Annotated in this window: 54 protein-coding genes, 1 tRNA gene and 3 pseudogenes (1 of these 58 cut by a window edge); 23 read left to right on the top strand and 35 right to left on the bottom strand. The window is 33.9% G+C overall.

Annotated elements, in window-relative coordinates; translation table 11 throughout:
- The first annotated feature begins 80 nt into the window (after nt 1-80).
- The 3 genes from A9G17_RS03985 to A9G17_RS03970 all read left to right on the top strand — a co-directional run bounded on the left by A9G17_RS03985 (nt 81) and on the right by A9G17_RS03970 (nt 3,408).
- Complete coding sequence (locus tag A9G17_RS03985; protein ID WP_141677559.1) at nt 81-1,508, top strand: hypothetical protein; 1,428 nt, start codon at nt 81-83, stop codon at nt 1,506-1,508.
- Between the two features lie 27 nt (nt 1,509-1,535).
- The gene (locus A9G17_RS03980; protein WP_065737604.1) at nt 1,536-2,339 is read left to right on the top strand and encodes a PoNe immunity protein domain-containing protein; all 804 of its coding nucleotides are present in this window, start codon (nt 1,536-1,538) and stop codon (nt 2,337-2,339) included.
- Between the two features lie 823 nt (nt 2,340-3,162).
- Complete coding sequence (locus A9G17_RS03970; protein ID WP_065737602.1) at nt 3,163-3,408, top strand: hypothetical protein; 246 nt, start codon at nt 3,163-3,165, stop codon at nt 3,406-3,408.
- Between the two features lie 374 nt (nt 3,409-3,782).
- On the opposite strand, the gene A9G17_RS13060 is transcribed toward A9G17_RS03970, so the two are convergent.
- Complete coding sequence (locus tag A9G17_RS13060; protein WP_176714252.1) at nt 3,783-3,953, bottom strand: hypothetical protein; 171 nt, start codon at nt 3,951-3,953, stop codon at nt 3,783-3,785.
- Nucleotides 3,954-4,025: 72 nt separating this feature from the next.
- Nucleotides 4,026-4,196 carry an ROK family protein gene (locus tag A9G17_RS12930; protein WP_141677558.1) on the bottom strand — a complete coding sequence of 57 codons (171 nt, stop codon included), beginning with the start codon at nt 4,194-4,196 and terminating at the stop codon, nt 4,026-4,028.
- Nucleotides 4,197-4,629: 433 nt separating this feature from the next.
- Here A9G17_RS12930 and A9G17_RS03965 point away from each other — a divergent pair, with 433 nt between their 5' ends.
- Both A9G17_RS03965 and A9G17_RS03960 read left to right on the top strand, forming a co-directional pair.
- Nucleotides 4,630-5,529 (top strand): glycyl-radical enzyme activating protein, encoded by a 900-nt coding sequence (locus tag A9G17_RS03965; RefSeq protein ID WP_065737601.1) that lies wholly within the window; start codon nt 4,630-4,632, stop codon nt 5,527-5,529.
- Nucleotides 5,530-5,543: 14 nt separating this feature from the next.
- The gene (locus tag A9G17_RS03960; protein ID WP_065737600.1) at nt 5,544-7,976 is read left to right on the top strand and encodes a formate C-acetyltransferase/glycerol dehydratase family glycyl radical enzyme; all 2,433 of its coding nucleotides are present in this window, start codon (nt 5,544-5,546) and stop codon (nt 7,974-7,976) included.
- A gap of 90 nt (nt 7,977-8,066) precedes the next feature.
- Here A9G17_RS03960 and A9G17_RS03955 read toward each other — a convergent pair whose 3' ends face one another.
- Nucleotides 8,067-8,927, bottom strand: coding sequence for a pepsin/retropepsin-like aspartic protease family protein (locus tag A9G17_RS03955; protein ID WP_065737599.1), 861 nt, complete (start codon nt 8,925-8,927; stop codon nt 8,067-8,069).
- A gap of 477 nt (nt 8,928-9,404) precedes the next feature.
- Between A9G17_RS03955 and A9G17_RS03950 the strand changes: the two genes are divergently transcribed.
- From A9G17_RS03950 to A9G17_RS03945, 3 genes are all read left to right on the top strand, one after another.
- Nucleotides 9,405-10,148, top strand: coding sequence for a DeoR/GlpR family DNA-binding transcription regulator (locus A9G17_RS03950; protein ID WP_065739077.1), 744 nt, complete (start codon nt 9,405-9,407; stop codon nt 10,146-10,148).
- Nucleotides 10,149-10,463: 315 nt separating this feature from the next.
- Nucleotides 10,464-10,604 carry a hypothetical protein gene (locus A9G17_RS13055; RefSeq protein ID WP_172397845.1) on the top strand — a complete coding sequence of 47 codons (141 nt, stop codon included), beginning with the start codon at nt 10,464-10,466 and terminating at the stop codon, nt 10,602-10,604.
- A 123-nt stretch (nt 10,605-10,727) separates the two neighbouring features.
- The gene (locus A9G17_RS03945) at nt 10,728-11,009 is read left to right on the top strand and encodes a YciI family protein (RefSeq protein WP_065737598.1); all 282 of its coding nucleotides are present in this window, start codon (nt 10,728-10,730) and stop codon (nt 11,007-11,009) included.
- Nucleotides 11,010-11,387: 378 nt separating this feature from the next.
- On the opposite strand, the gene A9G17_RS03940 is transcribed toward A9G17_RS03945, so the two are convergent.
- Nucleotides 11,388-12,296 (bottom strand): LysR family transcriptional regulator, encoded by a 909-nt coding sequence (locus A9G17_RS03940; protein ID WP_065737597.1) that lies wholly within the window; start codon nt 12,294-12,296, stop codon nt 11,388-11,390.
- 103 nt (nt 12,297-12,399) lie between these two features.
- Here A9G17_RS03940 and A9G17_RS03935 point away from each other — a divergent pair, with 103 nt between their 5' ends.
- Together A9G17_RS03935 and A9G17_RS03930 are read left to right on the top strand one after the other, a co-directional pair.
- Complete coding sequence (locus A9G17_RS03935) at nt 12,400-14,424, top strand: CocE/NonD family hydrolase (protein ID WP_065737596.1); 2,025 nt, start codon at nt 12,400-12,402, stop codon at nt 14,422-14,424.
- Nucleotides 14,425-14,472: 48 nt separating this feature from the next.
- Nucleotides 14,473-14,931 carry a lipocalin-like domain-containing protein gene (locus tag A9G17_RS03930; protein WP_065737595.1) on the top strand — a complete coding sequence of 153 codons (459 nt, stop codon included), beginning with the start codon at nt 14,473-14,475 and terminating at the stop codon, nt 14,929-14,931.
- A 461-nt stretch (nt 14,932-15,392) separates the two neighbouring features.
- Here the strand turns inward: A9G17_RS03930 and A9G17_RS03925 are convergent, their stop codons facing one another.
- From A9G17_RS03925 to A9G17_RS03910, 6 genes and pseudogenes are all read right to left on the bottom strand, one after another.
- A complete protein-coding gene (locus A9G17_RS03925) occupies nt 15,393-15,893 on the bottom strand; it encodes a GNAT family N-acetyltransferase (protein WP_141677556.1) in 501 nt (166 codons plus the stop codon).
- A gap of 25 nt (nt 15,894-15,918) precedes the next feature.
- A pseudogene (locus A9G17_RS13225) lies at nt 15,919-16,135 on the bottom strand (IS5/IS1182 family transposase); the annotation flags it as partial.
- Nucleotides 16,136-16,954: 819 nt separating this feature from the next.
- Complete coding sequence (locus A9G17_RS03920; protein ID WP_141677555.1) at nt 16,955-19,201, bottom strand: DEAD/DEAH box helicase; 2,247 nt, start codon at nt 19,199-19,201, stop codon at nt 16,955-16,957.
- Nucleotides 19,202-19,476: 275 nt separating this feature from the next.
- Nucleotides 19,477-20,427 (bottom strand): HamA C-terminal domain-containing protein, encoded by a 951-nt coding sequence (locus tag A9G17_RS03915; protein ID WP_065737593.1) that lies wholly within the window; start codon nt 20,425-20,427, stop codon nt 19,477-19,479.
- Nucleotides 20,428-20,751: 324 nt separating this feature from the next.
- On the bottom strand, nt 20,752-20,841 hold the full coding sequence (locus A9G17_RS13390) for a hypothetical protein (protein WP_176714251.1): 90 nt from the start codon (nt 20,839-20,841) through the stop codon (nt 20,752-20,754).
- Nucleotides 20,842-20,954: 113 nt separating this feature from the next.
- On the bottom strand, nt 20,955-21,293 hold the full coding sequence (locus A9G17_RS03910) for a JAB domain-containing protein (RefSeq protein ID WP_065737592.1): 339 nt from the start codon (nt 21,291-21,293) through the stop codon (nt 20,955-20,957).
- Nucleotides 21,294-22,120: 827 nt separating this feature from the next.
- Here A9G17_RS03910 and A9G17_RS03905 point away from each other — a divergent pair.
- Nucleotides 22,121-22,901 (top strand): annotated as a pseudogene (locus A9G17_RS03905) (KilA-N domain-containing protein).
- Between the two features lie 28 nt (nt 22,902-22,929).
- Here A9G17_RS03905 and A9G17_RS13385 read toward each other — a convergent pair.
- The 3 genes from A9G17_RS13385 to A9G17_RS03895 all read right to left on the bottom strand — a co-directional run bounded on the left by A9G17_RS13385 (nt 22,930) and on the right by A9G17_RS03895 (nt 26,401).
- Complete coding sequence (locus A9G17_RS13385) at nt 22,930-23,160, bottom strand: helix-turn-helix domain-containing protein (protein ID WP_442903424.1); 231 nt, start codon at nt 23,158-23,160, stop codon at nt 22,930-22,932.
- 527 nt (nt 23,161-23,687) lie between these two features.
- Nucleotides 23,688-25,217, bottom strand: coding sequence for a DHA2 family efflux MFS transporter permease subunit (locus A9G17_RS03900; RefSeq protein ID WP_065737591.1), 1,530 nt, complete (start codon nt 25,215-25,217; stop codon nt 23,688-23,690).
- A gap of 8 nt (nt 25,218-25,225) precedes the next feature.
- Complete coding sequence (locus tag A9G17_RS03895; protein WP_081301666.1) at nt 25,226-26,401, bottom strand: HlyD/EmrA/EmrK family protein; 1,176 nt, start codon at nt 26,399-26,401, stop codon at nt 25,226-25,228.
- A gap of 764 nt (nt 26,402-27,165) precedes the next feature.
- Between A9G17_RS03895 and A9G17_RS03890 the strand changes: the two genes are divergently transcribed.
- The gene (locus A9G17_RS03890; protein WP_065737589.1) at nt 27,166-27,936 is read left to right on the top strand and encodes an MBL fold metallo-hydrolase; all 771 of its coding nucleotides are present in this window, start codon (nt 27,166-27,168) and stop codon (nt 27,934-27,936) included.
- Between the two features lie 458 nt (nt 27,937-28,394).
- Here the strand turns inward: A9G17_RS03890 and A9G17_RS13050 are convergent, their stop codons facing one another.
- Together A9G17_RS13050 and A9G17_RS03880 are read right to left on the bottom strand one after the other, a co-directional pair.
- Complete coding sequence (locus tag A9G17_RS13050; RefSeq protein WP_065737588.1) at nt 28,395-29,708, bottom strand: DUF6271 family protein; 1,314 nt, start codon at nt 29,706-29,708, stop codon at nt 28,395-28,397.
- A 114-nt stretch (nt 29,709-29,822) separates the two neighbouring features.
- Nucleotides 29,823-30,623 (bottom strand): GNAT family N-acetyltransferase, encoded by an 801-nt coding sequence (locus tag A9G17_RS03880; protein WP_065737587.1) that lies wholly within the window; start codon nt 30,621-30,623, stop codon nt 29,823-29,825.
- A gap of 471 nt (nt 30,624-31,094) precedes the next feature.
- Here A9G17_RS03880 and A9G17_RS03875 point away from each other — a divergent pair, with 471 nt between their 5' ends.
- A complete protein-coding gene (locus A9G17_RS03875) occupies nt 31,095-31,577 on the top strand; it encodes a hypothetical protein (protein WP_065737586.1) in 483 nt (160 codons plus the stop codon).
- A gap of 11 nt (nt 31,578-31,588) precedes the next feature.
- Here the strand turns inward: A9G17_RS03875 and A9G17_RS03870 are convergent, their stop codons facing one another.
- From A9G17_RS03870 to A9G17_RS03860, 4 genes and pseudogenes are all read right to left on the bottom strand, one after another.
- Nucleotides 31,589-31,942, bottom strand: coding sequence for a conjugal transfer nickase/helicase domain-containing protein (locus A9G17_RS03870; protein WP_141677554.1), 354 nt, complete (start codon nt 31,940-31,942; stop codon nt 31,589-31,591).
- A 14-nt stretch (nt 31,943-31,956) separates the two neighbouring features.
- On the bottom strand, nt 31,957-32,373 hold the full coding sequence (locus tag A9G17_RS03865) for a hypothetical protein (RefSeq protein WP_065737584.1): 417 nt from the start codon (nt 32,371-32,373) through the stop codon (nt 31,957-31,959).
- A 67-nt stretch (nt 32,374-32,440) separates the two neighbouring features.
- Nucleotides 32,441-32,551, bottom strand: a pseudogene (locus A9G17_RS12815) (TraI domain-containing protein); the annotation flags it as partial.
- Nucleotides 32,552-32,811: 260 nt separating this feature from the next.
- A tRNA-Ser gene (locus tag A9G17_RS03860) sits at nt 32,812-32,899 on the bottom strand.
- Between the two features lie 192 nt (nt 32,900-33,091).
- On the opposite strand from A9G17_RS03860, the gene A9G17_RS03855 reads away from it, so the two are divergent.
- Genes A9G17_RS03855 through A9G17_RS03830 form a run of 6 tightly spaced genes read left to right on the top strand, consistent with a single transcriptional unit; the run spans nt 33,092 to nt 36,608 of the window.
- Nucleotides 33,092-33,409: a TusE/DsrC/DsvC family sulfur relay protein gene (locus A9G17_RS03855; RefSeq protein WP_065737583.1), complete on the top strand. Its 318-nt coding sequence runs from the start codon at nt 33,092-33,094 to the stop codon at nt 33,407-33,409.
- Nucleotides 33,410-33,430: 21 nt separating this feature from the next.
- Nucleotides 33,431-33,727 (top strand): cell division protein FtsB, encoded by a 297-nt coding sequence (gene ftsB, locus A9G17_RS03850; RefSeq protein WP_065737582.1) that lies wholly within the window; start codon nt 33,431-33,433, stop codon nt 33,725-33,727.
- 8 nt (nt 33,728-33,735) lie between these two features.
- On the top strand, nt 33,736-34,425 hold the full coding sequence (gene ispD / locus A9G17_RS03845; protein WP_172398264.1) for a 2-C-methyl-D-erythritol 4-phosphate cytidylyltransferase: 690 nt from the start codon (nt 33,736-33,738) through the stop codon (nt 34,423-34,425).
- 18 nt (nt 34,426-34,443) lie between these two features.
- A complete protein-coding gene (gene ispF / locus A9G17_RS03840) occupies nt 34,444-34,929 on the top strand; it encodes a 2-C-methyl-D-erythritol 2,4-cyclodiphosphate synthase (RefSeq protein ID WP_039128040.1) in 486 nt (161 codons plus the stop codon).
- A 21-nt stretch (nt 34,930-34,950) separates the two neighbouring features.
- Nucleotides 34,951-35,973 carry a tRNA pseudouridine(13) synthase TruD gene (gene truD / locus A9G17_RS03835; RefSeq protein ID WP_065737581.1) on the top strand — a complete coding sequence of 341 codons (1,023 nt, stop codon included), beginning with the start codon at nt 34,951-34,953 and terminating at the stop codon, nt 35,971-35,973.
- 5 nt (nt 35,974-35,978) lie between these two features.
- Nucleotides 35,979-36,608 (top strand): protein-L-isoaspartate(D-aspartate) O-methyltransferase, encoded by a 630-nt coding sequence (locus A9G17_RS03830; protein WP_065737580.1) that lies wholly within the window; start codon nt 35,979-35,981, stop codon nt 36,606-36,608.
- A gap of 353 nt (nt 36,609-36,961) precedes the next feature.
- On the opposite strand, the gene pnuC is transcribed toward A9G17_RS03830, so the two are convergent.
- Nucleotides 36,962-37,651, bottom strand: coding sequence for a nicotinamide riboside transporter PnuC (gene pnuC / locus A9G17_RS03825; RefSeq protein ID WP_065737579.1), 690 nt, complete (start codon nt 37,649-37,651; stop codon nt 36,962-36,964).
- Nucleotides 37,652-37,653: 2 nt separating this feature from the next.
- Nucleotides 37,654-38,889, bottom strand: a complete 1,236-nt coding sequence (gene nadR / locus A9G17_RS03820) for a multifunctional transcriptional regulator/nicotinamide-nucleotide adenylyltransferase/ribosylnicotinamide kinase NadR (RefSeq protein WP_065737578.1) — start codon at nt 38,887-38,889, stop codon at nt 37,654-37,656.
- A gap of 496 nt (nt 38,890-39,385) precedes the next feature.
- On the opposite strand from nadR, the gene A9G17_RS03815 reads away from it, so the two are divergent.
- Together A9G17_RS03815 and recD are read left to right on the top strand one after the other, a co-directional pair.
- Nucleotides 39,386-39,667: a DUF4139 domain-containing protein gene (locus A9G17_RS03815; protein ID WP_081301664.1), complete on the top strand. Its 282-nt coding sequence runs from the start codon at nt 39,386-39,388 to the stop codon at nt 39,665-39,667.
- Nucleotides 39,668-39,688: 21 nt separating this feature from the next.
- A complete protein-coding gene (recD, locus tag A9G17_RS03810; RefSeq protein ID WP_065737576.1) occupies nt 39,689-41,539 on the top strand; it encodes an exodeoxyribonuclease V subunit alpha in 1,851 nt (616 codons plus the stop codon).
- Nucleotides 41,540-41,658: 119 nt separating this feature from the next.
- Here the strand turns inward: recD and A9G17_RS03805 are convergent, their stop codons facing one another.
- The 14 genes from A9G17_RS03805 to A9G17_RS03740 all read right to left on the bottom strand — a co-directional run bounded on the left by A9G17_RS03805 (nt 41,659) and on the right by A9G17_RS03740 (nt 55,664).
- Nucleotides 41,659-42,384: an amino acid ABC transporter ATP-binding protein gene (locus tag A9G17_RS03805; protein WP_065737575.1), complete on the bottom strand. Its 726-nt coding sequence runs from the start codon at nt 42,382-42,384 to the stop codon at nt 41,659-41,661.
- Nucleotides 42,381-43,082 carry an ABC transporter permease subunit gene (locus A9G17_RS03800; protein ID WP_065737574.1) on the bottom strand — a complete coding sequence of 234 codons (702 nt, stop codon included), beginning with the start codon at nt 43,080-43,082 and terminating at the stop codon, nt 42,381-42,383. Before A9G17_RS03800 ends, A9G17_RS03805 begins: the two co-directional genes overlap by 4 nt.
- Nucleotide 43,083: 1 nt before the next feature.
- Nucleotides 43,084-43,818: an amino acid ABC transporter permease gene (locus A9G17_RS03795; protein WP_065737573.1), complete on the bottom strand. Its 735-nt coding sequence runs from the start codon at nt 43,816-43,818 to the stop codon at nt 43,084-43,086.
- An 80-nt stretch (nt 43,819-43,898) separates the two neighbouring features.
- Nucleotides 43,899-44,807, bottom strand: coding sequence for a glutamate/aspartate ABC transporter substrate-binding protein (locus A9G17_RS03790; protein ID WP_065737572.1), 909 nt, complete (start codon nt 44,805-44,807; stop codon nt 43,899-43,901).
- 227 nt (nt 44,808-45,034) lie between these two features.
- Nucleotides 45,035-46,576 (bottom strand): apolipoprotein N-acyltransferase, encoded by a 1,542-nt coding sequence (gene lnt, locus A9G17_RS03785; RefSeq protein ID WP_065737571.1) that lies wholly within the window; start codon nt 46,574-46,576, stop codon nt 45,035-45,037.
- A 1-nt stretch (nt 46,577) separates the two neighbouring features.
- The gene (corC, locus tag A9G17_RS03780; RefSeq protein WP_065737570.1) at nt 46,578-47,441 is read right to left on the bottom strand and encodes a CNNM family magnesium/cobalt transport protein CorC; all 864 of its coding nucleotides are present in this window, start codon (nt 47,439-47,441) and stop codon (nt 46,578-46,580) included.
- A gap of 82 nt (nt 47,442-47,523) precedes the next feature.
- Nucleotides 47,524-47,991 carry an rRNA maturation RNase YbeY gene (gene ybeY / locus A9G17_RS03775; protein ID WP_065737569.1) on the bottom strand — a complete coding sequence of 156 codons (468 nt, stop codon included), beginning with the start codon at nt 47,989-47,991 and terminating at the stop codon, nt 47,524-47,526.
- Between the two features lie 23 nt (nt 47,992-48,014).
- The gene (gene rlmH, locus A9G17_RS03770; RefSeq protein ID WP_065737568.1) at nt 48,015-48,485 is read right to left on the bottom strand and encodes a 23S rRNA (pseudouridine(1915)-N(3))-methyltransferase RlmH; all 471 of its coding nucleotides are present in this window, start codon (nt 48,483-48,485) and stop codon (nt 48,015-48,017) included.
- A 4-nt stretch (nt 48,486-48,489) separates the two neighbouring features.
- Nucleotides 48,490-48,807 carry a ribosome silencing factor gene (gene rsfS, locus A9G17_RS03765; RefSeq protein ID WP_065737567.1) on the bottom strand — a complete coding sequence of 106 codons (318 nt, stop codon included), beginning with the start codon at nt 48,805-48,807 and terminating at the stop codon, nt 48,490-48,492.
- 137 nt (nt 48,808-48,944) lie between these two features.
- On the bottom strand, nt 48,945-50,588 hold the full coding sequence (gene cydC, locus A9G17_RS03760; RefSeq protein WP_065737566.1) for a heme ABC transporter ATP-binding protein/permease CydC: 1,644 nt from the start codon (nt 50,586-50,588) through the stop codon (nt 48,945-48,947).
- On the bottom strand, nt 50,582-52,297 hold the full coding sequence (cydD, locus tag A9G17_RS03755) for a heme ABC transporter permease/ATP-binding protein CydD (RefSeq protein ID WP_218059751.1): 1,716 nt from the start codon (nt 52,295-52,297) through the stop codon (nt 50,582-50,584). The genes cydC and cydD overlap by 7 nt, the downstream gene beginning before the upstream one ends.
- A gap of 14 nt (nt 52,298-52,311) precedes the next feature.
- Entirely contained in the window at nt 52,312-53,265 is a 954-nt protein-coding gene (gene trxB, locus A9G17_RS03750) for a thioredoxin-disulfide reductase (RefSeq protein WP_065737564.1), read from the bottom strand.
- Nucleotides 53,266-53,736: 471 nt separating this feature from the next.
- On the bottom strand, nt 53,737-54,393 hold the full coding sequence (locus A9G17_RS03745; protein WP_065737563.1) for an NAD(P)H-dependent oxidoreductase: 657 nt from the start codon (nt 54,391-54,393) through the stop codon (nt 53,737-53,739).
- 8 nt (nt 54,394-54,401) lie between these two features.
- A complete protein-coding gene (locus A9G17_RS03740; RefSeq protein ID WP_065737562.1) occupies nt 54,402-55,664 on the bottom strand; it encodes an AmpG family muropeptide MFS transporter in 1,263 nt (420 codons plus the stop codon).
- A gap of 263 nt (nt 55,665-55,927) precedes the next feature.
- Here A9G17_RS03740 and A9G17_RS03735 point away from each other — a divergent pair, with 263 nt between their 5' ends.
- Nucleotides 55,928-56,932, top strand: coding sequence for a 2-hydroxyacid dehydrogenase (locus A9G17_RS03735; RefSeq protein ID WP_065737561.1), 1,005 nt, complete (start codon nt 55,928-55,930; stop codon nt 56,930-56,932).
- A 53-nt stretch (nt 56,933-56,985) separates the two neighbouring features.
- Nucleotides 56,986-57,671, top strand: partial view of a lytic murein transglycosylase B gene (gene mltB / locus A9G17_RS03730; protein WP_065737560.1) — the 5' portion only. 388 nt of this gene lie beyond the right edge of the window; 686 of the gene's 1,074 nt are visible here — the first part of the coding sequence; it begins with the start codon at nt 56,986-56,988; its stop codon lies off the right edge, out of view.

Below are 57,671 nucleotides of genomic sequence, written 5' to 3'. Positions count from 1 at the left end.
TAATGACTGATGAATGCGATGATAAAATTATGTTATAACGTATTTATTATTAATATTTAAATCAGCGAGGTAGAGAGAAATTGACTTCAGAAAAAGAATATAAGGAATTCATGAGTGACATGGCTAAAGCTGTAGCATCAAGTATGCCACCAGGGTCAATATTACTAGCAGCAGCGGAAGTGGGTGAAGCTACTTGGTGTTTGTATAAGGAGAAAGACCCTGAAGTGCGCTCCCAAGCAAAATTTCAATTATTAATGGGTATTATTTCTTTTATTCCTGGTATTGGTGGTGGCTTTCGTCTTGCGTTAAAATCATTAATTAAAAAACCAGATTTTTATGGTCCGATAATATTTGATTTGAGTATCGCAATTATTGAAGAAACTAATAAGCGTTGGAATTATAACTACCCATTAAATCCCGAAGGGTATTTACGAAAATTAATCGATGCGTCTTACATACGAAAGTATTTGAATGAAATTCGCATCAAATATGTTGCTCAACTTAGACAATATAAAACTGCTCGTTGGGTAGGCCTTCCTGAAACAGTAGATAGTGTTTTAGGTGGACTTAGTAATCAATTAGAAGATATAATAAAAAATGTACTAGCTCCTGCAGTTCTAGCTGCCATTAATCGCGCTCTTCACCGCAAAAATTCCGCAAGACCAAGCAATGTTACTACTAAAAAGACCAATACTACGACATCAACTAATACTAAAAAGACCAATACTACGAATAAAGGTAGTAGTAAACCTACGGTAACAAGAAGTCGAGGTAATTTGATAGCTAGAATTCGAAGCAAGTTTCCGAATATTACTTCTGCTATTGGAGGTGTTGGTGAACATATTGCTGATTATTATTGTTTGGAAAACCTAGATTGGGGCAAAGATCAATGGGATGGGCATGACAAAGCTCAACAAGGAACATGGAAAAAATTACCGAGTGCATCAAATTTAGGTAAGTTAAATAATAATAGAAAACTTAAACGTAATAGTACAATAAATAATGAAAGAGGAATTGACGGTTTTTGGCGGGCAAAGCTTTCTACTAATCGAGGTAAAAAATATGCAGTGGTTGAAGCAAAAGCAACAACGGGAGTAGGAATAAATTCGACTAATTTTATAGCAAGTAAATTAAATGTGCTTTCTGGAAAATATAAAAATGAACCTATTGTACAAATGGATCATTATTGGATTAGTATGCGGATAAGACAGTTACTTGTTTCACTTGATGATGGAACTAAATATGATTTTGGACGTATAATGCGAATAGATGATTATCATAAGATATATACTCGCCATATCATAATTGTATCATTGTTGGTAAATCCTGGACTTGAACATATTGAAGCACTTCTTAATAATGGGTCCAACTCCGGTGCAGATCATTCTAAACATTCTGGTTTTTTGATCCATAAATATGGTGAAAAGAACATTAACCTTATTATTTCAGAAAAAAAGCGAAGTCTCGAAAATAAAAACAACACAAACAAAAAAAGAAAAAATAAGTAAAAAATAAATTTAGGAGTTGAAATAATCATGTCGGAATTTGAACAACAACGTCGTCAAAAACTATTAGATGAAGATTTTTACCATTATTTTCAAAAAAGGCTCAACAAACTAATTAGTAGAGTTGATAGCGATATGAAAAGAGAAAAAAATGGTTATGCTGAGTTTATGGTAGAACTGCAATATCAACAATTTTGTTTAGATTATACCGTAGGAAAGAGTTGTAATGAATTATTTAATAAAATGGAATACATTATAAAACTTATAAAGAACTCAAATGATTATGTAGACAGATATAATATTGCGAATCCAGATGATAAAATGATGATAATTATATTAACGGAATATTTTGAAACTGAAACTCTGTCAAATTTATTAGGTTTATGTATTTTATATGAACGTATTGATTGGTTTGAAACCATAGTAAAAGCCGTCGATTATGATCAAGAAAATAGAGAAAAATCGATAGATAGTCTAATTGCAATGAAAATTCCAGATTATCCTATTACTGAAGAAGAAACACCGAGTGAATTATCTTTTCGTAATCCACTTTATAAAGCCATTCATGCCGAAAAACCGAAAGACACATTAAAATTTTTAGACGAATATTTACGCTTTTGGTACGATGGATTACGTGAAACTGGATATGAATACATAGATAGTCATTTAAATCAACAAGGCGATTCTCGAGATTGTTGTTCTTTTGTTGGCTACTGGTGTTTTGAAGCCGCAGCGGTAGCATACCTAAAAAATATTGATGATAGTACTCTTCACCGCTTTATTTATTATCCTAAAGATATGGTTGAATATGCGCGTAGTCGATTAATATCATAAAATATAAGCACTAGGAGTAACGCTGTGGTCTAAAACGAATATTGTAAGATTACAGGCACCTAAGCCAATTAGATTGCGAGGCTGGATGATCATCATAGTACTAATATTTATATGCTTATTCTCTCTTACAATATTTGTTACTCCTATAAATATTAGTAACAATACCCTTTTATTAGTGATTCTTAGTCGAATTTCAGTATTTATAACATCAATATTATTTAGTATATGTCTATTTATCTATGGATTGACTGAGAAAAATTTTAATTTTGGGATGAATAAAAAAAATCACGATAAGCAATGGTCAAAAAAGTCAATGCAGTCGTTAGCAATGCTTAATAGTGTCATTATTACTCCTCAAAATTTATCTGTAGATGATCTATTAAAAAATAAAAGGGAATTGTGTTTTGCTTTCCATGAACTGTTTAGTTTTAATAAAATTAATGACCAATTCTATATTGAATCGCATGAGTAGATATTTTCTTATCTCTATGAGAGTCTGAATCAAATAGACGATAATTATAAAATTACTGTTTTATTATAGGGATCATCTGAATTTCATAGTGAACAATCGAGATTGATTTTATAAGCATATAAGCTTTTAAACTGCAATCATCTATTAGAGTTTCATTATCAAACAACTTTCGGTAAAGAGCAGATTGATATTAATCAGCTCATTGATAATGAGGAGCCACGTTTTATTTAATTATTAAATATAATGTACAGCCTACAGGTAGTTCTGCATTTATGAGGCTTTATTTCTGGCTAATGAGTCTTTATTTAAAAAATACCCTTTTTAAGAGCGAAAAGTTATGTTTTGCGATCAATGCAAACTAATTGGGATGAGTTTCCTAAAGCGATTTCACAACAGCATGAAGTTCAACCAGTATTTAGTTATTTTAAAAAACTCTGGTGTAGTCTGTTCACTGAAAATGCAATCACTAACTTGAAAATCTTATTTCTTGAATATGGAATAATCTTAAGTGAGATAGATAATCCCGCTATTTTTCAGTTAGATAACTATTTTTTTTATCCAAATAAAATATTAAGTTATTGGCACTCCTTGCTTTAACGACACAAGCAGCAACAAAACTGCACCAAATCAATTAGTCACTACAACTGTATTGGATAAAATTCTATTTACTGTGATATATCCGTCAAAATCCCAGTAGAAAATAATAAACTGCTTAAGTGCGATAAATAATTACCTTTAATCTTAATTTCATTTACGGTAGCGCTATATTTATCAAGTTATAAGATATTTATCAAAAATAGATAGTTTGGAATGATTTCTATAATTCAAATAAAAAATTATGTAATAACATTTTTAGGAGTAAATTTGTTAAGTGAAAAAAAAATTTGAAAATTGTTATCTCTCTTTTAATAGAGAAACTATTTATATAATTTCTCTATGATTTCGAGTATTAATTAGGGTTAGGGAAAATTTTACTTATTTTTTCTTGATAAATAATTTTCGCCATATTGGTTAGTGGCAATTAAAGCTGCATAAACATCTTGAGGTTGAACATTACCTAGCATATTTTTCATGGTATCATTTTCTGAACAAAATTCAGTTGCCACTAGATGCATTTTCTTTTCAATATCAATTGTAATCATATGTTTGGTTTTTCCTGCCTTATAATAACGCCGACAAAATAATTTATTATCAATAAAATATCTTTCAAAAATCTAGTAATAAAGCATATGTATAAAACCACGCCTAGCGCCATTACGATGTTCAGCTAATGTTGCTGTATGTGCATCGTTATCAAGCATGATTCTAATATTTCCGACTAACTTTTTATATAAATAACTGCGGGCAGGAAAATCTTTTATCTTAGGTAAGTTTGTCGTTTTCATAATACAACTTTCTTTATAAAAATATAAAAAGGTATACCTATGCCAACATCACAAAAATTAGAATTCTAAACATCATTATTCTTAAGAATTATATTGACATTATCGGCATTCTCATCAAAAAAGCTTGTGCTTCTAAATTAGGATTAGCAGGTATTTATTAAAATTAAATTGTTATTGCTATCAAAAAGTCCGTATGCGGTTTTAGCACCACCAACATCAATACCTAAAAAATATTCTTGTTCTTCCTCATATTTTTTTGATTAAGGCTTAAATAAATTTAAGACCGAAAGATTAATAATTCACAAAAAAATGATTCAATTAAAAAACGTGACCAAGATCTTACTTTTGATTTTAATACTAAAAAATGTGATTTAGATCACAGACGCTTTCGTTCGAAAGTTATTACTATGTAGAAAAAATATTGAGGTAATGTATGATTTTTAATTTACAACGATATTCGACTCATGATGGGCCAGGAATTCGAACAGTAGTTTTCTTGAAAGGGTGTTCTTTAGGGTGTTTTTGGTGTCAGAACCCAGAAAGTCAATCCGCTAAGCAAGAAATTCTGTTCGATGAAAGGCTTTGCATGAGTGATTGTGATCTTTGTTCTGCATCTTGCCCAAATTTAATTAATAAATCAAATGGACACATTCGGATTAATCGAAAAGAATTTGAACAAGCTGATTATAAAAAAATGCAAAATATTTGTCCAAGTTTAGCATTAACTGTGTGTGGTGAATTGTTATCAGTACAAGAGGTGATGCAAACCATTAATAAGGATAGTCCTTTTTATCAACGTTCTGGTGGAGGGGTAACATTATCTGGCGGTGAGCCATTTATGCAACCCAAATTAAGTCAAGAAATTCTAGCTGCTTGCAAACAACAAAGCTATCACACCGCAGTTGAGACTTGCCTGCATGTTCCTTGGAAGAACATAGAAGCTTCATTACCGTATTTAGATCTTTTCTTGGCTGATTTAAAACATACTGACGAATCTATTTTTCATGCATGGACCAAAGGCTCAGCCAAAAGAATTTTAAAAAACTTCCAACATCTTGCTAATGCTAACAAAAAAATCACCATTCGAGTGCCATTAATTCAAGGATTCAATGCTGATGAAAAATCGATAAAAAGTATTGTCGATTTTGTCGCTAGCGAAATACCGACTGATGAGATCCATTTTTTACCATATCACACTTTAGGTATAAACAAATACAAAATGCTCGATCTGCCTTATCACGCACCTAAAGAACCTCTAAATGACGCAAATATCATTGACTTTGCAACCAACTATGCCGAACAAAAACAGTTAACCGCTGTTTTACGAGGATAACCAAGGAGAAACTTATGTCTACTCTAGACCTTACTACTGTCACACCAAGGATTAAAGCACATAAAAATGCATTGATTCATATTATTAAACCACCGATTTGCGTAGAACGTGCAGAACATTATACCGAATCTTACCAAGAACATTTGGCAAAACCAGTTGTATTACGTCGCGCTTATGCATTAGCAAATCATTTAAGTAAAAAAACAATTTGGATAAAACACGATGAATTAATCGTTGGTAATCAAGCGAGTTCACCTAGAGCTGCACCAATATTTCCAGAATATACCGTTGGTTGGGTTGAAAAAGAGATAGATGTATTAGGTGATCGTCCTGGTGCAGGATTTGAAGTTACCGAACACGATAAAGAAGTTTTACACCGCGTTTGCCCATGGTGGCATGGCCAAACGGTACTTGACCGCTGTTATGCACTATTCAGTGATGAACACAAATCATTACTTGATACTGTTATGATCAAAGCTGAAGGGAATATGAATTCCGGTGATGCTCATCTTGCTGTTAACTTCCCATTTATTTTGGAAAAAGGTATTGATGGTATTATTGACAAAATTAAAGAACGTCGTAGTCGCATCAATACCACTGATTTTGATGATTTCCATAAAGATCACTTCTTGAATGCATCTGAAATTTCAATGCAGGCCATGAGTGAATACATTGAACGTTATGCTGAATTAGCCCGTGAAATGGCAACTAAAGAAGAACGTTCATGGCGTAAAGATGAATTATTACAGATTGCTAAGAACTGTGATGTTATCGCTCATAGACCACCAGAAACATTCTGGCAAGCAGTCCAATTATGTTATTTTGTTATGTTATTGTTACAAATTGAATCAAATGGTCACTCAGTATCGTTCGGTCGCATGGACCAATATCTTTCTTCATGGTATGAAAAAGATGTTGAGCAAGAAAAAACATTGTCTCGCGAGGCGGCAATTGAGTTATTGCACAGCTGTTGGTTAAAACTATTAGAAGTCAATAAAATTCGTTCAGGCTCACACTCTAAAAGTTCAGCCGGTAGTCCGATGTATCAAAACGTAACAATTGGTGGTCAAAAGCTGGTAGATGATGTTGCTGTTGATGCCGTTAACTCATTATCTTATGCTATTTTAGAGTCTTGCGGACGATTAAAATCAACTCAACCTAATTTAAGTGTACGCTATCATGCTGGAATGAGTGATGACTTTTTAGATGCTTGCGTACAAGTTATTCGTTGTGGTTTTGGTATGCCAGCGTTTAATAATGACGAAATCGTTATTCCTGAATTTATTAAACTCGGTGTAGAACGTGAGGATGCTTACCAATATTCTGCTATTGGCTGTATTGAAACTGCGGTGCCGGGTAAATGGGGATATCGTTGCACGGGGATGAGCTTTATTAACTTTGCTCGTGTTGCACTCGCAACTTTAGAGGGTGGTAAAGATGCAACCAGTGGTGTTGTTTACTTACCTCAAGAACAAGCACTTAGTAAAAATAACTTCAAAAGTTTTGACGAAGTTAAAGCGCAATGGGATAAACAAATTCGCTACTATACTCGAAAATCAATCGAAATTGAGTATGTGATTGATACTATCTTAGAAGAAAATGCTCATGACATTATTTGCTCAGTATTAGTTGATGATTGTATTGAACGCGGTAAAACGCTTAAACAAGGTGGTGCGAAATATGATTGGGTATCAGGCTTACAAGTCGGACTAGCCAATACTACTAACAGCTTTGAAGCAGTTAAAAAATTAATTTTTGATGAACACATCATCAAACAATCCGATTTAGCTAAAGCATTGGCTGAAAACTTTGAAGGTTCTGCCGGTGAACAATTACGTCAACGCCTACTCAATAATGCGCCGAAATACGGTAATGATAACGATGAAGTGGATTATCTTTTAGCTGAACTATATAACTATTATATTGATGAGTTAAAAAATTATCGTAACCCTCGCTATGGTCGTGGTCCAATTGGTGGTACTTATTACGCTGGTACTTCATCTATCTCTGCTAATGTGCCATTTGGAGCACAAACTGCGGCAACACCAGATGGACGTAAAGCATGGACACCATTAGCTGAAGGTGCCAGCCCATCATCAGGTACTGATACCTTAGGGCCAACAGCAGTATTTAACTCATTAGGTAAATTACCAACGGATAAGATTCTTGGTGGCGTGCTTTTAAATCAAAAACTCAATCCATCAACCTTAGACAATCCGCGTGATAAGTTAAAACTCATGATGATGCTACGAACATTTTTTGAGGTTCATAAAGGATGGCATGTTCAATATAATGTTGTTTCACGTGATACGTTACTTGCTGCTAAAGCACATCCGGATCAATATCGTGACTTAGTTGTTCGTGTTGCTGGTTATTCTGCGTTCTTTACAGCACTATCACCCGATACTCAGGATGATATTATCGCTAGAACAGAGCATGTTATCTAATTAATTATAAACCTCAGTAATTAATGTAAAGACCTACTGATGTAGGTCTTTTTCAATGATTTGATTATCGACTTTAAATATTAAAATAAATCATTTTATCACAGCAGGTTGAATCCACATTTGCTTATTTTTAAAATCAATTTTAACTCTGTTTTTACTTAAAAAGTCGGCGCCTAATAATCCGTCAGCTTGAAATTCATTAGGAAATGAATCAATTATTATTGGAAGAACGCTATCATTCGCGACATTATTCACATCAAGTGATATAGCTTTAAAATCATCTTCAGGATCGCTTATTGTAATTGATTCCGGTGACAGGGATTGTTGTTTGATGAGTGATAATGTCGCCCCTGTATCTAAAATCATTTTATAATTCTTTATACCATCGGACAGATTGACAACCAAACCTTCATCATTTAAGTCAAAGGGAATGGCAATCCATTGTGGAGTTAAGTTTGTTGCAATATCATCTGATATGGTTATATTACTTTCAGGATAATTGATAGTTAATACATAATCATCAAACAATCCAAGCCCAATAACAGGTTTATCTTCATTAGTATCCTCACTATTATTAGTTTGATCACTCGAAATATATAATCCCCAATCTTTATATTCGACGACTTGCACATTATTAAAGATAAAAGAATTTAACACTAACTTATCGATGATAAATGATCGCAGTTCTGTGACACTACCAGAAAGATCAGTCGACCTGTTTTTTTCAGAATTTTCCATTTTATTAGGGATTTTATTAATTAAATCCATCGGTAGGTGTAAAGCTATATTAGACCCCGTGTCCAATATCATCTGAATTTTTTCACCTTGATAATTTATCATGATTAAAGGTAAATTATATTTGTCATCAAAAGTTAGATCCCAAGTTACTTCCTGACTTTGCGCAAAACGACTCATAAATAGCATGAGTAAAAATAGTATTTTTTTATTCATAGAATTATCCCCAATGTATTCTCATTCCATATATATCTTTTCAATTTGATATTATTAATAAATGTTTGTTACTTATACTTTGTTTAATTTGTCATATTAATAGTATCTAGTCTATATTCAATAATAAAATCTATATATTATGATTCAGTTGTTTGTATTGCTGATTATTCAGTATTCTTTAAAGCTATAGGACTTGATACTCAGGATGATATTATCGAAAGAACAGAGCACGTTATCTAATTAATAGGTAATTTATAAACCTTGGCAATTAAAGTAAAGATCTACTGATGTAGGTCTTTTTTTGACTTAACGAGATCGTTTTTAAAAGATTAATACAGTAATTTATAACTAAATCGATCATTGTCACTTTTATAATGACAAATACGATTTAATTCATTACTATTTTTCTTTATGTGTTTACTCATATATTAATATATGGATATGGCAATTTTATAACAGGTGATTATGCTTTATTTAATGAATGAACGACAACAAGAGATTATTTATAAAGTTAATGAACTCAATCAAGTTAGTGTCAATGATTTAGCTGAGCAATTTAATGTTTCTGTTGTGACCATTCGTCATGATCTCAATTTCTTAGAGCAAAACGGTTATTTAAAGCGAGAGCATGGTTATGCTGTTGCGGTCGATAGCGACAATCTTGATGCTCGCATGAAAATAAAGTTCCCATTAAAACAAAAGATAGCAGAATATGCGGCTTCGCTAGTCAATAATGATGAACATATCTTTATTGAAGGAGGGAGTACCAACGCCTTATTAGCAAGGCATTTAGCCTACACTCGCCGAATCACTTTAATTACTTCCAGTTATTACATTGCTCAATTACTGAAAAATACCGATTTAAAAGTGATTTTGATTGGAGGAGAATATCAAAAGAAAAGTGAAAGCGTTGTGGGTGAATTAGCTTGCCTTGCGATAAAACATTTACATTTCGACAAAGCGTTTATAGGTATTGACGGTTTTTTACCAACTACAGGTTTTTCAGGACGAAACCAAATGCGTACCGAATTAGTCAATACAATATTAACCAAACCTTGTGAAAACATTATTATTACCGATTCCTCAAAATTTGGTCAAAAACAACCCTATCAATTAAAGCCGATCGAATCAATCCACCGAGTGATCACCGATCAAGCGATTAATCTTAATGATGAACAATATCTAATAGCAAAAAAAATTATTGTTGATAAAGTTATTTAATTAAGCATAAAAATTTTTAAATAAAAAAATAGCTGGATTTAACTTCAGCTATTCTTTCTCAAATTCCTTTCTATTTCTTTAGAATAATGAAGATTGTTTTTTGGAAAAGATAGGTAATATACTTCATTTTAGGTTAATTCTATTTTTAACGAGCGTTTTGATTATTTTTTTAATCGCAAAAGCCCAATGTATATATTGGTATAACTTCTATTAATTCATTAGGGACAAGGCGAAGACAATTATAATTTTGCTATAAAATCATTTTAAGATAGTAAAAGCTTTTATATCGGATATAAAATAGCTAAAGATGAAAAAATGACTATATTGATGAATGGCAATAATTGTAATAAAAGTAATTCATATGAAAGGCCAAACAAAGCAGAAAAAGTAGGCGCTTTTAAAAAATTAGCTAAAAGGTTATCTTATGAAGATGATTATGTAATGATTGCAGGATAAAGAGCAAAAGATCTAATTCATGTTTTTAAATAATATATAAACACTGAAAATTACATCAGTTGATTTTTATGAAATACGAAATTTACTATATTGAATTAAATAGATTTTAAATAAGGAATAAAAATGATAATTGTAACTTTAACGTTTAAAAAACCTATGCCTGAAATTTTTGCAAAACTCGATGAGCACAATGTATTTTTAGATGATTTTTTTGCAAAAAATAAATTTCTAGCATCTGGGCTTCTGGAAGATAAATCAGGGGGTATAATTTTAGTAATGAGTGATTCAATTGAAGAAGCACAAAATATTATGAAATCAGATCCTTTTTATATTCATGATTTGGTGAATTTCGACTATACTTTTTTTGCGGCTACTAAACTATCACCTAATCTACAGCTAAAATAAAACTTTTTGATATTCTTATTTAATAAATTAAAGGATTTCTTTATTTACTTGAGATTTTTAACATATCTCGAGTAAATAATATTGATATTATACATATTGTTGTATATTTCTAATTTCTCTGTTTTTGCTGCCGTAAATCCCTCTGTATAGTCCTATTCCTAGGATATAATCATCTATTGCCTAATAAATACTAAAAATCTAATTCAATAAGTGATTTTGCATTCTCTTCCAAATCCCTAATGCCTCCACATTTAAATATATTTAACGCCTCTTTCTTGTCTCTGTTAACTCGACTTAAGCCTCATCAATACAATAGAGGATTAACATCCATTCAATCAGAAACACTTTTTGGGAAAAACGCTAAGTGTGTATTCTAATTTACTTGATCAATACCGATCTGGGGTGATCTTGAGCTAAAATAGTTGGTGCAATCAAGATCTCTTTGAGCTTGTTTAGTAAAGGATCATTTCCATCTCGTCGGCTGATAAGTGACAGTAGAACCGCGCAGTTCGTTGTAAGAGGTTTATACGTAACCTGTGGAAAATTTGGTAGCTGAAGTACTGTAGGTAACACACAGATGCCACGCTGAGCTTGAACAAGTGCTAGGACTGCGATCGGGTCGGATTTTGCGATGACTGTTTGGGGATGAAGACCAATAAGACTTTTCACTACGTCAAGAGCCTCACCGTCACTATTGGCAAATTCGATAAACACTTCTTCCTTGAGGTCTTCAAGTTCAATTATGGGTTTGGAAGCAAGTACATGATGAACCGACATACCTACGACTACGGGCAATTTTGTAAGATGGTGCACTCGAAGCGTCTGTTGATAGTTGTCAAGGACAGGAGCGAATACGAAGTCAACCTTATCAGTCATAAGCCTTTCATTTTGTTCCCATGGTTCAATTTGTTGTAGCAGTACTTCGACCTCAGGCATGGCGTGTTCGATCCGCGTGAGGGCTGATGTCAAAATACCAGAATGAACTGCGATGGCTGAATAGCCGATCCGTACACGTCCTAATAGCCCCTTGCTAACGCGCCATGCAGTTTCGATCGCGCGCTCAACATGTTCAAGAGCTTGATTTGCCTCTTCAAGGAACACCTTTCCCGCTTCGCTAAGCGTCACACCTCGACGATTGCGATTGAGTAAACGGCATCCTACGGATTCCTCAAGGAGCAGCATTTGCTTGCTAAGTGCCGACTGGACGATGTGCAGACGCTTCGCCGCTCTTCCAAAATGCAGCTCCTCAGCCAGTACGACGAAAGATTTCAGATGGCGGAGTTCCATTATTACCTCTTGGAATTACAGGGGGAACATAATGTCATTGGACATTATAAGTACCGAATTTTATTATTGTCAACAATAACCGAAACCAAAGAAAGGATCTGCTATGACTAAATCAAAACAGTCTCCGACAATACATCTACCTTGCATCAATACTACCGAGTCCATAAGCCGACGACGCTTCCTGAGTGCAATGGGGATCGCCGGCGGGGCTCTTGCCGCCAGTCAGTTCGGTTTGCCATTCATCGGAAAGCCAATTAACTCGGCGTTTGCAGCGTCATCAAAAAATGAAGTTCCTTTTTCCGAAAAGCTGCCTCTTCGAATCTATGGCAACGATGCTTATCCGACCTACTTCCGTCGTCCATTACCTTTGGATGCACCACGAGTGCGTTATCCCGGTTTCAAGCCTGGATCAGAAATTCTGCGTAAAGGAACCATTCGACGTGAGGGTGCGATGCCATTACCTTGTGACATTATGTTTGAGCGCGATCTCGCGATCACACTACGTGATGGTACGGTGATTTATACTGATGTTTTCCGTCCTGTCGGCGATGCTGTCCATCCGGCAATTCTCGCTTGGAGTCCATATGGCAAAGAGATTGGTGGCCAATGGCTGGACGAAATTCCAGAACGTTATGGCGTCAAATTAAGTATGACGTCTGAAATGATGAAATGGGAAGGTCCTGATCCAGCTTACTGGGTCAATGCTGGTTACGCCGTGATCAATCCCGACATTCGTGGTGCTTATCGTTCTGGTGGAAATATTGTCGGCTGGGGTCGGCAGACCGCCGAAGACGGCTGTGACGTAATTGACTGGGTGGCAAGTCAAGGTTGGTCTAATGGTAAAGTAGGTATGGCTGGTAATAGCTGGCTGTGTGTTTCGCAGTGGTTTATCGCAGCAGAACAACCACCGCACTTAGCTGCCATAGCGCCATGGGAGGGTTGTACCGATATTGCCCGCGGTGATTTTCTCCGTGGTGGCATCCCTCGCACCGCATTCCCAGAAGCGCTAATCCAAAGCTTTGGTGGTGAGCACCTTTTGGAAGATATGCCGCGTATGGCTGCGACTGAACAGGATATGACGCCTTACTGGGCAGATAAAGCTGCGCGCCTTGAGCGCATCGAAGTCCCAGCCTATATCGTTGCTAGCTACGATAATGTCGCTCATACATATGGAACGTTTGACGCGTGGCGCAGAATTTCATCCAAAGAGAAATGGCTACGTGTTCATAATAAACAAGAGTGGCCGGATTTCTACGATCCTGCTCATCAGGCTGAACTTAAACGCTTTTTCGATCGATATCTGAAAGGCGAGAAAAATGGATGGGAAGAAACCCCAAAAGTTCGTATCTCGGTTCTCGATCCCGGGCACAAGGATGAGGTTGATCGTATTGTCGAGGCGTTTCCTCCAAATGGTTATGATCATATCAAGCTTCATATAGTTGATGTTTCTTCACTGTCAACCACGTCATCCAAGAAATCGGGTGTCGTTTCTTACAATGTGAATGGTGGTTCAGCTACATTCTTATTGCCGATTGATCATGAGGCGGAGCTTATTGGCTATAGCAAGCTGCGTTTATTTGTCGAAGCCGATGGGGCGGATGACATGGATCTTACTATTTATTTAGAGAAAGTGGATTCTGCGGGACGAGCCATTATTCGCGAGACATATCCCGGTGGCGCAGCACCGACCCGAACGGCAAGTTATCTGAGGGTTTCACGTCGTGCTCTGGATCCTGTCCTTTCAACTGAGATAGATCCAGTACTTCTTCTACAAGGTGAACAGCGACTTTCACCTAAAGAAGTGGTACCTGTTGATATAGGCATCTGGCCGTTGGCAATGAAGTTTCATCCAGGTGAACAGTTAAAACTTACGATCGAACCTTTCCGTAATGATCCTGTCAACTTACCTTTCGGACAGGCGGCGATTGATCTGCCAAAGAACAGCTTTACGTTTGAACCTGGTACGGAGCCAGAGATGATCCATCTGGCAGGCGGTGGACCAGCAACGATGCCAGCATGGGCCAAGTCTCAAGAAGTGATGCCACCGTCCCGTAACAAGGGCGTTCATCATATTCATTTTGGTGCTGAGTGTGATAGTTATCTCCTTGTACCATTGAAGAAACTTTAAATCGACCAATACTGACGGGCTTTATGCCTAAAAAAGAGGGAATTTTTGATGACTCATATTCTTCGTGAACAATTAATCGGGGCATGGCGCCTTGTAAGCTACATTGAACGACCGCGAGACGGATCTCCAATACGCCAACCTATGACCGATCGCCCCCAAGGATTGATCCTTTACACACCAGATGGCTACATGTCGGCACAACTTTGTGCCCCTGATCGCTCTCATTTTGTATCGGGAGACTGGTTTGTCGCTTCTCCTGAGGAGTTCAAGGCGGAAGCAACCACATATATCGCCTATAGTGGTCCATGGAAACTGGGCGAGGAGCCCGGAACAATCATTCACGGCATGGATGTGTCGCTTTTCCCAAACTGGTGCGGTCAACGCCAGCTTCGCCGAGCACGCATTGAAGGTGACCGTCTCTTTCTGTCTTCAGTAGAGCCGGTACGCTCTGGCGGTGTTGAAATTGATGCTACGCTGGAATGGCAAAAGTGCAGTGGACAAATTTAGTATTATACTATTAGCTAAATCCTGCTGTTTGTTACAGATAATTGTAGTGGCATAAAAATAGAGGTAAGGAATCTATTTGGAGGATAGCAGAAAAATTTTTTATTTTTCCACATAGAGCTTGAACTTAATTGACTTGACCACTACAGTATCCTTGCTCAACGACCAGAGATGCTGCATCTCGTTTAAATTCTGTTGGATAACTTTGAAGTTTCATTATCATGGTTCATCTCATTTTGATGATGTTATTTTACCATCTTATTTGGTGTTAAGAATTATTAAACCACTACACAAACAAGGGGTATCTGTACAGCAGGAAAGTTGCGCTTAAAACAGGAGAATGGCGATAAATAGTCACTTATCTAGAGGTATTTAGGTCTAAATATAAGAACAAATGCCTCAAAAAAGCGCGGTTAGGAATTTAGTTTGAGTGAAGCTTTACTGTATAAAGGTCGCAATAAAAATCAAAGTGGTCTATACATATGGTAATTTATCAGTACCTGATTTTTTCTGTATATTTTATTAGCCCACTTTATTTTAAAACCCCATTTTTTGAAAATTGGCATGGCCACTTTTGACGCATCCACACTTAATTGTGAAAACTTTTTCTGGTAGGCCAAGTCAAGAACATGGTTATAGAGTTTTCTAGCTATGCCACGCTTTTGAAAGTCAGGATGTACGTATAGACAGTCTATGTAACCATTATCTCTAAGTTCAATAAACCCCGCAAGACGTGAGCCAAAGATAGCCATCCAAGGCTGAGTGTTATCTAAACGTTTTAACCACATCTGATAATCTGGTGGTGTTGGGCACCATGCTTCTTGCTCTGCTTTGCTATAAATATCGGTATCAATAGCATGAATAGTCGAATGAAACAAATCGCATATTTCAGTTGCATAGAGTGGTGAGTATGGTTTTACTTCGATTTTAGATGCAACATTACTCAACGTGTTTCCTATTTTCATTATGATTTGCTCCAACAAGACTTTGCACTTCCTTATCGCCAACATTGACAAGGCTGGCTTGTGTACTAATAGCTTCGTGAGTATCCACATCAATAGCTAAGTGTGATTTGCGCCATGTTTTGCTTTTTTTAATTTACATTTACCAAAGACTTTAAGGTCTGTCGAGTCAATAACGAAATAGCGAATAGACCTCTCGATTTATTGCTATATTTGGCGTAAATTGTCTTTGAACGTTTACTAATATTAGACGGATGATGTTAATGTAACATCCATTGGCTTGAAAGCCAACTCGCTTCAAAATACTTCATACATTACATATCAAGCTTTCAATTAAAAAAGAGATAGTAAGGAAGTATAATGATCAATAAAAGTAGGAAACATTTTAGACAGTTTTAAGTGATATTTTTTATTATGAATCAAATGAATAATAATCAAACGTTATGCACGTGTTAAGTGTATCTTATTGGAAACCGTTAAACGTTTCCGAATTCCAGATAGATACGATCTTTAAATCTGCGGTATACCTTGCGTACATTGGTCAACTACACACTTAGCCCTCGTTCTGATGCGGGACTTATTAGCCATACAAGAAAGAGCCTGAATTTAAATACCCTATTGGGTGATATGTTAAGCTAAGACTACCGTTTGAGCGGTAAATTTAGTCTATTCTAAATCAGTGGCTTTTTTAGTTTAACTATTCTATAGATTTAGAAAACTTCACTGACATTTTATATTAATCTTATCAGCACATCCCCAATGACCTACTGGTGTAACCAAACAAAGCTATTAGGCTTAACCGGCAAAATCTCACCTCATACTTTTACAGGGCATGACTCAATACTACATTTAACAAGGTTTTATCGAAAAAGAGGCACTAGCCCTCACATCTACGGGTTTAGGGCATGGGGGACGGGAAGGGAATGAATATTAAAGACGTATATAATTTAAAAGAAATGAATGACTGTAAAATCAATTAGCTATAAAAATAAATCTTGTTTTTCATGAAATAATTAGAATTAAATATACTTTTAAAATGAGTCTTATGCTCATAAAAAGTATATTTATAAAATTTTTTTTATGTCTTCAATAATAATTGAAGATATGTCTAATTGGTCTAAGTCTTGTCTTTTAATCCAATCCAAGCTCTCATTTTTGGACATTTGAGTATTAACTATATAATCTGTCAGCACAATAACTGTATTACGACTCAATCCTAAAGATAACAACGATAGATGTGTTTTTTGAGAAACACCGAATTCTAACCATAAATTTAACTGCGGTATATTTTCTAATAAATCGTATCTCTTATTAATTTCTAAAAAATATCTTAATATGTCAATATAACAACTAGAATCTTTTGCAAATTTAAATCTTACAAACTTTTCTATATTGTCCATAACCTCTCTAATAACTACTGGGAGAGTTTTTGTCTTATTGTATTTAGGATTTTTTTGATAAGATTCATAACTTTTTTTAATTAGGTATGACAAGGGTTTTCCTGTCATCCAATTAATAACAAGTAAAGCTCTAGATTGGTTTAATTGCTTTGGATATTCAGAAATCGTTTTACCGATTCGACCTATTAACCTTGTATATTCTTCGAGAGCATTTACATCATTAGGATAAACAGGGATAACTTCTTCAATTCTATCTATATTACTTTTAAAATAGTCGAGTAGCGATTGTTGAGCTATAGGCGAAATTCCAGGATTTCTCTTAATAATATAAGAAGGTAACTCAATTGTAGAACTAATATATTGCAATTTTGGAAGTAATTTTTCATGAAAAGATGTTTGAGGGAAAGTTTCTTTATTTAAAATGTATTTAATATAATAATAGCCGAATGCGACTTCTAAATCCTGCCTTGAATTAGCATCTTTTCTTGGAGCTTTATCTGAAATAAAATTTAAAAGCTCTTCACCATTTTCTTCAACAATATTTAGTGCTCGTTTGATTATTTGTTTTGATTTATTCGGATTCGGCTCTATTTTCCATGAGTCAGGTTCAATACAAATAATATTGCCACTAAATTCTTTTCCCCACCTTCCTGCCCGCCCTGCTAAATTCCAAAAATCATTTTCATTTAATGGGTTATTTTTACCTCTAGTGGGTTTTTTCATAAAAATCGATTTTGCAGGTAAATTTACCCCTTCTAAAAGGGTTGATGTGCATACAAGGTATTTAATATTTCCATTTGAAAAAAGTCGTTCTATTTCCTGCCTTATTAACAACGGCATATTTCCATAATGAAAGGCAATCCCTTTCTGTAATACTGTAGCAAGAGCATAATTAGGATGAATAGCTTCTTTTACAAGAGTTATAAGCTCTGTTATTTCAGATGAAATTGATGATTGTTCTAGTAGGTCAAACAATAATAACGATATTTTTTCAGCATCCGCAGCTCCATTACAATATATTAAATTACCACTATCCTGATCAGAAAATCTTTCCGAAAGAAGAACAATCTTATGTAACTCTGTCGAAGGTATATGTTCCAAAATAAGTTTCCCTATAGGTAAAGTTTTATCAGTAGTACAAATGGTTAACTGCCATTCTTTTAATTTTCTAGGGATCTGTGTTGCATAAATTAAATTTTGATTAACAGCTAGGAACTGTGTGTTAACGATATTCTTTTTACCATCACTTAAAACATTTTCCAGTAATATTTCAGGATTGGAAGTATAAGGACTAGAAAAATACACTTTAATTTTGGGGTTATACCTAACTGTTTCTTCGAGTTTTTGTTGCAATAATATACCTCTATTTTTATCCTCTATTTTATGAGCCTCATCTATAATAAGTAAATGTAAAGAAATGGATTTATTTTCAATTAAAAACCAATGTAATCTTTCTTGTGTAAAGATAAATACATTTGATTTATTAATTTCTATCTCTTCTTGAGGAGGAACTGTTGAAATATTTATATTTTCTTCTAATTGATTAGCCTTGATAAGGCTTCTTAAATCTAATTCTACTTGACTGATAAGCGCTCTAGTAGGAACTAAATAGATGATATTTTTATTACCTTCAATCAACTCTTCTAAAAGAACATTGCAAAGAACAAAGGATTTTCCTGCAGAAGTTGGAGCTGAAATACTAATAATTTCATTCTTTTTGTGTGCTTCATAAACTTGTTTTTGGAATCTATTTAAAAATATTAACTTATCTTTTATAAAAATAGAATTCTCGAAGTCGGATCTTATTTTTTGTAACTTAAATGTAATTGGATAATTTTCTTCATAATTACTATTCAGGTATTCTTTATGTATAGCCATTTTTATAGCTAATTTATTAGTTAAATTATCCAATATAATAGCCGATGCACTCTTTTGGGTTTCTGAACAGGTATCTTGGATTAAGCAAGTTTGTGAAATTCTTAATGCGGCATCTAGATGCAGGCTATTTGAAGAGTAGCTTAATATAGATGCAATACCTAAAAGATTATTCCAATCAATTATTTTAAGTAGTGACTACTTTTCATTCTCCCATATTAAATTGGGTATTGTATCGCAAACAGACAAAACAAGAAGTGCATCATACTGTCTCCTAAAGCTTCTCAAATTATAAACTTTTTCTGCAAGCATTAATCTAATATTTCCAAGTAGTATTTTCTAAATTCTTCAACTGATGGGAATGGTAATAAAAAAACATGTATCTCTTTTTTCTCAAGGTTTATATGCTTCCTGATTTTATTACTTAAACTTCTATACCATTTATTATGTGTTTTTAATATTTCCTTTTTTATATCTTCTGTAGTATTAGTCAAATCATCCCTTAATGGGTATTTTTTATAATCAAAACCTATAAAACACACGGCTTTATATACAAGATTATTCGAAAGATCATCATCTTTATCAAAATACCTGACTAAAATACTTTCTAAATTTTTATCATTTACATTAGCATGAATATTAGATGTAATTAGCTGTAAATCTCTTTCTTGAATAGATTTATACCCTTGAGAATTTAATAAAAACCCATTAATACTTTCAAAACACTTTGTAATAGCATCACTAAATTTTGAATACATCTTGGCTTCTGCCCAATATAAATTTAAGCATTTCGAAGAAGTATCATATTTAATGTGTACTCCATCAGCCCCTTGATAGTGCAGTTGTCCAGAAGTTTTTAAAGACATCTTACTAATCAATTGAGGTAGTTGTAAAAATTCTTGAATAAGAATATAGAGTAAAATTTCACCACCTTCTCCAGTTTTTTCTAAGTTGGTAAAAAGACCTTTAGCTTTTTTCTTAAGCTGCTCTACTTTTGATGGTGATTGTGTTTCATTAAAATATTGTCTAGCTTCATCAATTTCTTTTTTAGGAATTGCGTACTCAACAATCTTCGTATCTATAAATTCGATCAAATCCATTAATCGCAAATTTCCATTAGCATCAACTTTTAGGCAATAGCAATAACCTTTTGCTTGAGTTTCTGGAATATCAATACAAAAGGATACCTCCTCAATACGAGATTTTATTTCTCCTTTTGATTGAATAAATAATCTATCTATTGCATTTTCTAATCTATCCATAGTTTTAATTGAATTTACAATCTTAAAATACAAAAGGTTGATTTGTATAGACTAACATAACTACAATTTTTTTTAAAATGAATTCTCAAGTAAAGATAAAAACAAAATATTGTTCTTGAAATAAAATGGAATAAACGCCGATATTTCAGTCTGGTTGGAGAAGATGTTGCAATTTACATTTCCGAGCCAATTCTTAATCTATAGTATAGATAACTAGAGTTCTCTTCATTACAAACCAACATTATGTGTTATTATAACTTAAGTAAAGCTTTATCCAATTAGTCAAGAATACTTTGGGATTATAAGTTTATTAAATACAAATTCTTATTTTTTATTAATAATAATTTCAACAGTTTTCGGTGTTATATCTAAAATATTAGCGATATTTTCTACTTTAACACCTTTTTCAAGCAAAGCTAATATTTTAGATTGTTCTCTAGCTTCCTTTGCCTTATCTTGAACAGATTTTGTCTTGTTTTTCTATAATTCTAACCTTTCTTTAGCAATCCGCTTTTTTTCTTTCTAATCTACTCCACTACCTGATAAGTCGACACATATTTAGGGCTTTTTTCCAACTCATCCATTAAATCAATATACCGAGAGCTTGTATAAGATACTGGGGATATTATCAAGTGGTCTACAAATTCTATATTTAATATATGCCCTACTTGGATTATTCGATCTATGATATCTTCATCGGGTACAGAGGGTGCTAATCGTTCTGAGGGATGATTATTTACGGTAATAACTCGACAAGCATTTTTCATGGCAGCTACACGGAACCCCTTCATTGGTTCAACATCAACTGATTTATAAGACTCTAAGGCAAAGTGTTCAATATAAAAAATATAACCCGCTAGATTCATGCCAATAATCTAGAAATACTCTTTTTCTAGGTCTATTTTATTGTCACGTAATAGCACATTCTTCATGATATTATAAACATCATTCGTGCCTTTTATATAACGTTTATCGTTTTTACCGAGTTTTATATCCATTATGAGGTACATTGTGTAAGAATGAGTTTGTTAATGTTATCAATATAACATAATTCCATAGAATTAAAGGTCATTGATAATGTAAGCTCATATGAGGAATTGATACTGGCACAACTTAAATTAAAAATGAGAAATATAATGAATTTGACTTTTTATTTGATAAAAAAACAGGTATGCACACAAATTAGGCAATTAAGATGATTGTTTGATAAGTATATGACCGATATTTATGAATAAAATTAAGTAGTAAAAAGTGGAAGTAATTAGTTATTTTAAAGTAGGTAAAAAGATTAGGTAGATAATTTGATGTTTATTTGAAATTAGTTATTTAAGTATCGCATCAAGAAGATGGCGGAAGCGCAGAAAAAATAAAAGCCACCCGTCACTAAATCTATAATATTGATTATTAATCATATTTACACGTTAAAAAATTTCCATAAAATCCCATTGGACGTTTCGTTGGACATTCAAATATAGAACTTATTTTGAGTAAAATAATATTATTTTTAATCAAAGTTAAACCTAAATTTTGAGTGTCTCAAATTATTTATTGGTTAACTATTTTAGCTTTTCTTTGTTGATTTGTTAAATATACTGATAAAGTTGAACCAATCAAACCCATTAGGCGTTTTTGATGTGCCAATTGGAAACACCAAGAAAAGCCTTAGTATTGTGGTGCAAGGAACACCGTTACGATTACAAACAATCATGAGCAAGATTATATTTCACTGACTGATATGGTAAAAAACTTTGAGGGTGGTAGTGCTTTAATTGAGCAATGGCTGAAAAATAAAGACACATTACTATTTTTAGGTGTATGGGAAAAAATTAATAACTGCTGTTTTAATTCCCTCGAATTTGAGGGAATTAAAAATGAAGCAGGTCGAAACAGTTTCTATCTCTCTGCTAAGAAATGGGGTGATCTCACCGGAGCTATTGACCTACAAGCCAAGGCAGGTCGTTACGGTGGCACTTATGCCTATAAAGATATTGCTTTTGAGTTCGGCTCATGGCTCAGCCCTGAATTCAAGCTTTATCTAATTAAAGAATTTCAAAGATTTAAAGATGAAGAAGCCAAAGTAATGTTACTGGAATGGAATTTCCAACGTACTTTGGCAAAGGTCAACTACCGCATACATACAGATGCCATTAAAGAACACTTGATTCCGATACAATTAACAAATGCACAGACAAGGAAAGTGTATGCCAGTGAAGCAGACTTACTGAATATAGCTTTATTTGGTATGACAGCAGCACAATGGCGACAAGCCAATCCTGATCAAAAAAGGAAACATACGTAATGTTGCTACATTAGAGCAATTAGTCGTTTTATCTAATCTGCACAGTATTAACTCAGTCTTAATTCATCAAGGTATAAGTGCTTGCGAACGCTTGATACAGCTCAATGTTATTGCGATTAATCAAATGCAATCTTTGGTCAATATTTCTGAAACGAAGAATCTTATATTCAGTTAGTAGTATATAAACGATAATACAGTGTATTTTAGGTATGTAATGCCTGAAATACGCTGTACAAACAGTAATGTTTTCCGTATATAGTGTCTTTATTATCAATTATTAAAGCTCGTTTGAGTTGTGATGGTCTCAGCCCCAAACTAGATAAACATGTTCTGCTAAAATGAGCCGAATCAGAAAATCCCATATCACTGGCTAATTTTGTCAGTGTTGTAGGGGAGTCGAGTATATCAATTACATCCTGTAATCTTTTCCACAATAGATAACCCCTGAAATTAATACCCAACTCAGAACGAAAAAGATGAAAAAAGCGACTTTGGCATTAGAAAACTTATTGCATGATGGAGAATATTACTGGAGACTAAAAAGTTCCAACGGAGCCGTTTTATGGCCTAAAAACATAGCTGGTTCACTATCTCACTCTAATAATTACAATAAAACACTCAAATGAGGTTCAAAGCATAGGGTTGATATAGAAAAAATAATGTCCACTCAAAAAGCAATTGATTTAAGTCAAACGATCCTAAAATGTCCTACTCCCAGTGACATGATAATTGACATAACACATTACATTACTTTAGTATTTTCAGCCCAAGAGAGTTTATATAAGGCGTTTAGCTCAACTGGTATTACACTTTCATATGAAGATATTTTTTGCATAGGTATAAACAAAGAAAAAAACATGTACATTACATGTAGGTAATCTGATCAATAAAGTTTTTGAAGTTCATTTTTATTTTTCAAAATATTATAATCTTGTTATGACTTACATATTTATCTAACCAACTATTTTTCTATTTCATTCTTTGATGTAATGGTTGATTTTGCAAACCAAACAACTATGATTAATAGTAGAAAAATAATTCCATATAGCCAAAAAATTTCGTTGGTTGCGATTACCAGCCCCTGATTAGTAATATTTTGTGCTAGTTTTGCCGAAGCTTGAGTTTCAGAAAAACCTTGCAACTGAAACTGCTGATATGTGTATTCTAGCGTTTGTATATTTTGATTCATTAGATCAGTTAGTTGGTTGTGATGAATTGCTTCACGATGTTCCCATAATGAATTTGTTAAAGAAGTACCAATGGAAGTAGATAATGTTCTAAAAAAATTAAATAAACTTCCTGCTGCCGCTAACTTGTGAGAAGGTATATCAGATAAAATTATTATATTCAAAGGCATAACAAAGCAAGCTATCGCAAATCCTTGAAAGAATTGAGGCCATGCAGAACTCGAAAAATCCATATTAGGCTCAAACGAGTAAGCTCTCCAAAAAAAGCACAAAGCAAAAACAATGAAACCAAAAGTCACAAGCTTCCTCATATCTAAATAAGGAACAAAACGGCCGACTATTGGAGCAAGAACGATAGGAACTAAACCAATGGGAGACAATGCTAATCCTGCCCACGTTGCAGTATAACCAAAGACTCGTTGTAATAGCTGTGGTTGCATAACTAATGTCCCTATATGTAGCAAAAATGCCAAACTTATGCAAATCGTCCCTACTGTAAAATTTCTTGATCTAAATAAAGATAGATCAACGATAGGATGATTCGATGTCATTTCCCAAAGAACAAAAAAAGAAAGTGTTACTAACGCTATCACAGATAAAATAATAATTTCAGATGAATTAAACCAATCCAGTTCTTTCCCTCTATCTAAAATAAGCTGTAAACTACCAACACCAAATATTAATAAAGCAAGCCCGATAGTATCAATTCGAGATTTACTTATTTCTGTTTCTCGCCCTTTTAATAATATTTTAATACTTATCCAAGCTATTAGACCAATTGGCACATTTAGTAAAAAAATCCAGCCCCAAAATAAATTGTCACTTATCCATCCACCCAAAATAGGTCCACAGACGGGAGCAATAATAATCGTCATCGACCATATTGCTAAAGACATATTTTTTTTGGAATTTGGAGAGTTAGCTAATAATAAGCTTTGAGAAAGAGGAATAATTGGTCCAGAAACCGCACCTTGTAGTATTCGTGAAATAATTAACATTTCAAGGCTGTTGGAGACACCACATAACCAAGAGGCTAAAACAAACAAAAAAATTGAAAACAAAAATAACTTAACTTCCCCAAAGTACTTAGCTAGCCATCCAGATAAAGGAATTGAAATGGCATTGGATACGGCAAATGATGTAATTACCCATGTTGCTTGGCTAGTTGATGTTCCTAGGTTTCCAGCAATTGTAGAGAGTGCTACATTGGCAATTGTTAAATCTAAAATTTGTAAGAAGGCCACTGTTGCCAATGCAACAATAAGCCCAATTAATTTTGCACCTGATAGATATAATGGTGACATTTTATGATTCACTGAATATTACTCTCTAAAATTAAGTTATTTTGCATAATTTCTCGTACTAGTTGCTCGAATTCATCTAAGTCGTAAGCAAGTACATCTGTTTGATATTTAATTTCTTGAGGTGAAATATCAGTAAGTAATTTTCCACTTACATCACTGGTATCCACTGTTACATACATAGATAACCCCACCCGTAATGGATATTCCTTAATTTGTTCTTTATTCAATTCAATACGGACAGGTAAACGCTGAATTACTTTAATCCAATTTCCTGTTGCATTTTGTGCTGGTAATAACGAAAATGCACTTCCCGTTCCCATAGCAATTCCTGTAATCACCCCGTCGAATTTAATATCATCTCCATAATAATCACTAGTTAACTTAACTTTTTGTCCTAATCGAATGTGTTTTAGTTGAACTTCTTTAAAGTTAGCTTCTACCCAAACTTGATCCAAAGGAACAATAACTAATAATCGTTCTCCTCTATTAACTTGTGTTCCAACTTGGACTTGGCGCCTCGAAACATATCCAGTGACAGGGGAAACAATTGTTACTCGTTTTAAGTTAAGCCAAGCTTCCTTTAGTTTAGAAATAGCTTGCTGAATATGTGGCTGTTCTAATAATGAATTCTGCATTAATAGGGCATTATTAATTTCTAACTCTTGCTTGGAAATATTTAAGTCATTTGAAGCAATTAATACATCTTGCCTAGCATGCTCTATTTCTTCTTGTGAAATAGCATTACGAGACCAAAGACCTTCTCTCCGAGCTAAATCTTTTTCTAATTTATCTAATGTCGCTTGTTTTAATTGAATACTTGCTAACAATTTTTCAGTTGTCAGTTTGATCTGTTGAGTTTCTCTTATTACCTTGGCTAATTCATTTTTTGCATAACTAAAATTATTTTCAGCATCAATTGATTCTAATTGAGCGATAACATCTTTTTTTCTCACAAAGTCATTATCATCAACGTAAATGGAGGAGATTCCTCCACTTATTTGAGTATGAATTGGAATTTGATTTCCCATAACATACGCATTATCTGTAGATTGTGTAAACCGAGAAAACATGTACCAAAAAATGAAGTATCCTATCCCTGAAACTAGGAAAATAACAGATAAAATAATCAATTTTTTATATCGTGTTAAACCATTGAATTGTCGACCATCGGTGTTGTTTTCCATCGTACACTCCATTTATATCTTTCATTTTAATCATTGCTTCTATGAACAGCATCACAAAATGCTATTTCATTAAGCAGACATTCCACCATCAATAAATAGAGTTTGATCCGTAATATAATTACCCCCACAACCGAGTAAAAAATTCACAGACATAGCCACTTCCTTATTATTTTCCATTATGTTACTCCATCTCTTGTTTGGTTATTAGATTGTGAAAAGTTAACGACATTGTATAAATGGGTGAGTAATATTGTCTTGAACAAATAAGCTGACTTCATTTTATAAAAAAATCATTTATTTATTTAACTCTCTATATTTCAAATAGTTATTTATTCTTTGACAATTATTTTCATTTAAAAAAAGAATGAGAGATCTAATATAGCTAGTTTATTAAATTAAATAACCTTTGAATTGATATATGCTCACCCAACATATATCAATTAGAGGATAAAATTCATGACTTACGACTGTGTAATCATTGGTGCTGGACAAGCTGGACAGTGTTTAGCATCATTTCTGACTAAAAAAATATCACTGTTCTTATATTAGAAAGAGATGAACGTATAGGAGACGTCTGGCGTAGACGACCAGATAGTATGTGGTTGTTTACACCAAGAGCAATTAATCAGCTACCAGGTTTAATTATGGCTGGTGATCAAAAAGGGTATCCAGATAAGCATTGTAACTATCCACTAAAATAGTTCATAAAAAAGTAGAAAATTCTCTATAATATTTTTAAGTAGAATTTTAAGGAGAATTTCAATATGAAAATAAAATTATTAATTAACGATATTAGAGGCTTTAAATTAAGCCCCAATAAAGGTGTTAGTTTTTGTATTGAAGATGATAATACAAAAATTCTAATGGATTGTGGATCTGAATGGAGTGAGAATTTAACTCTAAATAACATAACTTATATAGTTTTATCACACGGTCATTATGATCATTCTGGTGGAATAAATCATGTAAATATAAATCAGGATGCATTAGAAAAAATAACGCTGATAGCGCATCCTGATGCATTAGAAAAAAGATATGCCATCAATCCACTAAAAACTCGATCGGATGGCAGGTTATCTTTGGAAAAATTGAAAACAAAATTTGATATAAAGTTAACAACAGAAGCTATTTGGTTAACAAAAAAAATGGTATTTCTTGGTGATGTTGGTGGATGCAAATTACCCACAGGAATTATTAAAACTGATAATAAAATAAGGTTAGACTATATTAATGATGATTCTAGTTTAGTATATTGTTCAGAAAAGGGATTAGTCATTATTACCGGATGCAATCATGCTGGTTTGAAGAAACATATAAATAAAGCTATCAGAATAACTGGGGATAAAAGAGTTTATGCAATAGTAGGTGGATTACATTTTAATGGGCTTTCTGTATTAAAATTACCATTCGTGCTTAGAATTTTAAAAAAAACAAATGCGACTAATTTTTATACATGTCATTGTACAGGTAAAATTGCAGAAAAAATATTAAATTCAAAAAAAATGTCTACTGGTGATATATTAGAGTTTATATAATCTATATTTTTTGTCTTAATGATAGTGCTGTTATGTTAAAAACTTTAAATATGTGATGGCTTGTTTGTCGACCAATCACTTTACGTCCAAACAAATATAACCATCCTTTACCAGTTTAGTTTAATATAAGTGAGATCCATCACACAGACAATTATCATAGAAGAGACATTTGCCCACTTTTTTGGCGAAGATCGCTTAACACTAGGATATTGGTGTACCAGTGAGGTCATAGAAAATGACGTCATGATGTATTACTCTCTCAAGAGAATAAATGGGCAAGAAATGGTACAAAGGGTATACTAACCATATTTGCAAAATTGAATATGAAAATTTTTTCATTCTTAAAGACTTATAAAATTAGGTTATTCAATAATAATTTTCAAATACGGGTTATTGTAAACAATGTCAGGAATTTTTAACTGTATTTCTAATTGTATGCATAAGCATATTAATTTTACTTAATGATCAACAATAAAATCCATTAAACTAATGTTCTTGGCCTGTACTATGATTTTACTCCAGTTTTTTAAGAGTTTAACGTGTAAGAAGTATTCTTCATTACATTCGGCAATACATTTTGCAGTGACTTTCCTTAATTCTTGTCCTATCTTTGAATAATTTTCATCGAATTTTAATAATACTTCATCAATAATTCTGATTATATGCTCTTCTCTTTTAGTATCATTAGAAGCAAATGATGCTATTTTTTCAGAAAGAGACTCACACATTTGTTGAGAAACGAAGCAATCATCATAATCACAAAAGTTATCAATAAGCTTATCATTATAGATACTTCCATATAATGAAAAATAATCTGCAAATTTTAACATCCCATACCAATATTTTAGTTTTTTATCATACTCAAATCTTTCATCATGATATTCATGAAACACGGGTCTAGTATGATGTACAGATGGGTAGCCTAATGCAGTCGAGGTATCAAAAGCGAAATAATCCGCTGCTAATGTATTTTTACCAGGTAAGTTTGGTAGGAACTCAAATAGTCGATAGACACTAACATTACCACAGTCAGGATTACACCCATCGTCAACAGAAGTAACTAAGGAAATAACATCATTTTGAGGAACGGGTTGCTCTAATTTGAATATATCATCGCAAATATCAATAATATGCTCAGATTTAAAACCAAGTAGTTCATATATTTTATAAACATAGTCATACGACACTTTTGCAAAATCTTTTACATCAAGATTCCACTCACCTAAGTAATTCCCACCAACCACAAGTATTCGTCTTTTATTGTTTATATCTTGTTTAAGATTTTTGATATCCAAGTCATTAACTATTTCCATTATTGGTTTACCTAAATACTTTAATTCATACTCAATTGGATAGACTTCCCTAGCTTCACTCCTTCTATCAAATAACAAACAAGTATCAGAATCTCTTCTATGATAGGCGTTAGCCCCCATTGAACACGCAAATAAACCTAATTTATTCATAGCAGTAGCATAATCAGTGCCTGTATAAGTAAAAATCTTATAGAAATCATCATCCATACCTTTAAAGAGTGACTTAAAGTATTTTTTCTGTACATCAACAGATAGATGTAGAATATTCAATTTTGGATATTGATTTTTTAATGATTTAATAATTTCATTATTTTCTATAGATGAAAATTCATTGGTTTCAACTACAATTAAAGGAATATTAACTTGCAAGACATCATTTGCGTATAAAATCTCCTTAATATAACTACTAACACTATCTTTAATACTTCTATTTGTTGGTATAAAAAATACTGATTTCATAGTTACTCCTTAGTTAATTGAACTAATAATTAATTTTTTAACCAACGATAATATTTAAAATGATTTTTCAAACACATAATATTTAAAATCCTTAGCTCCCCATGTTTTTTTAAATTATCTTAATGTATCACTATGTGAAAACCCCAAGTTGATATAATCAATATCTGAATACTTAGTAATAATATGGGAGAGTACTTTATGATTTGGTTTAAATTTCAATGAAACACTATCACTAGCGTTTATCCAATAAAAGATATTATTTTTTGATTTTAATATAATACTACCTGATACAATTTTGCCATTATAGTAAGCTAAATATAGTTCTGCATTTCTTTCATCATTAAGCAAATCTTCGATTAAAGGCAAACTGATACAATAATTAGCATTAACTTTTTTCAGGGTTTTTATATATAAATCATAAAAAAACATTAATTCACTACGATTATTTTTATTATAACAATGAACTGTTATTTGATTTTTTTCTGCGCATCTAATATCTGTTCTCACACTACCTTTAAATAAGCGATAACCCAACTCTATAAACTCTTGCATTACAATTATTTGAGTAGTCATTTCTGTTTTCAGATACTTATTTAGGTTTTCTACAGAAAGTTCGCAAGGAAAAAGTGGAGGGATTTTTATTTTTTTTATGTCTATATCATGGATAATTTTTAGGTTAAAAATTATTTCTTCAAGAACAAAACAACTCTGTGGTGCTGGAAATATACCGCCATAACCAATGACACCAATTTGGTATATTTTATCAATTTCATTGTAAAATAGATCAACCTTGTAATTTCTATTTGCAGCATTAATTACTATATTTATATAATTAAATTGAAAATATTTAGTTATGATGTTTTTGAAATAATCATCATGGAAACAGTAATGATATGATTGTAGTTTATTTACCATTCTCCGCTCCATCATTATCAGAAAAATATTTAACAAAACAAATCTATATATAAAATAGAATTAATTTTCTAAATCATTAATTGTTAATGGATTTAAGTTTAATCAACAAATAATATTTGATATGTTCCATATTTATTTAATTTTTAAGATAAGAAAGCTATAAATAACTTTTGTTACAAAGAACGAATACATTGATTTATTATTTTTACAATATCAGTTATTATTTTTATGATAAGACTGATATTTTACTGTATATAGGCAAAAGTAAAAACATTCTTTTATAATCATGATAAAACTAAGCGCCACGCTGAGTTAATTAAGCAAACGGCGCACATCAATTTTATTTGCACTGCCGGGGAATTAGGTGCTTTGTTACTCGAATCAGCAGAGATTCAATCAAGGCAACCAATTTATAATCGGTGTTTGAGAAAACATCAAAATCTTTATTCATGGGTGTTAAATGATGACTTCATGCCAATTTTATACCGTGTGGATGATATTGCTGACGATGAAATCAGTGTGGGGTTGTATCAATCACAGATAAGAGCAAAACAATGGTTACTAAAACTAGCTGAAAAAAATGAGTTATGCACTAAAGTCCTTGGTCTAGAATCAACCCATCGTGGCTGCTGTTTTAATTATCAGTTGAAACGCTGCCATGGAGCGTGTTGTGGCGATGAGACAATAGCAAGTCACAATCAACGCCTAATTCAGGCATTTGAACACTATGCGCTAATAGCTTGGCCTTGGCAATCAGCGATTGCTATTGTTGAGGAAGATCCGCGTTATGAATGTAAAGCATTTCATATTATCAATCAATGGCGTTATTTGGGTTCTGTCACTCATTTGCATGATATGCCTACCGTACCTCTTCCCCGTTTTAGTCGAGATAGTTATCAAATTTTAATACGTTATCTTCAATATAAAAAAACCAACGTCATTGAGTTGGTATAGCGTGATATCACTTATGAAGTTTGATTATTCAAAAAAATTTTCAAATAAGGATTGTTATAAACAATGTCAGGAATGAGTATTGTCGGGTCATTAAAGAGATAACCATGTACTTTTTTAGTGCTTTTGGGGCCTTCTAACGCACATGTCCAAATGCTGTAACTATCATCTTTACGTTTATGATATCTAAGCTTTTCAAACGCTTTTTGCATATATCGCCAGACAGGTGTTTTTTCAGTTTTAGCAACCAGTTGTACTTGAGGAAACTCCATCACGTAACGCATAAAAATACCGGGTGTAACAATAAAAATCGTATCATCCACCGTATGAATTTGTGCTTGTGGTTCGTTGATGATGAGCTTTTGCATTAAGATAGCTTCTTTTAACACTGCATAAAATGTTCACCAGAAGGTGTTATTTCATCTATTTGTTGCATTATTTTCTTTTCCTTATCGGTAAATTCAATCAAACTGTTTGTTGGTTCAGTTGGTTCAGTTGGTTCAGTTGGTTCAGTTGGTTCAGTTGGTTCAGTTGGTTCATGAAACATTGATGAATAATCATTCAAAGGATTAGTTAGCTGGCTATCGATGATTAATTTGGGCTCACTGTGGTTGATTTCAGTAATAAACAATTGACTTACTGTATCTGCTGATTCCAGTTGTTCATTCTCGCCATTCATTTCAAGTAAATCAAATACCGCTTCTAAACTATCGGCTGACGGTGAATTATTAGGTGTTTTTACTGTTTCAACTTCATGGGGTATATCGGGTGCATTTTGTTCTGTAAATAAGGTTGTCATTTCTTGTGCAACATTATCAGTAATGGATTCCTGCTCTACCTGACTATCATTCTTTGACAGATTGATTCAATGCATATGCCATGATTTCTAGTCCATTTTCAAGAATTCCCCCCAAATACACATGATGATGACTCTTTGAAGCAGGAAATTGTTGAACTAATTCGGCATAACGTTCAATTAGCCTTGCCATGAATAATTCCCCAACATTTTTTTAATGCATTGAATTATGTAGAACGAGATAGGCGCATTTAATAAAAAATACAAAATAGTTCGATTATTTTTCATTGGACGTTCTAAGCGTGAATTGAAATGGATTACTCTGGATGAGTATGGAATGAATAATAAAAATGAAAGCAAAAAAAAATTCACTTAAACCCTTTATGACAAAGGTCAAAATGAATTTCTCTGGATTGCTGTGGAACTCGCCACAAAAATAAATGGCGGAAGCGCAGAGATTCGAACTCTGGGAGGGTCGCCCCTCGCCGGTTTTCAAGACCGGTGCTTTCAACCGCTCAGCCACACTTCCGCAATGGCTGTGCATATTAAAGTAGACTTACTTATTTGTAAATAGGTATTTTAAATTTTTTGATTGTTTGCTTTAATTTTCATCAAATCTAGCCATAATTAGTGTAAATATGGCGCTTTCACTATCAAAATAGTGTTGGAATTTATTTTAACGGGTATAATATGGCACAAATAAAAATGCGTGTTTACAAAAATGTTAGAGCTAATACAAACTGATGATAATGGTTATTTAAAAAATTGGCAGGATTGGACTGTTGATTTGGTTCCTTTATTGGCAAAAAAGGAGTCTATTGAATTAACTGATGCACATTGGGAAGTGATTTTATTTGTCCGTGATTTTTATTTAGAGTATAAGACATCGCCAGCGATTAGAGCGTTAGTTAAAGCGATGGAAAAAAAATTTGGTTTAGAAAAGGGTAATAGTCGTTATTTATATAAATTATTTCCTGATGGCCCTGCTAAACAAGCAACTAAACTTGCAGGCTTACCAAAACCTGTTAAATGTATCTAAATAAGCGAATAGAATAATCTCATGATTAGATGGAAATTGCCTTTAATTTTACTTTTTGTGCTTGGTTATCTGCAATACTCGCTATGGTATGGCAAAAATAATATTTATGATTACCAAGATAATCTACAAGTGTTGGCTGATCTTCATGAGCAAAATGCACGATTAAAAGATCGTAATGAACAGATGTTTGCCGAGATTAATAGTTTGCAGCAAGGTTCTGAAGCGATAGAAGAGCGTGCGCGCAACCATTTAGGTATGGTAAAACCGAATGAATATTTCTATCGAATTATTAAAGATCCTAACCCGCAATCTCAATAAGGCGTAACGTGAATAATACCAATAATATTGTCGCAATTGTTCCAGCAGCTGGCATCGGTTGCCGTATGAATAATCAAATACCAAAACAATATTTGAAAATTGGCTCCATGACGGTCATTGAGCACACTTTAAATAAGCTATTATCTCATCCTAAAATTACACAGGTGATTGTCGTTATTAATCGTGAAGATGTAATATTTAAAACGCTTGCAATTGCTTTGCATGATAAGATAAAAGTCACTATAGGCGGAGAAACCCGTGCCGAGTCGGTATTAGCGGGTTTGCATTTATTAAATGATAATCAATGGGCGCTGGTTCATGACGCAGCAAGACCTTGTGTTTGCCATGATGATATAACACAATTAATTGATATTGTACTCAATGCACAACAAGGCGGTATTTTAGCTACTCGCGTCAGCGATACCATAAAGCGTGCTTATCAAAATAATGATAATATTATTGAATGCTCCGAAGATAGAAATTATTTATGGGCAGCAGCAACGCCACAGTTATTTAAAGCAAATGAGCTAAAATCATGTTTGCAGCAGGCTTTAGATAATCATATGACAATTACTGACGAAGCTTCTGCCATTGAATATTGTGGTGGGCATCCATTATTGGTTGAATGTCGCCGCGATAATATCAAAATTACTCGACCTGAAGACTTAGCGTTGGCCACTTTTTATTTAACTACATAAATGATTATAGGTAGAATTATGCGAATAGGTCATGGATTTGATGTTCATAAATTTGGAGGGGAAGGCCCCATAACGCTTGGAGGAGTGAAAATTCCTTATCAATATGGTCTGGTTGCCCATTCCGATGGGGATGTGGTATTACATGCCATAACTGATGCGTTAATTGGTGCATTAGCGTTAGGAGATATTGGTAAACTTTTTCCTGATAACGATCCTCAGTATAAAGGAATTGATAGCCGAATATTATTAAGAAAAGTTTATAGCATTATTCAAAACAAAGGTTATGAACTTGTTAATTTAGATACGACTATTATTGCTCAAGAGCCTAAAATGCGTGGGCATGTCGATCAAATGCGAGTTAATATTGCTGAAGATCTTAATGTTCACTTTGATCAAATTAGTGTCAAAGCAACCACTACAGAACAATTAGGTTTTACCGGGCGTAAAGAGGGTATAGCCTGTGAAGCAGTCGTATTACTTACTAAAATAGCTAAAGTCAATTAAATCAAAAGATAGGTAGCATTCGTGTTAACAGAACTGAATTATTTTTATGGTAAACCAACAGTAACAGGACAATATAAACAACAATATGAAGATTTTATTGTTACTGAAGATCTTGGATTTGAGCTAACCGGTGATGGTGAACACGTCTTGGTTTATCTTCAAAAACGTGATTGTAATACGATATTTGTTGCTGAGCAATTAGCTAAATATGTGGGTATTTCAGCTAAGTTAGTCAGTTATGCAGGATTAAAAGATCGCCAAGCGGTCACTTGTCAGTGGTTTAGTTTACATATGCCAGGTCAAGCAACACCTGATTTTTCGGATTTTAATTTAGACGGATGTGAAATTTTAAAGATTACACGACATAATAAAAAATTAAAAATAGGGGCTTTGAAAGGCAACTATTTTGATATTACATTGAAAATGCTAAGTGATAAATCAGGGATTGAGACTAAATTGGCGTTAATTAAAGAAAATGGGGTGCCTAATTATTTTGGCGAACAGCGTTTTGGTCGCGAACAAAATAATATCACTCAAGCTATCAAATGGGCAAATGGCGAGATTTCCGTTAAAGATCGTAAAAAACGCAGTTTTTACCTTTCAGCAGCACGTAGTGCAATTTTTAATGATATTGTCAGTCAACGAATTGCACAAAATTTGCATCGTACCGCGCTTGATGGTGATATATTACAACTTGCTGGGCGTGGAAGTTGGTTTGTTGCAAAAATAGAAGAATTGGATTTATTGCAACACCGTTTAGAAAATCGTGAAATTACGATTACTGCACCTATGCTGGGTGATTCACCACTTGGAACAATGTCTCAAACACTTGAATTTGAAAAAAATTGTTTACAAAATTGGATGACTTTTCTTGAATTATTTAAAAAAGAGCGTATTGAAACTGCAAGGCGCTCTATAGTTGTCTATCCTTTAGAACTTAACTGGCAATGGTTGAATGATAATAGTCTTACTATGCGTTTTTATTTACCGTCAGGATGTTATGCCACAAGTGTGATACGTGAATTGATAATAGGAAATGAGTAATACATATGCAAAGTTTAAAAATGCAGTCTCTAATTAAATTATTGCGTCAGCAGGGAATCAAAGATGAGCGTGTCTTAACAGCTTTTGCCTCTATACCACGAGAACATTTTATCGACGAGGCTCTATCCCATCAGGCTTATGATAACTGTTCTTTACCGATAGGGAGTGGGCAAACCATTTCACAACCTTATATCGTTGCAAAGATGACCGAGTTATTACGTTTAGAACCTAACTCAAAAGTGCTTGAAATTGGAACTGGATCTGGTTATCAAACGGCAATTTTAGCCAAATTAGTCAACCACGTTTGTTCGGTTGAAAGAATTAAAAGTTTACAATGGAATACTAAACGTCGTTTAAAACAATTAGACATTCACAACATTTCTACTCGACATGGAGATGGTTGGTTAGGATGGCCTGAACGTGGTCCATTTGATGGTATTATTGTCACTGCTGCAGCAACACAAGTGCCACAAAGTCTTTTAGATCAGTTAGCAAATAAAGGGCGCTTAGTCATCCCTGTTGGTGATGAAGAAAATCAAGTTCTACAATTAATAAAACGCAGTGGTGATGGTTTTATTGTAAAAAATGTTGAAGATGTTAAATTTGTCCCACTTATTAAAGGTGATATTGAATAACAAAGCTTTATTGATAACTTTAATGAGATCGTTAATATTTTAGATTTAATAGTTAGTGTTTTTTGACTAATCTTATATTTTTTAATAATACAAACAATTAGTTAGTAATTATAATTCGTTAGTTTTCCTTTAAATATTATCCTTCATGCCCGTGGTTACCTGTCTGTATAGCAGTGGTAAAAAAAGTGATAACTAACTATTTAATTAAAAAACTCTGATTGTTGACTAAATAAAATATTTGGATTATTAATTTTTCTAACATCAGTGAGTAAATATAGAATTATCCATGCTGCTTGCATGGATAATTTTTTACTGAAACGTATGCATTACCTGAAACTTTTTGACAAACATACTTATTGTTTTTGTTCAGAATTTCTCCACTCACAAATACCATAAATTGCATTAAATAGATAAATTAAATATTGTGCAGCAATAACGATATTATCTGTATAAATATTAAGACCAATTACCAACACATTTAATATCACCCAAAAATACCAATTGAATGAGTAACGCATCATCAACAATAATTGGGCAACAATCCCTAATCCAAAGATAAAGCAGTTAGTTATAAGTTGATAACTACTATTGTTAACTTCAAGCGATTCGGTGATGTAAATATTTAAAAATACTGCTGCAATAAGGGCGATAATGGCACATAAAAAATTACTTTCGCTCAAGGTTCTGGATTTAACATTTTTATTGTTATCTTGATTTTTTTGCCAATTAATTAAGCCATAAATGTGTGAGCCAAAATAACAAATACTTGGTAGGCCAGCACCTATATTACCATTAAGAAAGTTAGCAGAGCATTCAGCGACATTGGCTAACATGCCCATCACATTTCCCATATTTTTACGTTTGGCCAATAATATTACACAGATCAATCCACAAAAAGCGCCAATATAGGAAATGGTGTAACGAAGATTAAATTGACTAAATGGATCGGTGTATAAAAAGGCCAACGTTACACATATTATGCAAAAAAGTGGATAGAATTTGTTTCGTCCAATAAATATTATAAGTTGATTTAATTGATTCATAATTAATACTCTTCATTGTTGATAAGCTGATTGACTAAATCAATACAGCATAAATAGCGTTCTTCATAATTAGGTGAATCTATTTGAATATAGTTAATGTTATTTTTTTTTAAAATAGAGATAAGCAACTGTTGAAAGTCTTTACGCTGTTTAGGACTGCCCAAATGGCGTAAACCGTCGGCTACCCAAGGGGTATTGTTGCCAAGCAAAATAACTAGATCAAAACGGTAGTTGTTAATCATTGCCTGTAAAAATGGATGTTCCTTACCTTCATATTTTTTACAGAAAGCTTGGGTTGTGACAAAATCAGTATCAATAAATGAGACTTTATTGGCATGTTTTATTGCGAAATCAATATATTGTGCATGACCTAGCGCAATTTTATCGTAATCAGCATATTGTAATGCCCGTTCGTCTCCGCCTAATTGAGAAAAAACGTAATCTCGACCATATTCCCAAGCACTGGTAGTATTGAATACATTAGCTAATTTATTGACTAATGTTGATTTACCACTTGATTCGCCTCCTAAAATCGCCACTGTTCTAACAAAGAATGGCCTGACTTCAGTTGGAATGTATTGCCAATTTTTGAGGGGCGCTTTGCGAATTTGGGTACCACTAACTTTCATAAACTCTCTTTGAGGATCGATAAGTACCGTATTTAAATTAAATAACTCTTTGTACATGGTAACATCTTGGGGCTCGCTTGAATAAACGCATTCAGGTTTGATGCCTTTTGCTTTAAACAGTTTTTTGACGCGCTCACTCCATTGCATCCAACCATTTGGATAGGCGGGGATGCCATCTTCTTCTAATAATTCAATGTGAATATTTTTTTGATACTTAAAAGTTTGTAATAGCCAACGAATTCGATCATTGATTGTAGGTTGCCGAGACATGGCACTTTCTTCAAATAATGCCATATCACGTTCTGTATCAGAACAAAGAATCACATATAACTCATCGACTTGACTAATTGCACGTTGAATAAGGTGAATATGTCCTGTATGTAATGGATAAAATTTACCAAAAATGACACCTACTTTTTTATCTTTAGTTGGTTGTTCAATTTTCAAATATTGGTGAAGCGATTGTAATTTTTGCGCACTTGGATTTTTGATTTTATCGTTAACGAGTTGACTTAAATAACCTTTAGTCATTTGACAAGCATCGGCAACGGTTTGTAATGATAAATTCTTACGTTTAATTGTTTTTTTTAAATAATTGAAGCTATTCATAATTTTCCCTTATATTTGTTTTTTATTTTTAACAAAATATACATTTTTTTTGTTAAATGTTCAATATATAAAACTAAATTAATTTTTTATTTAACACAAAATTAAATTTTATGGAAATTTAAGCAGAAATAGCCAATACTGTTTTAAGCACAGTTATCATGGATAGATAGGGGATACAGACATAGTTATAAAATCAATATATTTAAATAATTAAAACATAAAATTATTAAAAAGGGACAGTATGAAAATTCAAAAAATAGCTCTATTAATTGCATTAGTTTCAGGTAGTGTTATTTGCCAACAATAATATCAATTTAAATAAAGTGACTCTATTTTTACAAAGTGCAGAATTACAAGGTCAAGCAAAGGTATCACTAAAGTAGCCAAAAGCCTTTTTGTCACAAAATTGGCTAAAGATACTTTGGATCTTTATTTAGGTAAAGATAAAAATATTTTAATTTCACACAATTGAAATAATAGTGAAACGTTAAAATCTTTGTCGGTAGGTAATTATCTTTCACAAAAATATGCCTACATTATTGATGTGAAAAATGGCAAGTCGATGTCAATCAATTTAGTTGTCTATGCTCAGATCCCATTTATTATCAATAAAACTGTAAAGCTTGATGATATTAAGTTTATTGGTGCAAATTATGATGAAAAAACAGGATTAGTAACATGGAAGTTTGATTTTAATCCGAATGAGACTAAAAAACTTAATTTAAGCTTCAAACTTACTTATCCAAAAGATAAAGTTGGCGATATAATGGGATTATAAGTTAATAACTGAACTCATCACATGTTAATAGAATGGTTAACACAATTTGAACAAAACAGCCAAATCAGTTTGCTCGATATTCATTTAGCTCTGTTTTTAACCAATAAAGCTGGGCTAAACGATGATATTACAGCTAAACGTTTTAGTTTTTTAGTCTTATCGCTGAGTAAAGAAGTGAGAGCAGGTCATGTCTGTCTTGAACTGACTAATTTAAATCAACAATTCATTGAACCACAATTATGGCAGGATTTGGGTTTACCAAGTGAACAAGATTGGCAAGCGGTACTTAAACAAGCCGAAAGTAAACAGGTTGTGAGTGATGGCACAAATTTATCACCCCTTATTTTTACCCAAAATAAACTCTATTTTCAGCGTATGTGGTTTGATGAAGTTAATGTTGCTCAATATTTTAATCACACAGCACTTACCCTAGAATCCAATTACTTAATTGACTTAAATGTAATTCTTAATCAGCTTTTTAGCAATAATGAAGAGTCTATCGATTGGCAAAAAATTGCTGTGGCAGTTGCATTAACCCGTAAAGTAGCCATTATTTCTGGTGGACCGGGAACAGGGAAAACCACAACGGTTGCCAAAATACTTGCTGCAATTAGGCAAACTAATCCTAAAGCTCGATTAGTTACATCCGCACCTACAGGAAAAGCGGCGTCAAGATTAACCGAATCGTTAAGTAGAGCAATTGAACAGCTTTCCTTATCACCTTTAAATATTAATACGGAAGCAGTTACCTTGCATCGCTTGTTGGGTGCCAAAGCAGATAATCGCTCATTCACGTATGATAAAGATAATCCACTTAACTTAGATGTATTAGTGATAGACGAAGCATCAATGGTAGACTTAAATATGATGGCAAGAGTAATAGATGCGTTACCATCCTCAGCACGCTTAATTTTACTTGGTGATAAAGATCAACTTTCATCGGTCGAAGCAGGTGCTGTATTTGGTGATCTCTGTGCATTTATTACTGATGGATACAGCAAATTACGAGCTAAAGAACTAAGCCAAGTGACAGGTTATGAAGTGCCAATTTCAGAGCGAACAGCCAACATTACTGACAGTATTTGCTTATTACAAAAGAGTTATCGATTTGATGAGGCATCGGGTATCGGTTTACTTGCTAATGCGGTAAAAGATGGGAAATCAGGTGTTGTTAAACAATTATTAAACAATGTTTCATTGAGTGATATTAAGTATCAGGAACTTTCATCTCAGCAAGCCTACCAAGCTGTTTTACATGATAGTGTGAATCAATATCAACATTATCTAAATGTAATAAATCAACACTGCGTTGATGGTATTGCAACGATTTTAGATAAATTTGCTCAATATCGCTTACTCTGTGCAGTGCGAGAAGGGCAGTTTGGTGTGAGTGGTTTAAATAAGCAAATCGAGTCTTTATTAGCTCAAAAAAAATTGATTCACCTTAAGAATGACGAAGCTTGGTACGTCGGTCGTCCGATTATGATTTTACGCAATAGCATTTCATTAGGACTTTATAATGGTGATATTGGAATTACTTTAAGGGCAGAGCATGACCATTCAAAATTACGAGTCTATTTTCCATTTGCTGACGGTTCGATAAAAGGGTTTTCTCCTTTCCGATTACCTGAGCATGAAACGGCTTATGCAATGACGATTCATAAGTCACAAGGTTCAGAATTTGATTATGTAAATATTATTTTGCCAACAGAATTTTCGCCATTACTTAATCGTTCATTACTTTATACAGCCATCACTCGCGCTAAAAAAACGGTTTCAATTTATGCAACTGAACAAATTCTGCAACAAGCAATAAAATCTCAAACACAAAGGCACAGTGGTTTAGTTAATTTATTACTAAATAATGGATAAAGTTATATAAATAACAGTTGGAAGGTTGATTATTTTATTGAATATAAAAAATAAAATAAAATTAAATTAAATAAACAAGAAAAGAATACAGGGCATATTGCCCTGTAATTGATATTAATTTAATGAATAATCTTAGCTAAGAAGTCTTTAGCACGATCTGATTGTGGATTAGTGAAGAATTGTTCTTTTGAGGTATCTTCAATAATTTCACCCTTATCCATAAAGATAACCCGGTGTGCAACTTTACGCGCAAAGCCCATTTCATGAGTAACTACCATCATTGTCATGCCTTCATAAGCAAGTTCAACCATTACATCAAGTACTTCATTAACCATTTCTGGATCAAGCGCTGAGGTTGGTTCGTCAAATAGCATAACAATTGGATCCATACAAAGTGCTCGAGCAATCGCAACACGTTGCTGTTGACCACCAGAAAGCTGTGCAGGGTATTTATCAGCATGAGCAAGTAAACCCACACGCTCTAATAGGTTAAGAGCTTTTTCACGAGCCTCTTCATCCGCTCGACCTAATACTTTAATTTGGGCAAGCGTTAAATTTTTTAAAATGGTTAAATGAGGGAAGAGTTCAAAATGTTGAAACACCATACCCACTTTTGATCGTAATTTCGCTAAATTAGTTGCGGGATCGGTTATTTCTGTATCTTCAATAATGATTTTACCTTGTTGTACTGGTTCTAAACCATTAACAGTTTTGATTAATGTTGATTTACCTGAACCAGAAGGTCCACAAACAACGACAACCTCACCTTTACCTACTTTTGTTGTGCAGTTTTTTAAAACTTGAAATTGTCCATACCATTTTGATATATTTTCTAAGGAGATCATCGATTTATCCCTTTCTTAAAATAATTAACTAACTGTGAAGCAGTAAAACAAATTACAAAATAACTTGCTGCTGCAAAAATAATCATTGAATATTTAACAGTACCGCCTTGAACATTACCAATTTGAGTTACACTTGCACCGAAAAGGTCAATTAAACTCATCACATAAACTAACGAGGTGTCTTGGAATAAGATAATACCTTGAGTTAGTAACAGTGGCACCATAGACCGAAATGCTTGAGGTAAGATAATTAAACGCATGGCTTGACCTTTAGTCATTCCTAAAGCATAAGCAGCATGATATTGGCCTTTGTTCACTGCATTGATACCAGCGCGAATGATTTCTGAATAATAAGCCGCTTCAAAAAGTGCAAAAGCGATCATTGCCGAAACAATACGTACATCCGCATAAGGTGGTAAATTAAATACATATTTAATAACTTGTGGCAATGCTAAATAGAACCATAACAGCACTAATAATAGAGGAATGGAACGAAATAAATTTACGTAGCATTTAGCAAAAATATTAAGCAATTTATTATTTGATAAACGCATTAACGCAAGCATAGTACCCCAAACAATACCAAAAATGACCGCATTAAGGGTGATTTTTGTTGTTAACCATAAACCACTTAATAGTAAATGATAATTATCAAATACCAATGAAGGTATATTTGCAATCCAATCAAAAAGCTGCATTTTATCCTCCATGATTCATGTTTGGTAAACGAGTATGTTTTTCAACAATACGCATAATAGTGAGTACAGCATAATTTATTAGCATAAAGGCAATCGTTACACCGCACAAAATTTCGACAATACTATTGGTTGATTCATTAATACGATCAATTTGTCCAATTAAATCTATTAACCCAATTGTTGAAGCAACAGATGAGTTTTTAATAATATTAGTCATTTCTGATGTTAATGGTGGAATAATTCGACGATAAGCATTAGGTAATAAAACGTATCTATATGCTTGACGATTGGTTAAGCCAAGTGCGATTGCTGCATATCTTTGGCCTTTAGGCAAAGTTTGAATACCCGTTCTTACTTGCTCGGCAATTCGCGCAGATGTGAACAGTCCTAAAGCAGTTGCGGCGATGATGAACGAACTAATATTTGGTGATAAACCAGATACAAACCACGTTTTTAAACTGCCTATCAGAATTTCAGGAAATAGCATATACCATAAAAACATTTGTACAAGTAACGGGATATTACGAAATAGCTGAATATAGCTTGACGCAAAATTACTTAGAAACTTGTTGTCAAGTGTTCTACAGATACCAACCAATGAACCCAGCACAAAGGCGATGATCCATGCTGTAATGGCTAATGAAACGGTCACAAAAATGCCATCTAACAGCCAATTTAAATAAATCCCATCACCATAAGGGGTGGGTTCAAAAAATAGTGTCCAATTAAAACTCATAATATATTTAATTCACTAATTTAGATTATGTACTAAATGCTACGGCATTTAGTACATGGATTAGAAAGATAAGAAAAGTATTAATCTAATGCTTTATCGTTAGGGTTTGCAAAAAGCTCAACCATTTTCGGTGAAATTTCAAGTTCCATATTTGCACCTTTTGGTGGTACTGGTTGAGTGAACCATTTGTTATAAGACTCTAATGCTTTTCCTGATTTTTGGGCTTCAGCAATGGCGTTGTCCATAAGTTGTTTAAATTGAGTGTCACCCTTTCTTAACATACAACCGTAAGATTCATAAGATAAAGGTTCACCAACAATTTTCCACTCAGCAGGATTAATTGCACGTGAACGTTCACCAGCCAATAAAGCATCATCCATTAAAAATGCAGCAGCACGACCAGTTTCAAGTGAATTAAATGCATCACCATGATCTTTTGGGGTAATGATCCGGATACCTAAATTTTCTTTATTGTTGATTTGATTTAAACGGATTTCAGAAGTAGTGCCAGCCGTCGTTACTACATTTTTGCCTTTTAAATCTTCAATACTATTGATATTACTGTCCGCTTTAACTAAAAAGCGCGTACCTACAATAAAGATGCTGTTTGAAAAACCAACTGTTTTTTGGCGTTCAAGATTGTTAGTAGTTGAACCACATTCAAAATCGTAAGTATAGTTGTTAAGGAGTTGAATACGCGTCTTAGAAGTAACTGGTAAATATTTTACTTTAAGGTCAGGTAAGTTTAACTCTTTTTTTACTGCATCTACGATTAGATTAGAATAATCTTGTGAATAGCCAATCACTTCTTGCTTATCGCCATAGTAGGAAAATGGAATAGAAGATTCACGATGACCAACAACAATAACACCACTTTCTTTAATTTTAGCTAACGTGCCAGTAAGTTCTTCAGCTAATGCCGAACCAGTCATTAGACCTAACATTGCAAGTGATAAAACTAATTTGGTTAATTTTGTCTTTTTGTTCATTCTCGTCTCCTACTGTTTAATTTGTATCATATTAAATTTATTTAATATTTTTACAAAGGGCGTATATTATAACTTATTTTTTATCATAAAAGTACTTTTTACTGTTTATTTATATATCATTGGCTCCAAATGCGCAGCTATAATTATGCTTTATAAGCAATTATTTCTGCACATGATTTTATTTGAAACTAGATATATTTAAGCAATATTTATGCCACTATCGTAAATTATGAACGTCTTTTTATAAATATGGAAATACACATTAATATCATGAACAATAAATAAGGTTTATTTCCCCATTTAGCATAAGGAGTTAGGCCAGTGGTCGGAGATAGACTGGCATTTAAAACATCGGCGGTAAATGCCGGAATCTGTTTTATGATTCTGCCTTGCTCGTTAATTATTGCGGTAATACCATTATTGGTGCTGCGAATTAATGGACGACCAAACTCTAATGCTCTAGCTTGTGCCATTTGCAAATGCTGTTTTGGACCAATGCTATCACCAAACCAAGCATCATTCGAGACAGTGAGTAAAAAATCAGTATCAGGTTTAAAGTTTTCCCATATAAGATCGGATAAAATTACTTCATAACAGATAGCTGTTGTGAATTTAAACCCTTTCATGGTTAATTGGGGCTGTTTTTCATCGCCTGCTTTCATTGAAGACATTGGAATATTAAGCAGTTCAGTAATCGGTTCTAGTAAAGATTCAAATGGTGTAAATTCACCAAATGGTACTAAATGATGTTTTTGATAACGATGAGCTGTTGGGTATTGATAGGGTTCTTTTTCGCCCAATACAATTAACGAATTATAAATATTACCTTTATTTCGATTGTCTGTCTCATTAAAACGATAATCAATAATACCAACGGCAATTTCAGAATCATTCGCTCTTGCTTGGTTATCTAAATAATATAAAAAAGGTTGTTGATTGGTTTCAAAATCTGTAATGCTGGCTTCTGACCATATTATAATTTTGTCTTTACCAAAATTTTGTTGAGTAAGTTGATAATAGGTTTCTAAAGTATTATTTAATTGTTCATTGCTCCACCTTAAAGTTTGTGGAATATTGCCCTGAATTAATGAAAAATTCGCTATACGATGATGATCAACCTCGGTCCAGTTTTTATCTTTGAATAAAATTGGTGCAATGAAGATCGTTAATAGTGCAATTATTGCACCAAGCGCGTGCTTTTGGGATTGATGTTGCTTAATTTTATATAAACTGTAAATGGCCAGTCCACATAAAAAACAAGTTAGCAAATTAACACCATCTATACCAACGATAGGAAAATAGGCTCGCAATGGGCTATCAAGTTGGCTATAACCAAGTTGTAACCAGGAAAAACCCGTTAAAATGTAACCTCGTAAAAATTCAGTACATTGCCATAAGATAGGTGCAGCTAACGCCAATTGCTTGAATGAAAATTGAGGTGCTAAACGATCTGCATTTCTAAGTAAAAAAGCAAATAACATCGGGTAAAGTGACAAATATAGGATCAGAAAGCCTAGTATCACCATTGCAATAGGTGTAGGTAGTTCCCCATATTGTTTAATACTGATATAAACCCAATGGACTCCTGAGGTAAAATAACTAATACCCCAACTCAATCCTAATAACATTGCTTGTTTTTTAGTTTTATTGGCAATAAGCCATAATAGGCCAGCAAAAGAGATAAATGCTAAAGGCCAAATATGAAAGGGTGCATAACTAAAAACAGCGATGCAACCGTAAATAAAACTTAATAGTAGATATTTGAGCATGTTATGGCAACTCTAAATTAGGCACTGTGGCATCTTCAGGAATAGTTACATGCAGTTGGATGATACGTCTTTTATCGGCTATGGTTACCTTAAATTGATAACCGTCAATGATTATACTTTCACCTCGTAAAGGTAAGCGACCAAAATGTTGCATTACCAAACCACCAATCGTATCCATTTCGTCATCACTAAAATGTGTCGCAAAAATTTCGTTAAATTCTTCTACTGGCGTGAGCGCACGTACGGTGTAAACCAAAGGAGATAAGCGACGAACATCCCGATCTTCAACTTCATCATATTCATCTTCAATATCACCTACAATGAGCTCTAAAATATCTTCAATTGTGACAAGACCTGATACTCCACCAAATTCATCAATCGCTATTGCCATATGGTAACGTTGCATACGAAACTCTTTTAACATATGATCAACACGTTTACTTTCCGGCACAATAACTGTTGGTCGTAGTATCTTTTTTAAATCGAAATCGTCAATACCTTGGCGGATAAATATGAGTAAATCTTTCGCCAGTAACACACCTTCAATGTGGTCTCTATCTTCACTAATTACAGGATAACGAGAGTGACCATGTTCAGAAATAATATCTAAGCATTGATCAAGTGAATAATTGTCTTTGATAGTAACAATTTGTGAGCGGGGGATCATAATATCGCGAATGCGTTGTTCGGCTATATCCATGACGCCTTCAATCATATCAAGTGTGTCTGGATCGATAAGTTCGTTTTCTTCAGCTTCGCGTATAACTTCAATCAGTTCTTCTTTATCTTTGGGTTCTGAATGAAATAACTGACTTAACCATAAGGCAAACCCTTTTTTGGGTCTCCGGGGATTATCATCGCTCATTTGCTTTTTCCTTTACTAATTTATTGTATTTAATTATTTTTACTTCAGTTCAGTTATCATTAATGATGATAACTGAACACAGTTATTCGTCAATCGGTTGATATGGATTATTAAATCCTAGCTGTTGCATTATATCAATTTCGATATTTTCCATTTCTTCGGCTTCTTCGTCAAGGATATGATCATATCCTAATAGATGCAAACAACCATGCACGATCATATGTGCCCAATGTGAAGTTAACGATTTATCTTGTTCTTTCGCTTCAGCTTCCACCACTTGTTTGCAAATAATCAAATCACCCAACAGTGGTACTTCAATTTCAATCGGTGATTCAAATGGAAAAGAGAGTACATTGGTGGGTTTATCTTTGTGGCGGTATGTATTATTTAACTGCTGGCTTTCTTGTTCATCCACAATTCGGATAGTGATTTCAGCATTATCCATAAATTGAGGCAAAATCACGTTTAACCATTGCGTAATTTGTTCTTCAGTTGGCAAATTTTGGTTATCGTCTGTAGCTATTTGCAAATCTAAAATAATTGCACTCATTTTACTGTGTTTACCTAATTTATTTATTCACGATGATAAGGATGGTTAGTGGTTAAGCTCCATGCTCGATAAAGGCTTTCTGCGACAATGACACGCACTAAAGGATGAGGAAGCGTAAGAGGCGACAGCGACCAGCTCTGCTGTGCTGCCGCTTTACAAGCAGGAGATAAGCCTTCAGGCCCCCCAATAAGCAAGCTCACATCACGACCATCGGTTTTCCAACGTTCTAACTGTTGTGCTAAATTATGCGTAGTATAAGGTTTACCAGGAATATCTAATGTGATAATGCAGTTGCCTTTACCGCAATTTGCTAACATTTGTTCGCCTTCTTTATCTAAAATTCGGGCAATATCTGCATTTTTAGTTCGTTTTCCAGCTGGAATTTCGATAAGTTCTAGTGGCATATCTTTAGGGAAGCGCGAACGATAATCTTCAAAAGCAGTGGTAACCCAACTTGACATTTTGTTGCCAACAGCGATAAGCTGTATCTTCACGCCGCTAACTCCAAAGTTTTTCGAGTTCGTAAAGTTGACGGGTTTCTTCTTGCATAATATGTACAATGACTGAATCCATATCAACCACTACCCAATCAGCATCATTTTTTCCCTCGCTACCTAGAACAAGAAGCCCATGTTTTTTCGCTTCATCAAGTAAATGCTCAGCAATGGATGAGACATGACGGATTGAAGTGCCCGTACAGACAATCATATAATCGGTAATGCTTGATTTACCACGCACATCTAAGGTAACAATGTCTTTGCCTTTTAGATCATCAATCTTATCGATAATAAAATCTTGTAACGACTGTTGCAAAATAATCTCTCTATCATAAAAATTAAAGCATCAGTATATCATATTTTTAAAAAATAACGGTGAAGATAACATTGACCTTGTATATTTTGTCAAGAAGTTTCAGATTCACTATACGTTTGAGTAAAAATTATTTCATTAATTCAACCATTAAGAGAAATTACTCTATCAAATAATGGATTATCCGTTAAACGATGGGTAACCATAATTAACGTTTTATTTTTACAAGTTTGTTTGATTAATTGAATAATTTGTTGCTCGGTCTGCTGATCAAGGCTTTCTGTTGGTTCATCCATCAAAATGAGTGGAGAGTTGTGCAGTAAAGCTCGGGCAATACCGATACGACGAATTTCCCCACCCGATAAAGCGCGACCACCTTGACCGATAGGCAAATTCAAACCTTGATCTGTATTTAACAATTTTTCAAGTTCAACTTGTTTTAAGACTTCAATAAGTTGTTGCTCAGTAGCTTGTGCATTGCCTATCAACAAGTTTTGCCTTAAGGTATCACTAAAAATTGCAATAACTTGTGGCACCATAGCAATCGCCTGTCGTAAGGTTTTTTCGTCCAATTGATTCAATGGTGTGTCATTAAAATAGATATTGCCTGATGTGGGTTCCCAAGCGCGATTAACAAGATTTAATAATGTTGATTTACCGCATCCAGTTTTTCCAATTAATCCAATATGTTCTCCTTGATTAACCGTTAACGAAAAATCTGTTAATACCGCGAAAGGTTGATTGGGATAACTAAAATTGATGTTTTCAAATTGTAGCGTTGCTGAACTTAAATCAACTTTTTTGCTTTCGCTTTCCGAGATAAATTTAATATCAGGTGTTTGATTAAAAATTGCTGTTGTGCGCGTAGCGGAGGTTAACACTTGCCCTAAAAAGATAAAAGCGCCAGGAATTGGTGCTAGAATTTCGGCACTGGCAAGACTCACAAATACAAATAAGGCAACTAAAGGAGAAAGGGTATATTGCGTAATTAACCAAAGAATCAATAGAGTTAAAAAGCCAGCGATCAATAATACTAATGCACTTGAAAGTGCCATTAAAGTTGATTGCTGCTGTTGATTACGAAGCCAATTTGTTTCCAGTTCATCCAGTTTGTGACGATAACGTGATTGAGCATTGAAAAGGGTAAGTTCAGCTTGTCCTTGTAAATAATTGATCAGTAATAAGCGATATTCACTTTGTTGCTTTGCTAAGTTCTTGCCCAGTTCTTTTCCAGCTTGGTAAAAAATAACGGGTATGACTAATAAAGTAAGGGTCAGAATAATAGTGATAACAAGCGCTACTGGTAGATTGATATTACTTAGCACAATAAAGATTATACCAATCGTGAGCAAAGCGGTCACAATAGGCGAAAACAGTTTGAGATAAAGATGATCCAGCGCATCAATATCAACAATAAAGCGGTTAAGTAAATCGGCTCTTTGATATTGAGCTAACTGATTGGCACTCAGTGGTAAAATCTTACGAAATGCTAATGTCCTTAAATAGGCCAAGATCTTAAATGTCGTATTATGATCCACCAAGCGTTCCATATAGCGTGCTGCTGTGCGAGTAATTGCTGCCCCACGCACTCCCGCTGCCGGTAACATATAGTTAAAAGTATATAAGCCAGCAACCCCAACAACTGCCGTTGAAGCTAGAAACCAACCCGATAAAGAGAGTAAAAATACACTAGTAAAAAGAGTCAAAAGCGCTAAAGATAGACCACACAAAATTTGCCAAAAATAGTGTTTATACAGTGCGATATAAGGACGTAATATAGCTAACATAAATCCTCCTTGTTATCACAATGTAACTGACCATCTGCTAACTGCCAAACTTGGTTATAAATGTGCATATCATCGGTTTGATGGGTAATGGTAATTGTATTTGGTGCGATATATTGCTGATCTATATTTTGCATGGTTTGTCTATCTAAGCTTGCCGTAGGCTCATCAAGAATGAGTAACTGACATGGTTTTAGCATAGCTCGAGCGATTGCCACACGTTGTGCTTGCCCGACTGACAAACGCACTGCGTCTTCACCTACTTGGGTATCTAATCCTTGAGGTAATTTATCAATAACAGACACTAACTGGGTTTTGGCAATTACAGTTTCAATTTCATCATCAGAAGCATTCGGTTTTCCTAATAAAATATTTTCACGTACTGAGCCATTAATAAGATAAGGACTCTGTCCGATCCAACTGATTTGTTGTTGCCAATGGGTAATATCTAATTGATTAAATTCGATCCCATTAATCTTCAACGAACCCTGATAAGGTAAAAAGCCAAGCAAAACTTGCATTAACGAAGTTTTACCTTCACCACTTTTACCGACTAAAGCTAATTTAAAAGGTGTTTGTAAAGTGAATGATAATGGTCCAACAATGGGTTGTTGTTCGCTAGACAGTACAATCAAATTACTTGCTTCAATAGTATGTAATGGTTGATTGATTTGAATTGGGTTGGCATCATGATAAGCTTGATTTAACAAGACATCTTTACTTAAAAAAGCTTCAATATTATCCGCTGCTGCAATGGCTTCAGCTTTGGCATGGTAGTAAGTTCCTAAATCGCGCAATGGTTGAAAATATTCGGGTGCTAAAATTAACGTAAAAAAACCCGCAAATAAGGTCACAGTGCCATTATATGAACCGAAATTAAATTCACCTAAATACGAAAAACCAAAATAAACCGCTACGATCGCGATCGAAATTGACGTAAAAAATTCCAACACAGCTGAGGATAAAAAAGCCATTTTTAATACTTGCATGGTTTTAACGCGAAAGTCTTCGGATGCTTGAGCAATTTCGTTGGTTTGTTTTTCACCTTGATTAAATAGACGGATAGTATTAAGTCCTTTTAAGCGATCTAAAAAGTGACCACTTAAATATGCCAGAGCTTTAAAATGACGACGGTTAATATCTGCTGCGCCCATACCAACTAAAATCATAAAGATTGGAATCAGTGGGGCAGTACATAACAAGATAGCGGCTGCTGCCCAGTTAAACGGTAAAATAGCAATGCAAATTAAAATTGGGACGATACTGACTAAACGCATTTGTGGCAGATAACGAGCAAAAAAGTCATGCAGATTTTCTACTTGCTCTATAAGTAACGTACTCCAAGCGCCCGTAGTACTTTGATTTAAATAAGCAGGGCCATAAGCTTCAAGTTGATTAATTAAGTCATTGCGAATTTGTTTTCGTATCTTTTTCCCTAGTGCAAAGTTGATCTTTTCTCGCACATACATTAACAGCGCTCTACCTAATAAAATAATAATAAGTGAACCAAAGTAAGGCAGGATATCGACAAAATGTTGTTGCTCAATAATCAATTTTTGTAAAATAATAGCGAGTAGAGCCGCTTGCATAATAACCAATAAAGTCAATGCAAAACCAGTTAAAGCAGAAGCACGCAAATCTGCTTTATGCATTTTTGCATGCTGTTTCAACCAGCCAAGTAGATAAGTTTGACGTTTTTTATCTAGTGACATGATGATATTTTAGTTTATTTCAAATTATCCAAATAAAGTTCAGCATCGAGTGCAGCCATACATCCAGTTGCAGCTGAAGTGATCGCTTGGCGATAAATATGATCCATCACATCACCTGCGGCAAAAATACCTTCGACACTGGTTTGTGTCGCATTACCATGTGTACCAGATTTAACTTTGATGTAGCCACCATTTAATTCAAGTTGACCTTCGAAAATAGTGGTATTGGGTTTATGACCAATGGCAATAAATACGCCCATAACAGATAGATCCTCAGTAAGATTAGGATCTTGAGTGCTACGCAGTCTAACCCCTGTAACGCCCATACTATCACCTAATATTTCATCAACAATTTGATGGGTATGTAAGATTACTTTACCTTCTTGTATCTTTTCAGCTAAGCGATCCATTAGGATTTTCTCTGCTCTAAAGCTATCGCGACGGTGAATTAAATGTACTTCACTGGCAATATTGGCTAAATAAAGCGTTTCTTCAACGGCAGTATTTCCGCCTCCTACTACTGCTACTTTTTGATTGCGATAGAAAAAACCGTCGCAGGTGGCACATGCTGATACACCTTTACTTTTATACGCTTCTTCAGAGGGTAAACCGAGATATTGAGCAGAGGCACCAGTCGCAATAATTAATGCATCGCAACTGTACTCTGTTTCACTGCCATAGAGTTTATAAGGTTTGCTACTAAAATCGACTTGATCGATATGATCTAAAATAATTTCAGTATTAAATCTTTCGGCATGCTCTTTCATTTTAACCATTAAATCAGGCCCAGTTAATTCAGGTGCTCCAGCTGGCCAGTTTTCAATTTCGGTCGTGGTTGTGAGTTGACCACCTTGTTGTATCCCAGTAATTAAAACAGGTGAAAGATTTGCTCGAGCGGCATAAACGGCTGCGGTATAGCCAGCAGGGCCAGAACCAAGTATTAGTAAACGTGCATGTTTAGTTTTCATCTTTAAATCCTTATTTATATTCTGGCTGTTAACACAGAACTCGCTCAATTAATAATTTGTTAAGTCTAACATTATCAATCTTTATCGTGCAAAAAAATTGATTATTATAGTGATAGGTAATGACGATAAGATATTTTTTCAACAGTTGACAAAAGTTATCTTTTTTATTGTTCACTTAATTTTTAAAGACAATTAATAAATGAATTTAAATTATCGATTTGTTTATAAAAAAGAAAGATGAATAGATTGCTCATGAAAAATTTAGAAGTTGTATAAAAAATAGATGAGAAAAAATATAAAGCGTATAATACCAAAAGGTTAACAAGTTACCAAAGAGCTATTTTCTTTTGAGAATTTGTTTAGGTTGGATTAAGTTACAAACGATCTTGGCACGTTATCAATCAATTAAATATCCATTAATTTTATTGTTACTTTATACCTTTGAGGCATAAAGTAACAGACGATTTATATTTATTCAGATAGATATGTGGTGATATCTTTGAGTGGCCAACGTATTTTAGGTGTTGGTTCATTGATACGATAACCAAATGCTAAACAAAGTGCTACACCGAAATTTTCACCACTAAATGATGGTATGTGATTTTCTAAAATTTTAATAACAGCATCATGTTGAAATCCACCAATCGCACAGGAATCAATATTATGATAAGCGGCGGCTGTGAGCATATTGGCACAAGCTAGATACGCCTGCATTTCTAATGAATGATTCATGGTTAGGCCGCTGGCTAAACCATTTTCATAAAAATTGAGCCTTGATTGACACGTAGTATCAATACAATTTTGATCATCTGGATCAGGTAACGTACGTGCAATCGCCTTACGGAAATACTCACTTTGTACCGAAAAACTGTTTGATTTACGATAAAGTACAATTACATAATGTGAGCAACTGGTGACTTGCTCTTGTTTAAAACAAGCTTCAGATAATTCGCTTTTAATTTTAGGGCTGTCAACTACCACAAAATGCCAAGGCTCAAGTCCAAATGCTGAAGGGGATAAGCGACCTGCATCTAAAATATATTCAATTTCAGCAGGATCAATCTTTTTGGTTTCGTCAAATTTTTTACATCCGTGTCGAAAATATAATGCTTGTGTTAATTTATCCATGTTTTCTCCTATTCTTTTGTATTCCATGGGGCAACTTTTAATAATAGTAACATACCAGGTATGGCAAGAATCGTACATAAACCAAAGAAAGTTGTCCATCCTAAATAATTAACCATAATGCCTGTAGTGGCATTAATTAATGTTCTTGGGATAGAAGCAATACTTGTAAATAATGCAAATTGTGTCGCTGTATAAAGGGGATTAGTTGTTTTTGCTATAAAAGCTACAAATGCCGCTGATCCTAGCCCAACGCCTAACGCTTCAAAGCTAATCACTAAAGCTAATAAAATTTTAGCGTGGTAGGTAATTTCAGTAAATGGGCCTTCAACAGACAACCATGCAAACCCTAAAATAGAAATAACTTGTACAAAACCAAATAGCCAAAGTGCACGATTAATCCCAATTTTGATCATCAATATGCCGCCCATTAATGCACCAAATACACTTGGCCATAATGATGCATTTTTAGCGATCCAGCCAATATCTAAACGGCTAAAACCCATCCGTAAATAAAAAGGAGTTGCTAATGAGGTTGCCATACTGTCACCCAATTTATAAAGAAAGATGAAAGCCAAAATCGTGAGTGCACTTTTTATACCTTGACGATTAATAAATTCACTAAATGGCTTAATGATGATATCTTCAATAGTATGGTTTTTGGGCGCTTGATTAATCGGCTCTTTAACTCTCAATGTCATAATGATTGCTGGCAACATAAATAGCCCAGTAATAATAAAAACACTGTTCCAAGGTAGATAATTGGATAAAATTAATGATAGCGAACCTGGTACTAAACCAGCAACACGATAAGCATTCGTATGAATACTGTTGCCAAGTCCCTGTTCGTTATCTAATAGTAATTCTCGCCTAAATGCATCAAGTGCAATATCTTGTGTTGCTGAAAATAGAGCAATAATAAAACAGATAGAAGCGATTATCCAAATGTTTAATGTAGGCGAGAAAAAACCTAAAATTGTGATAAAGAAAACTAATACAATTTGTGAAGCAAGCATCCATCCTCGTCTTCTACCTATATTGAAAAGCGAAATATTGTCCATAAATGGCGCCCAGACAAATTTCAAAATATAGGGAAATTGTGTTAACGAAAACGCGCCAATTGTTTTGATATTGATACCTTCGCTTTCTAACCAAGCAGGTAATAATTGCAACAACAAATAAAAAGGTAAACCAGATGCAAATCCAGTAAAAATACAGATTAGCATTTTTTCGGTAAAAATTGTTTTTATAAGTGAATTTTGCTCATTAGTCATTATTTAACTTTATTGATTAGTTTTTTCGCAAAGTGTTATCATAGCATACAACTATAAAAAATAATTCTGCAAGCCAAGATAAAACGGATTATCTCAAGCCTGATTCTAAAACTGGAAAACTGTGACAATGGATGTTTTGAAATAAAAACTTCACTAATTTGGAGCATGCAAAAAAATGCTTCAAAACGCTGTTATTAATCAAGCATCAAAGAAAACGACCGATTAATAGATCAACTAATCACCATTCAAAGGGGTGTGATAATATGAAAAATCCAACAAAAATTGCTGTATTCAGTAGTAAACATTATGACAAAGAGCATCTTGATATCGCCAATAAAAAATTTGGTTTCGATATCGAATATTATGAACACAAACTAAGCCAAAAAACGGTGGTTACTGCGCAAGGATATGATGCAGTTTGTGTATTTGTGAATGATGAAGTTGATAAAAAAGTTTTACACAAGTTGGCTGAATATGGCATAAAAATTCTAGCATTACGTTGTGCTGGATTCGATAATGTTGATCTTGCTGAGGCAAAAAAATTAGGTATTACCGTTGTGCGTGTACCCGCTTATTCACCTGAAGCGGTTGCTGAACATGCAGTTGCGTTAATGATGACTCTTAATCGTCGTACCCATAAGGCTTATCAACGCACACGCGATGCTAATTTTTCTTTAGATGGATTAACTGGCTTTAATATGCATAATCGCACTGCTGGCGTAATTGGCACAGGTAAAATTGGACAAGCAGCGATTCGCATCTTAAAAGGTTTTGGCATGCATATCTTAGCTTATGACCCATATCCAAATGACATTGTTGTAGAACTTGGCGCACAATATGTCGAATTAGACGAACTTTATGCCAAATCGGATATCATCACATTGCATTGTCCAATGACACCAGAAAATTATCACTTATTGAATAAAGAATCTTTCCAAAAAATGAAAGATGGCGTCATGATTATTAATACCAGTCGAGGAGCATTACTGGATGCTACAGCAGCAATTGATGCATTAAAACAAACTAAAATCGGCGCTCTAGGTATGGACGTATATGAAAACGAACGCGATCTATTTTTTGAAGATAAATCAAACGATGTAATATTAGATGACGTATTTCGTCGCTTATCATCATGTCATAACGTTATCTTTACTGGACATCAGGCATTTTTAACCCAAGAAGCACTGTTAAATATTTCTGATACGACTTTAAATAATATTAAACAGATTGTTGAAGGTAAAGTTTGTTCAAATATTGTTGAGAAATAATAAATACTTTTTGACGTCAACGATTTTTTAATTAAATAAAATATAGGTTTAATATGCAGCGAATTATCATTCTAATTAATATAATATTATTGCTTGCAGCTTGTAGTAGTGAGAAATCTTCAATATCGCCTATGCAAGAACATCGCGGACATCCTAATGTCCAAGGTGGTGTCTATTTAGAAGAAGAACATAATCCTCCTAAAAACAACAATGAACCGTTGGCTGTTGATCAAGAAAAATTTATTACCAGAATGGTCAATAAGCATGGATTTAATCGTGAGCAATTACGCGAAGTGCTTTCGCAAACCAATAAACTTGACTGGGTAATTAATTTAATGGATAAGCAAGCGCCAAGTTCAGGTCCCTCTACAGGACCTAATGGTGCTTGGATCCGTTATAAGAATAAATTTATCACGCCAAGTAATTTATCTCGTGGGGTAGAATTTTGGAATAATTATAAAAAAGAGTTACAACAAGCATATAACCAATATGGTGTACCGCCTGAAATTATTGTGGGTATTATTGGTGTTGAAACGGGTTGGGGACGAGTGATGGGTAAAACCAAAATCATTGATGCACTCTCAACTCTTGCTTTCTATTATCCAAGACGAGCACAATATTTTACAGATGAGCTAGAGCACTTTTTAATTATGTGCCGTGATGAGAGCGTTGACCCATTTGATCTAAGTGGATCATTTGCTGGAGCAATGGGATACGGTCAATTTATGCCATCAGCGTT

Source organism: Gilliamella sp. wkB7 (genome assembly GCF_001693435.1).
Taxonomy (GTDB): domain Bacteria; phylum Pseudomonadota; class Gammaproteobacteria; order Enterobacterales; family Orbaceae; genus Gilliamella; species Gilliamella apicola_N.
This window is presented reverse-complemented; position numbering and strand designations above follow the sequence as displayed.

Bases quoted from the DNA above. Each gene is read 5' to 3' on its own strand.
- A9G17_RS03980 (WP_065737604.1), top strand. From the start codon at position 1,536: ATGTCGGAATTTGAACAACAACGTCGTCAAAAACTATTAGATGAAGAT.
- A9G17_RS03970 (WP_065737602.1), top strand. From the start codon at position 3,163: ATGCAAACTAATTGGGATGAGTTTCCTAAAGCGATTTCACAACAGCAT.
- A9G17_RS13060 (WP_176714252.1), bottom strand. From the start codon at position 3,953: ATGATTACAATTGATATTGAAAAGAAAATGCATCTAGTGGCAACTGAA.
- A9G17_RS12930 (WP_141677558.1), bottom strand. From the start codon at position 4,196: ATGAAAACGACAAACTTACCTAAGATAAAAGATTTTCCTGCCCGCAGT.
- A9G17_RS03965 (WP_065737601.1), top strand. From the start codon at position 4,630: ATGATTTTTAATTTACAACGATATTCGACTCATGATGGGCCAGGAATT.
- A9G17_RS03960 (WP_065737600.1), top strand. From the start codon at position 5,544: ATGTCTACTCTAGACCTTACTACTGTCACACCAAGGATTAAAGCACAT.
- A9G17_RS03955 (WP_065737599.1), bottom strand. From the start codon at position 8,927: ATGAATAAAAAAATACTATTTTTACTCATGCTATTTATGAGTCGTTTT.
- A9G17_RS03950 (WP_065739077.1), top strand. From the start codon at position 9,405: ATGAATGAACGACAACAAGAGATTATTTATAAAGTTAATGAACTCAAT.
- A9G17_RS13055 (WP_172397845.1), top strand. From the start codon at position 10,464: ATGACTATATTGATGAATGGCAATAATTGTAATAAAAGTAATTCATAT.
- A9G17_RS03945 (WP_065737598.1), top strand. From the start codon at position 10,728: ATGATAATTGTAACTTTAACGTTTAAAAAACCTATGCCTGAAATTTTT.
- A9G17_RS03940 (WP_065737597.1), bottom strand. From the start codon at position 12,296: ATGGAACTCCGCCATCTGAAATCTTTCGTCGTACTGGCTGAGGAGCTG.
- A9G17_RS03935 (WP_065737596.1), top strand. From the start codon at position 12,400: ATGACTAAATCAAAACAGTCTCCGACAATACATCTACCTTGCATCAAT.
- A9G17_RS03930 (WP_065737595.1), top strand. From the start codon at position 14,473: ATGACTCATATTCTTCGTGAACAATTAATCGGGGCATGGCGCCTTGTA.
- A9G17_RS03925 (WP_141677556.1), bottom strand. From the start codon at position 15,893: ATGAAAATAGGAAACACGTTGAGTAATGTTGCATCTAAAATCGAAGTA.
- A9G17_RS03915 (WP_065737593.1), bottom strand. From the start codon at position 20,427: ATGGATAGATTAGAAAATGCAATAGATAGATTATTTATTCAATCAAAA.
- A9G17_RS03910 (WP_065737592.1), bottom strand. From the start codon at position 21,293: ATGAATCTAGCGGGTTATATTTTTTATATTGAACACTTTGCCTTAGAG.
- A9G17_RS03900 (WP_065737591.1), bottom strand. From the start codon at position 25,217: ATGTCACCATTATATCTATCAGGTGCAAAATTAATTGGGCTTATTGTT.
- A9G17_RS03895 (WP_081301666.1), bottom strand. From the start codon at position 26,401: ATGGAAAACAACACCGATGGTCGACAATTCAATGGTTTAACACGATAT.
- A9G17_RS03890 (WP_065737589.1), top strand. From the start codon at position 27,166: ATGAAAATAAAATTATTAATTAACGATATTAGAGGCTTTAAATTAAGC.
- A9G17_RS13050 (WP_065737588.1), bottom strand. From the start codon at position 29,708: ATGAAATCAGTATTTTTTATACCAACAAATAGAAGTATTAAAGATAGT.
- A9G17_RS03880 (WP_065737587.1), bottom strand. From the start codon at position 30,623: ATGGTAAATAAACTACAATCATATCATTACTGTTTCCATGATGATTAT.
- A9G17_RS03875 (WP_065737586.1), top strand. From the start codon at position 31,095: ATGCCAATTTTATACCGTGTGGATGATATTGCTGACGATGAAATCAGT.
- A9G17_RS03870 (WP_141677554.1), bottom strand. From the start codon at position 31,942: ATGCAAAAGCTCATCATCAACGAACCACAAGCACAAATTCATACGGTG.
- A9G17_RS03865 (WP_065737584.1), bottom strand. From the start codon at position 32,373: ATGACAACCTTATTTACAGAACAAAATGCACCCGATATACCCCATGAA.
- A9G17_RS03855 (WP_065737583.1), top strand. From the start codon at position 33,092: ATGTTAGAGCTAATACAAACTGATGATAATGGTTATTTAAAAAATTGG.
- ftsB (WP_065737582.1), top strand. From the start codon at position 33,431: ATGATTAGATGGAAATTGCCTTTAATTTTACTTTTTGTGCTTGGTTAT.
- ispF (WP_039128040.1), top strand. From the start codon at position 34,444: ATGCGAATAGGTCATGGATTTGATGTTCATAAATTTGGAGGGGAAGGC.
- A9G17_RS03830 (WP_065737580.1), top strand. From the start codon at position 35,979: ATGCAAAGTTTAAAAATGCAGTCTCTAATTAAATTATTGCGTCAGCAG.
- pnuC (WP_065737579.1), bottom strand. From the start codon at position 37,651: ATGAATCAATTAAATCAACTTATAATATTTATTGGACGAAACAAATTC.
- nadR (WP_065737578.1), bottom strand. From the start codon at position 38,889: ATGAATAGCTTCAATTATTTAAAAAAAACAATTAAACGTAAGAATTTA.
- recD (WP_065737576.1), top strand. From the start codon at position 39,689: ATGTTAATAGAATGGTTAACACAATTTGAACAAAACAGCCAAATCAGT.
- A9G17_RS03805 (WP_065737575.1), bottom strand. From the start codon at position 42,384: ATGATCTCCTTAGAAAATATATCAAAATGGTATGGACAATTTCAAGTT.
- A9G17_RS03800 (WP_065737574.1), bottom strand. From the start codon at position 43,082: ATGCAGCTTTTTGATTGGATTGCAAATATACCTTCATTGGTATTTGAT.
- A9G17_RS03795 (WP_065737573.1), bottom strand. From the start codon at position 43,818: ATGAGTTTTAATTGGACACTATTTTTTGAACCCACCCCTTATGGTGAT.
- A9G17_RS03790 (WP_065737572.1), bottom strand. From the start codon at position 44,807: ATGAACAAAAAGACAAAATTAACCAAATTAGTTTTATCACTTGCAATG.
- lnt (WP_065737571.1), bottom strand. From the start codon at position 46,576: ATGCTCAAATATCTACTATTAAGTTTTATTTACGGTTGCATCGCTGTT.
- corC (WP_065737570.1), bottom strand. From the start codon at position 47,441: ATGAGCGATGATAATCCCCGGAGACCCAAAAAAGGGTTTGCCTTATGG.
- ybeY (WP_065737569.1), bottom strand. From the start codon at position 47,991: ATGAGTGCAATTATTTTAGATTTGCAAATAGCTACAGACGATAACCAA.
- cydC (WP_065737566.1), bottom strand. From the start codon at position 50,588: ATGTTAGCTATATTACGTCCTTATATCGCACTGTATAAACACTATTTT.
- cydD (WP_218059751.1), bottom strand. From the start codon at position 52,297: ATGTCACTAGATAAAAAACGTCAAACTTATCTACTTGGCTGGTTGAAA.
- trxB (WP_065737564.1), bottom strand. From the start codon at position 53,265: ATGAAAACTAAACATGCACGTTTACTAATACTTGGTTCTGGCCCTGCT.
- A9G17_RS03745 (WP_065737563.1), bottom strand. From the start codon at position 54,393: ATGGATAAATTAACACAAGCATTATATTTTCGACACGGATGTAAAAAA.
- A9G17_RS03740 (WP_065737562.1), bottom strand. From the start codon at position 55,664: ATGACTAATGAGCAAAATTCACTTATAAAAACAATTTTTACCGAAAAA.
- A9G17_RS03735 (WP_065737561.1), top strand. From the start codon at position 55,928: ATGAAAAATCCAACAAAAATTGCTGTATTCAGTAGTAAACATTATGAC.